57 protein-coding genes, 2 tRNA genes and 1 riboswitch (1 of these 60 running past the window's edge) are annotated in these 56363 nt (G+C 56.4%); of the genes, 11 read left to right on the top strand and 48 right to left on the bottom strand.

Annotation, left to right across the window (positions count from 1 at the left end; genetic code table 11):
- The 29 genes from DV520_RS02905 to DV520_RS02765 all read right to left on the bottom strand — a co-directional run.
- Positions 1 to 409: the 5' portion of a V-type ATP synthase subunit E gene (locus DV520_RS02905; protein ID WP_165850023.1), read on the bottom strand. 194 nt of this gene lie to the left of the window's left edge; the window shows 409 of its 603 coding nt (coding positions 1-409); its start codon is at positions 407 to 409; its stop codon lies off the left edge, out of view.
- Positions 410 to 441: 32 nt separating this feature from the next.
- On the bottom strand, positions 442 to 912 hold the full coding sequence (locus DV520_RS02900) for a V-type ATP synthase subunit K (protein WP_021920143.1): 471 nt from the start codon (positions 910 to 912) through the stop codon (positions 442 to 444).
- 45 nt (positions 913 to 957) lie between these two features.
- Positions 958 to 1461 carry a V-type ATP synthase subunit K gene (locus tag DV520_RS02895; protein ID WP_021920144.1) on the bottom strand — a complete coding sequence of 168 codons (504 nt, stop codon included), beginning with the start codon at positions 1459 to 1461 and terminating at the stop codon, positions 958 to 960.
- A complete protein-coding gene (locus tag DV520_RS02890) occupies positions 1458 to 3428 on the bottom strand; it encodes a V-type ATP synthase subunit I (protein ID WP_133308825.1) in 1971 nt (656 codons plus the stop codon). Before DV520_RS02890 ends, DV520_RS02895 begins: the two co-directional genes overlap by 4 nt.
- Positions 3429 to 3743 (bottom strand): hypothetical protein, encoded by a 315-nt coding sequence (locus tag DV520_RS02885; RefSeq protein ID WP_117141724.1) that lies wholly within the window; start codon positions 3741 to 3743, stop codon positions 3429 to 3431.
- Between the two features lie 4 nt (positions 3744 to 3747).
- On the bottom strand, positions 3748 to 4077 hold the full coding sequence (locus DV520_RS02880; protein WP_117141723.1) for a hypothetical protein: 330 nt from the start codon (positions 4075 to 4077) through the stop codon (positions 3748 to 3750).
- A 222-nt stretch (positions 4078 to 4299) separates the two neighbouring features.
- Positions 4300 to 4965 carry a precorrin-8X methylmutase gene (locus DV520_RS02875; protein WP_117141722.1) on the bottom strand — a complete coding sequence of 222 codons (666 nt, stop codon included), beginning with the start codon at positions 4963 to 4965 and terminating at the stop codon, positions 4300 to 4302.
- On the bottom strand, positions 4962 to 6446 hold the full coding sequence (locus DV520_RS02870) for a cobyric acid synthase (RefSeq protein WP_117141721.1): 1485 nt from the start codon (positions 6444 to 6446) through the stop codon (positions 4962 to 4964). The genes DV520_RS02875 and DV520_RS02870 overlap by 4 nt, the downstream gene beginning before the upstream one ends.
- Complete coding sequence (locus tag DV520_RS02865; RefSeq protein ID WP_117141720.1) at positions 6443 to 7495, bottom strand: pyridoxal phosphate-dependent aminotransferase; 1053 nt, start codon at positions 7493 to 7495, stop codon at positions 6443 to 6445. Before DV520_RS02865 ends, DV520_RS02870 begins: the two co-directional genes overlap by 4 nt.
- The gene (gene cbiB, locus DV520_RS02860; protein ID WP_117141719.1) at positions 7492 to 8466 is read right to left on the bottom strand and encodes an adenosylcobinamide-phosphate synthase CbiB; all 975 of its coding nucleotides are present in this window, start codon (positions 8464 to 8466) and stop codon (positions 7492 to 7494) included. Before cbiB ends, DV520_RS02865 begins: the two co-directional genes overlap by 4 nt.
- A gap of 1 nt (position 8467) precedes the next feature.
- On the bottom strand, positions 8468 to 9061 hold the full coding sequence (locus tag DV520_RS02855; RefSeq protein WP_117141718.1) for a histidine phosphatase family protein: 594 nt from the start codon (positions 9059 to 9061) through the stop codon (positions 8468 to 8470).
- On the bottom strand, positions 9058 to 9393 hold the full coding sequence (locus tag DV520_RS02850) for a bifunctional adenosylcobinamide kinase/adenosylcobinamide-phosphate guanylyltransferase (RefSeq protein WP_117141717.1): 336 nt from the start codon (positions 9391 to 9393) through the stop codon (positions 9058 to 9060). The genes DV520_RS02855 and DV520_RS02850 overlap by 4 nt, the downstream gene beginning before the upstream one ends.
- On the bottom strand, positions 9390 to 10160 hold the full coding sequence (locus DV520_RS02845) for an adenosylcobinamide-GDP ribazoletransferase (protein ID WP_021920153.1): 771 nt from the start codon (positions 10158 to 10160) through the stop codon (positions 9390 to 9392). Before DV520_RS02845 ends, DV520_RS02850 begins: the two co-directional genes overlap by 4 nt.
- Entirely contained in the window at positions 10157 to 10669 is a 513-nt protein-coding gene (locus DV520_RS02840; protein WP_021920154.1) for a bifunctional adenosylcobinamide kinase/adenosylcobinamide-phosphate guanylyltransferase, read from the bottom strand. The genes DV520_RS02845 and DV520_RS02840 overlap by 4 nt, the downstream gene beginning before the upstream one ends.
- Positions 10670 to 10685: 16 nt before the next feature.
- Positions 10686 to 11741, bottom strand: a complete 1056-nt coding sequence (gene cobT, locus DV520_RS02835; protein ID WP_117141716.1) for a nicotinate-nucleotide--dimethylbenzimidazole phosphoribosyltransferase — start codon at positions 11739 to 11741, stop codon at positions 10686 to 10688.
- Complete coding sequence (locus DV520_RS02830) at positions 11738 to 13090, bottom strand: cobyrinic acid a,c-diamide synthase CobB (RefSeq protein ID WP_117141715.1); 1353 nt, start codon at positions 13088 to 13090, stop codon at positions 11738 to 11740. Before DV520_RS02830 ends, cobT begins: the two co-directional genes overlap by 4 nt.
- Complete coding sequence (gene cbiE / locus DV520_RS02825) at positions 13087 to 14277, bottom strand: precorrin-6y C5,15-methyltransferase (decarboxylating) subunit CbiE (RefSeq protein WP_117141714.1); 1191 nt, start codon at positions 14275 to 14277, stop codon at positions 13087 to 13089. Before cbiE ends, DV520_RS02830 begins: the two co-directional genes overlap by 4 nt.
- Positions 14262 to 15011: a precorrin-6A reductase gene (gene cobK, locus DV520_RS02820; protein WP_021920158.1), complete on the bottom strand. Its 750-nt coding sequence runs from the start codon at positions 15009 to 15011 to the stop codon at positions 14262 to 14264. Before cobK ends, cbiE begins: the two co-directional genes overlap by 16 nt.
- Positions 15011 to 15748, bottom strand: coding sequence for a precorrin-3B C(17)-methyltransferase (cobJ, locus tag DV520_RS02815; RefSeq protein ID WP_021920159.1), 738 nt, complete (start codon positions 15746 to 15748; stop codon positions 15011 to 15013). The genes cobK and cobJ overlap by 1 nt, the downstream gene beginning before the upstream one ends.
- A gap of 1 nt (position 15749) precedes the next feature.
- Positions 15750 to 16739 carry a cobalt-precorrin 5A hydrolase gene (locus DV520_RS02810; RefSeq protein ID WP_021920160.1) on the bottom strand — a complete coding sequence of 330 codons (990 nt, stop codon included), beginning with the start codon at positions 16737 to 16739 and terminating at the stop codon, positions 15750 to 15752.
- On the bottom strand, positions 16736 to 17491 hold the full coding sequence (gene cobM / locus DV520_RS02805; RefSeq protein WP_021920161.1) for a precorrin-4 C(11)-methyltransferase: 756 nt from the start codon (positions 17489 to 17491) through the stop codon (positions 16736 to 16738). The genes DV520_RS02810 and cobM overlap by 4 nt, the downstream gene beginning before the upstream one ends.
- Before the next feature lie 4 nt (positions 17492 to 17495).
- On the bottom strand, positions 17496 to 18191 hold the full coding sequence (cobI, locus tag DV520_RS02800; protein ID WP_021920162.1) for a precorrin-2 C(20)-methyltransferase: 696 nt from the start codon (positions 18189 to 18191) through the stop codon (positions 17496 to 17498).
- Positions 18158 to 19315, bottom strand: a complete 1158-nt coding sequence (gene cbiD, locus DV520_RS02795; RefSeq protein WP_117141713.1) for a cobalt-precorrin-5B (C(1))-methyltransferase CbiD — start codon at positions 19313 to 19315, stop codon at positions 18158 to 18160. Before cbiD ends, cobI begins: the two co-directional genes overlap by 34 nt.
- On the bottom strand, positions 19305 to 20426 hold the full coding sequence (locus DV520_RS02790; protein WP_117141712.1) for an ABC transporter ATP-binding protein: 1122 nt from the start codon (positions 20424 to 20426) through the stop codon (positions 19305 to 19307). The genes cbiD and DV520_RS02790 overlap by 11 nt, the downstream gene beginning before the upstream one ends.
- Positions 20427 to 20440: 14 nt before the next feature.
- The gene (locus tag DV520_RS02785) at positions 20441 to 21457 is read right to left on the bottom strand and encodes a FecCD family ABC transporter permease (RefSeq protein WP_117141711.1); all 1017 of its coding nucleotides are present in this window, start codon (positions 21455 to 21457) and stop codon (positions 20441 to 20443) included.
- 18 nt (positions 21458 to 21475) lie between these two features.
- Complete coding sequence (locus DV520_RS02780; protein ID WP_021920166.1) at positions 21476 to 22633, bottom strand: ABC transporter substrate-binding protein; 1158 nt, start codon at positions 22631 to 22633, stop codon at positions 21476 to 21478.
- A complete protein-coding gene (locus tag DV520_RS02775; protein ID WP_117141710.1) occupies positions 22630 to 23493 on the bottom strand; it encodes a hypothetical protein in 864 nt (287 codons plus the stop codon). The genes DV520_RS02780 and DV520_RS02775 overlap by 4 nt, the downstream gene beginning before the upstream one ends.
- 72 nt (positions 23494 to 23565) lie before the next feature.
- Positions 23566 to 24540 carry a sirohydrochlorin cobaltochelatase gene (locus DV520_RS02770; protein WP_333818499.1) on the bottom strand — a complete coding sequence of 325 codons (975 nt, stop codon included), beginning with the start codon at positions 24538 to 24540 and terminating at the stop codon, positions 23566 to 23568.
- A 149-nt stretch (positions 24541 to 24689) separates the two neighbouring features.
- Positions 24690 to 24867, bottom strand: a riboswitch (cobalamin riboswitch).
- Positions 24868 to 25146: 279 nt separating this feature from the next.
- A complete protein-coding gene (locus tag DV520_RS02765; protein ID WP_117141708.1) occupies positions 25147 to 26112 on the bottom strand; it encodes an alpha/beta hydrolase in 966 nt (321 codons plus the stop codon).
- Between the two features lie 210 nt (positions 26113 to 26322).
- Here DV520_RS02765 and DV520_RS02760 point away from each other — a divergent pair, with 210 nt between their 5' ends.
- Together DV520_RS02760 and DV520_RS02755 are read left to right on the top strand one after the other, a co-directional pair.
- Positions 26323 to 27609: a hypothetical protein gene (locus DV520_RS02760; RefSeq protein ID WP_021920170.1), complete on the top strand. Its 1287-nt coding sequence runs from the start codon at positions 26323 to 26325 to the stop codon at positions 27607 to 27609.
- 19 nt (positions 27610 to 27628) lie between these two features.
- Positions 27629 to 28336, top strand: a complete 708-nt coding sequence (locus DV520_RS02755; RefSeq protein WP_021920171.1) for a DUF6320 domain-containing protein — start codon at positions 27629 to 27631, stop codon at positions 28334 to 28336.
- A 51-nt stretch (positions 28337 to 28387) separates the two neighbouring features.
- Here the strand turns inward: DV520_RS02755 and DV520_RS02750 are convergent, their stop codons facing one another.
- The 6 genes from DV520_RS02750 to DV520_RS02725 all read right to left on the bottom strand — a co-directional run bounded on the left by DV520_RS02750 (position 28388) and on the right by DV520_RS02725 (position 31856).
- The gene (locus tag DV520_RS02750) at positions 28388 to 29365 is read right to left on the bottom strand and encodes a hypothetical protein (protein WP_117141706.1); all 978 of its coding nucleotides are present in this window, start codon (positions 29363 to 29365) and stop codon (positions 28388 to 28390) included.
- Positions 29362 to 30135, bottom strand: a complete 774-nt coding sequence (locus tag DV520_RS02745) for an EcsC family protein (RefSeq protein WP_242984633.1) — start codon at positions 30133 to 30135, stop codon at positions 29362 to 29364. The genes DV520_RS02750 and DV520_RS02745 overlap by 4 nt, the downstream gene beginning before the upstream one ends.
- 276 nt (positions 30136 to 30411) lie before the next feature.
- Positions 30412 to 30487: transfer RNA gene (locus DV520_RS02740), tRNA-Met, on the bottom strand.
- A gap of 3 nt (positions 30488 to 30490) precedes the next feature.
- A tRNA-Leu gene (locus tag DV520_RS02735) sits at positions 30491 to 30577 on the bottom strand.
- Positions 30578 to 30837: 260 nt separating this feature from the next.
- Positions 30838 to 31131, bottom strand: coding sequence for a hypothetical protein (locus tag DV520_RS02730; RefSeq protein ID WP_133308824.1), 294 nt, complete (start codon positions 31129 to 31131; stop codon positions 30838 to 30840).
- 326 nt (positions 31132 to 31457) lie between these two features.
- Positions 31458 to 31856, bottom strand: coding sequence for an SRPBCC family protein (locus DV520_RS02725; RefSeq protein WP_117141704.1), 399 nt, complete (start codon positions 31854 to 31856; stop codon positions 31458 to 31460).
- 198 nt (positions 31857 to 32054) lie between these two features.
- Between DV520_RS02725 and DV520_RS02720 the strand changes: the two genes are divergently transcribed.
- The gene (locus tag DV520_RS02720; protein WP_117141703.1) at positions 32055 to 32921 is read left to right on the top strand and encodes a glycosyltransferase family 8 protein; all 867 of its coding nucleotides are present in this window, start codon (positions 32055 to 32057) and stop codon (positions 32919 to 32921) included.
- Positions 32922 to 33006: 85 nt separating this feature from the next.
- Here DV520_RS02720 and DV520_RS02715 read toward each other — a convergent pair whose 3' ends face one another.
- The 5 genes from DV520_RS02715 to DV520_RS02695 form a co-directional block, all read right to left on the bottom strand.
- Positions 33007 to 34326: a uracil-xanthine permease family protein gene (locus tag DV520_RS02715; protein ID WP_117141702.1), complete on the bottom strand. Its 1320-nt coding sequence runs from the start codon at positions 34324 to 34326 to the stop codon at positions 33007 to 33009.
- A gap of 136 nt (positions 34327 to 34462) precedes the next feature.
- Positions 34463 to 35113: an SDR family NAD(P)-dependent oxidoreductase gene (locus DV520_RS02710; RefSeq protein ID WP_021920179.1), complete on the bottom strand. Its 651-nt coding sequence runs from the start codon at positions 35111 to 35113 to the stop codon at positions 34463 to 34465.
- A 2-nt stretch (positions 35114 to 35115) separates the two neighbouring features.
- Positions 35116 to 35817, bottom strand: a complete 702-nt coding sequence (locus DV520_RS02705) for a queuosine precursor transporter (protein ID WP_117141701.1) — start codon at positions 35815 to 35817, stop codon at positions 35116 to 35118.
- A gap of 60 nt (positions 35818 to 35877) precedes the next feature.
- Entirely contained in the window at positions 35878 to 36642 is a 765-nt protein-coding gene (locus DV520_RS02700; RefSeq protein WP_117141700.1) for a hypothetical protein, read from the bottom strand.
- Positions 36643 to 36709: 67 nt separating this feature from the next.
- The gene (locus DV520_RS02695; RefSeq protein ID WP_021920182.1) at positions 36710 to 38524 is read right to left on the bottom strand and encodes a thiamine pyrophosphate-binding protein; all 1815 of its coding nucleotides are present in this window, start codon (positions 38522 to 38524) and stop codon (positions 36710 to 36712) included.
- Positions 38525 to 38863: 339 nt separating this feature from the next.
- Between DV520_RS02695 and DV520_RS02690 the strand changes: the two genes are divergently transcribed.
- The 5 genes from DV520_RS02690 (at position 38864) to DV520_RS02670 (ending at position 44714) form a co-directional block, all read left to right on the top strand.
- Positions 38864 to 40906 carry a sigma-54-dependent Fis family transcriptional regulator gene (locus tag DV520_RS02690; RefSeq protein WP_117141698.1) on the top strand — a complete coding sequence of 681 codons (2043 nt, stop codon included), beginning with the start codon at positions 38864 to 38866 and terminating at the stop codon, positions 40904 to 40906.
- Between the two features lie 136 nt (positions 40907 to 41042).
- Complete coding sequence (prfB, locus tag DV520_RS02685) at positions 41043 to 42164, top strand: peptide chain release factor 2 (RefSeq protein WP_117141697.1); 1122 nt, start codon at positions 41043 to 41045, stop codon at positions 42162 to 42164.
- A gap of 194 nt (positions 42165 to 42358) precedes the next feature.
- Complete coding sequence (locus tag DV520_RS02680) at positions 42359 to 43873, top strand: sodium:solute symporter family protein (protein WP_117141797.1); 1515 nt, start codon at positions 42359 to 42361, stop codon at positions 43871 to 43873.
- Positions 43874 to 44082: 209 nt separating this feature from the next.
- Entirely contained in the window at positions 44083 to 44286 is a 204-nt protein-coding gene (locus tag DV520_RS02675) for a helix-turn-helix transcriptional regulator (RefSeq protein WP_021920186.1), read from the top strand.
- Positions 44283 to 44714: a hypothetical protein gene (locus DV520_RS02670; RefSeq protein WP_117141696.1), complete on the top strand. Its 432-nt coding sequence runs from the start codon at positions 44283 to 44285 to the stop codon at positions 44712 to 44714. The genes DV520_RS02675 and DV520_RS02670 overlap by 4 nt, the downstream gene beginning before the upstream one ends.
- A gap of 50 nt (positions 44715 to 44764) precedes the next feature.
- Here the strand turns inward: DV520_RS02670 and DV520_RS02665 are convergent, their stop codons facing one another.
- From DV520_RS02665 to DV520_RS02645, 5 genes are all read right to left on the bottom strand, one after another.
- Positions 44765 to 45340: an indolepyruvate oxidoreductase subunit beta gene (locus tag DV520_RS02665; protein ID WP_021920188.1), complete on the bottom strand. Its 576-nt coding sequence runs from the start codon at positions 45338 to 45340 to the stop codon at positions 44765 to 44767.
- A gap of 14 nt (positions 45341 to 45354) precedes the next feature.
- Positions 45355 to 47082 (bottom strand): indolepyruvate ferredoxin oxidoreductase subunit alpha, encoded by a 1728-nt coding sequence (gene iorA / locus DV520_RS02660; RefSeq protein WP_117141695.1) that lies wholly within the window; start codon positions 47080 to 47082, stop codon positions 45355 to 45357.
- Complete coding sequence (locus tag DV520_RS02655; protein ID WP_021920190.1) at positions 47079 to 47411, bottom strand: YerC/YecD family TrpR-related protein; 333 nt, start codon at positions 47409 to 47411, stop codon at positions 47079 to 47081. The genes iorA and DV520_RS02655 overlap by 4 nt, the downstream gene beginning before the upstream one ends.
- 35 nt (positions 47412 to 47446) lie before the next feature.
- Positions 47447 to 49081 (bottom strand): class I adenylate-forming enzyme family protein, encoded by a 1635-nt coding sequence (locus tag DV520_RS02650; protein ID WP_021920191.1) that lies wholly within the window; start codon positions 49079 to 49081, stop codon positions 47447 to 47449.
- A gap of 184 nt (positions 49082 to 49265) precedes the next feature.
- Positions 49266 to 49850 carry an urea carboxylase-associated family protein gene (locus DV520_RS02645; protein WP_021920192.1) on the bottom strand — a complete coding sequence of 195 codons (585 nt, stop codon included), beginning with the start codon at positions 49848 to 49850 and terminating at the stop codon, positions 49266 to 49268.
- 150 nt (positions 49851 to 50000) lie between these two features.
- Between DV520_RS02645 and DV520_RS02640 the strand changes: the two genes are divergently transcribed.
- On the top strand, positions 50001 to 50657 hold the full coding sequence (locus DV520_RS02640) for a class I SAM-dependent methyltransferase (protein WP_276876220.1): 657 nt from the start codon (positions 50001 to 50003) through the stop codon (positions 50655 to 50657).
- A gap of 144 nt (positions 50658 to 50801) precedes the next feature.
- Here the strand turns inward: DV520_RS02640 and DV520_RS02635 are convergent, their stop codons facing one another.
- The 3 genes from DV520_RS02635 to murC all read right to left on the bottom strand — a co-directional run bounded on the left by DV520_RS02635 (position 50802) and on the right by murC (position 55006).
- Complete coding sequence (locus tag DV520_RS02635; RefSeq protein WP_117141694.1) at positions 50802 to 52520, bottom strand: M3 family oligoendopeptidase; 1719 nt, start codon at positions 52518 to 52520, stop codon at positions 50802 to 50804.
- Between the two features lie 36 nt (positions 52521 to 52556).
- Complete coding sequence (locus tag DV520_RS02630; RefSeq protein WP_117141693.1) at positions 52557 to 53528, bottom strand: P1 family peptidase; 972 nt, start codon at positions 53526 to 53528, stop codon at positions 52557 to 52559.
- 92 nt (positions 53529 to 53620) lie between these two features.
- Positions 53621 to 55006: a UDP-N-acetylmuramate--L-alanine ligase gene (gene murC / locus DV520_RS02625; RefSeq protein ID WP_117141692.1), complete on the bottom strand. Its 1386-nt coding sequence runs from the start codon at positions 55004 to 55006 to the stop codon at positions 53621 to 53623.
- Between the two features lie 189 nt (positions 55007 to 55195).
- On the opposite strand from murC, the gene DV520_RS02620 reads away from it, so the two are divergent.
- Both DV520_RS02620 and DV520_RS02615 read left to right on the top strand, forming a co-directional pair.
- Positions 55196 to 55699, top strand: a complete 504-nt coding sequence (locus DV520_RS02620) for a 4'-phosphopantetheinyl transferase family protein (RefSeq protein WP_021920197.1) — start codon at positions 55196 to 55198, stop codon at positions 55697 to 55699.
- A complete protein-coding gene (locus DV520_RS02615; protein ID WP_117141691.1) occupies positions 55696 to 56316 on the top strand; it encodes a DNA-3-methyladenine glycosylase in 621 nt (206 codons plus the stop codon). Before DV520_RS02620 ends, DV520_RS02615 begins: the two co-directional genes overlap by 4 nt.
- Positions 56317 to 56363: the final 47 nt, after the last annotated feature.

Genomic DNA, 56363 nt, shown 5'->3' with positions numbered 1-56363 from the left:
CCACCACGTCCTGTCCGTAAGCCCGCCGGGATGCTGGGGGCAGAATCACTTCCTCCTCCCCTGTTTCCGCATAGACTGCCGCCAACCGGGCCAGCAGAGGTACCATTTTCTCCCGTGGCAGGGCACACAGACGGGCCAAAGCTTTCTCAAACGCCGCTTCTATTACATCCTGCTTGGCTGCCAGAACTCGTTTCCGCGCCTCCAGCCGTGCCATGCTGTGCAGTTGGGCACGGTGCGCGTCCACCTCTCTCTGCCCATGCGCCAAAATACGTTCCACCGCCTCCCGCGCCTGGGTCTCATACTCCGCCAGAATTTGGTCCGCCCGTTCCTGCGCCTGAGACAGCTGGGCCTCAATCTCTGCCTGGGCATCCTGGGCAATGCGGTCTGTAACTTTTTCAATCCCGTGCATCCCCATGCTCTCCTTTCTGCCAGAATGGATAATTATAAGCTATTGAGCATCAGGAAGGATGCCAGCAGGCACAAAATGGCATAGAACTCCACCATGATGGCCATGATAATCGCCTTGGACAGCTCCTCTGACCGCTTGGACACCAGGGCCACGCCGGCCGCTGCACACTTTCCCTGTGCAATGGCGGACAGCAAGCCACCGATGGCCATGGGCAGACAGGCCGCCAAAAACATCAGTCCTTCACTTCCAGTCAATACCCGCAGCTCCCCGGAAAAAAAGCCCAGCTTCATTAAGGCAAAAAACCAGGCCACCAGTCCATACAGACCCTGGGTTCCAGGGATGATCTGCAAAATCAGAATCTGAGAGAACTTTCCCGGGTCGTTGGCCAGCACACCGGCCCCCACTTCTCCTACACTGCCCACCCCGCGGGCAGACCCCGAGCAGGCCAAGCCCACTGCCAGGGCCGCGCCGACAAACGCCAATGCAATTCCAATTGTCTCCATGAATGATTCCTCCTGTTCCTGTCAGAAGAGGCACAGACTCTCTCCTCAAAATTGAAAGTGGTTGAGCATTAAAAACGATGCCAGCAGGGCCAGAATCGCGTAAAACTCCATCATAATGGCCAGAATAACCGACCGGCTCAGATCATTGGGCTTCTTGGCAATGAGAGAGAGTCCCCCAGCACAAATCCTGCCCTGAACAATGCCGAAAATTAGGCCGCCAAGGGCCACCGGCAAGCAGGCACCGAAAAACTCCAGTCCCTGAAACGGCGTCAGATGCGCCAGTTCTCCCGAAAAAAATCCCAGCTTGGTCAATGCGAAAAACCAGATGACCAGGCCATAAAGTCCCTGGGTGCCCGGCAGAATCTGCATGACCAGCACCCGAGAAAACTTCCCTGGGTCCACAGACAATAGACCAGCCCCTGCCCGGCCCACAGTTCCCACTCCAGTGGCAGAACCAGCGCAGGGCAGCCCCACTGCCAAGGCCGCGCCCAGCAGAGCAAGCGCAGTCCCTTCCAAGGGCACAGTCTGGAAGAACCCGTGGATACTCATTCCACCACCTCCCCGCTGTCTGTGGTCACGTCCACATATTTGGTCTGATATTTCAGGGGATTAAAGGGAACACCGCCCTCCTTATAAAACTTACTGAAAAACTCCAGATACTGCAGGCGGGCCGCATGAACATAGGTCCCAATGATGTTGATGCCCATGTTAAAGAGATTTCCCACCAAAAAAATCACCAGAAACACCAGGATACCCACGGGCTTGGGTAGGCCCTCTCCAGGCAGGGTGGCTAAAATATTAAACACCTGGGAAATCACTGAGGTGGCCAGCATCAGGGCCATCAAACGGCAGTAGGAGAGGATATCCCCCAGCCAGCTTGTGATATCATACCAACTGGCCAGACCGCCAAGCAGTTTCCGTACAATACCCTTCTTATGTCGTCCCTGAGTAAACAACAGTGCCAGAAATCCCACCAGAACCACCACAGCGCTCCCCTGTAAAGCAGCCAGAGCAATCCCCGCAAACACAATCCACCAAGGGACCACATCCAAAATGCCATCCAGAAGGCGTCCATCCCGGGCCTCCATGTAAATATGGACACACTGTCCAAACAGCATGTGAAGCACCCCCAACCCCAGGGCGATCACCATAATGGTCATCGGATCCTGCAGAGGGTTGATCAGCGCCGGCAAGGTAATGACGTGTTCCGGAAAGAACGCCGTGGTAAACTGATATACTGCGTCTCCAAAGAAACCACCTGTCAGCACCCCGAACACGGCAGTGGAGATTCCCAAGTACTGTCCCAACTGAAACATGTTTCCCACCGTCCCCTTGGGACGATACTTTTTGGTGATCCCCAGGGAGACTGCCCAGAGAACCAGGCCATAGGCCAGGTCTGCAAACATCATGCCGAAAAACACCACAAAGAATCCAAAGATCAGCGGATTCGGATCAATTCCTCCCCGGTAAGCCGGCAGGGAGTACATCTCTGTCACCATGTTGATACAGGAAAGCCACTTTTGATTTTTCAGCAGCGTAGGGGGAATCTCCTCGGGATCAGGTTCCCTCCATTCATAGGCACAGAGAATGTCGCTCAATTCTTCTTCCAGCCGGGACAGCCCCGTCTGGGCAACCCACCCCTCCAAAAAAATCATTGTGCCATCGGTGAGAATTTTTTCCCGCGCCTGCTCCTTCTGGAGTTCCTGCTGGAGGCGGTCCTGACAAAGTTCCAGTTTTTTCCTCTGGCTTTGGCAAGCGGAAATGGACTGGATCACGTCCTCCCGTTCCCGTTGATTTTGAAGCAGTTCCTCTTCCACCCGACGGATGTTCTCCGCCGGTGTCCCTGTACGGGCCTTCCAGTGAGAAATCCCATATCCATGGGCCCGCAGGCACTGCGTTGCCCGCTCCAGCGCCTCCTTATGGCAGATCAGCAGGAGATACCGCTGATGCTTATCCTGGGAAATCTCCTGGAGATGGGCTCGCTCCGCAGTTTTCTCCAGTTGTGCGGTCAGTTCGGACAGATTCACCGCCAGAGGGCAAGTTCCCAGCTGAAATACCGATGTGGCCGTTTCCTGAAGTTCAAGAGGAAGGTCCAGCGGGGCCCACGGCATCAAACTGGTTTTCAAGTTCTTCAGATTGGTCTCCTGGGTCTGGAGCTTTGCCAGCTGCCGGTTCCAGGCATTGATCTTTTCCGCCAGCGCCAAGGCCTCTTCCATCGTTTCCTGCCGGAAAAAATCCTGTTCCCGGATGGCCTCCCGTTGAATGAACAGTCCTGACCGAACTGCTGCGTATCGGTTTACATTCTCCAAGGCGGTCCGAACCGTAGTGGCTTGACTTTTCACCGTCAGAAGCGCTGTGGAATCCCGACGCAGCAAGCTGCCCCATTCCGGCATGCTTTGCGGTTCTTCCGGTTCTGTCACCTCCACACAGCCAGCACGCTGCAGCCGGGCCAAGAGATGGTCCCGCTCTGAAGTCAATGAGAGCAGCCGCAGCCGCTTCATTTTTACAATTGACACTTAGAACTCCACCACCCTTCTCACGATCCACTCTGCGGCTTGGTCCAAATGACGCTCTCCTTCTGCCTTGATTTCCTCATACAGGCGCGCAGCCTCCTCCTGCCGCTCTGCTGTTTCTTTTGCATTCTTTTCTTCCTCTTCCGTCATCATTTTCTTTACTTTTATCTCCGCCGCTCGACAAGCACTCTCTAAGCGCTCCGCCCCTGCCTTTTCCGCCGCCGTGATTCGGCGCCTGGCCTCTCGTTCCCCTTCTTCCCGTTGCTGTGAAGCCTGTTTCTCCACTTCCATGACTCGTTTCACCGCATCCAGAGACATCCGATCACCCCCTTTCTCTCTCCCTTTCGTATGTTAAGAAAACTTTCTGTGAAATTATGAACAATCTACCATAGGTCTTTCTCAATTGCAAGAAAGAAATCCAAAACTTGCTTTTTACCTTTGTGCAAGTTTTTTCCTGTCCATTTTCGAGCCATCCCCCCTTTCCTTTCTCTTTATACGCTTCTCTTCTCCTTTCACTTTTTCTTATGAATCCAATTTTCTTCTCCCTGATTCTTTCCTCCACATGATCATCTTCCTCCCTTCTGTTCTTTCCCCCCTCCTCTTCCCATAAGATATTCTTATCATATTTTTTCCCTGCTCCCCCTTCGGCCAATCTCCTCTCTATCCTTGATTCCTACCCGTTTGCTTTCCAATTCTCCAAAAGCACAGTGCTTTCTTCGCATCTTCCACGATAAAATCGTCAAAACGCCGGGTAAATTTTGGACTTCTCCTCTCGCTTTACTGTATAAAATGTTCCAAAATCATCCCAAAAAGCCCCCAGAATTCCTTGAACAAGAGAAATTCTGAGGGCTTTCTTTTTCTGTTTTTTTCCTTTTCACTGCCAGCCACGTTCGGCAGGGTCCAGCATATCCCCGGCCAGATAGAGCAAGGCATTGCAAATAGCCGCTGCCACATTGCTGCCACCTTTCCGTCCCATGGCCAAAATTGCCGGCACTTCAAACCGCCGGCACAGCGCAAGCACCTGCTCCTTGGCCTCCTCCACATTCACAAATCCCACAGGCACCCCGATCAGCATCGCCGGAAACTGTCCTCGCTCCATCTGTCGGGCAATGGCAAACAGCGCCGTGGGCGCATTCCCGATCGCCAGGACTGCCCCGGGACACACCTGTGCCGCTTGTTCCATGGCGGCTGCCGCTCGCGTGGTTCCCTGCGCCTCGGCCCGTTGGGCTACCGCAGGGTCGGCCATGAAACACATCACATGAGACCCCAATTTCTCCAACCCAGGCCGACTGATGCCCGCCTTTGCCATATTGGTGTCTGTCACAATGGGCGTTCCCTTTCGAAGGGCCGCAACCCCCAGCGAAACTGCATTTTTTGTAAAAACAAGATTTTCTGCATATTCAAAATCTGCCGTGGTGTGGATCACCCGCTTTACCACGGCCTCCTGATCCGGCGGGACCTGCATCCCCCTCTGCCGCAGTTCCTCTGCGATGATCGCCATGCTGGTCCGCTCAATGTCAGCTGGTCTACTGTGCTTCATCGTTCTCCCCTCCCGTTCTGTCCCATTGCCTCATAAATAGCCGGCAGGTCTATGTGCTGCCGGACGATACAGGCCAACTGATTTAACTGCTCTTCCTGATGCGCCCGATGACTTTGCAGACCTCCGGTCTCTCCCGCAAGTCCTTTCCGAGACAGGAGCCACTGGGCCAGACGTTCCGTCAGCTCTCCCGTGTCAAACAGCCCATGAAGATAGGTCCCAAATACATTTCCCTGGACGGCTCCTTCTGGTTTTCCTCCGTCCAGGCGGCAAAATGGCGCACCGTGGACCGTGGTTTCTCCCATGTGAATCTCATACCCTGCCAAATTTCCCCCTGCCAGCATCGGCGCTACCACCTTCGCCCGGGTTCTTCGCCTGATCTTCCGCCGGAGAAACACCGTGTCACAGGGCAGCAGGCCCATTCCTGCCAGCATACCGCCTTCTTCCACCCCATCCGGATCGGACAGACTGCGTCCCAGCATCTGGTACCCGCCGCAGATGCCCAGCAGCGGGGTTCCCTGGGCTGCCAGTTTTTTGATCTCGGCTTCCAGTCCGTTCTGGCGCAGCCACAGAAGGTCCCCCATGGTGTTCTTGGTGCCAGGCAGCAGGACCCCGTCCGGACGTCCCAGTTCCTCCACTCGGCTGACATACCGAACGCCCAATGCCTCATGTCGCTCCAGCGGCGCAAAATCTGTAAAATTAGACAGCCGCGGCAGGCGAATCACTGCAAGGTCCACTGGTTTATGGTGGGAAGTCCGTGTCAAACAGGGCGCCAGGGAGTCCTCTTCATCCAGATCCAGCGGCACATAGGGGATCACCCCCAGTACCGGGACCTTGGTTTTCTCCTCCAGCATTTTCAGCCCTGGTTGGAGCAGCGCCACATCCCCCCGAAACTTATTGATGACGCAGCCCACCACTCGGTCCTGCTCATCTGGCTCCAGCAGCGCCAGGGTTCCATAGAGCTGGGCAAACACCCCGCCCCGATCAATGTCCCCCACCAGCAGGACAGGTGCGTCCACCAGCCGGGCCAGCCCCATGTTAACAATGTCATCCGCTTTCAAATTGATCTCCGCCGGACTCCCCGCCCCCTCAATGACAAGAATGTCATTCTCCTGGCACAGGCTGTGGTAAGACGCCAGAATCTCCGGAATCAGTTCTCGTTTCTTGCGGAAATATTCCGACGCCTGGTAGTCCCCCCGGACCTCCCCTTTGACAATCAGCTGACTGCCCACGTCGCTGGACGGTTTTAGGAGAATCGGGTTCATCCGTACATCAGGTTCCCGGCCCGCCGCCCAGGCCTGAAGCACCTGTGCCCGTCCCATCTCCAGCCCGTTCTCGGTGATATAGCTGTTAAGGGCCATATTCTGACTCTTAAACGGCGCCACCCGATATCCATCCTGCCAAAAGATCCGGCAAAGGGCCGCTGTGAGCAGGCTCTTTCCCACGCCTGACATGGTCCCTTGAATCATCAATCGTTTGGTCATCCCACACACTCCTCCATGGCCTGGATCAGCCGTCGGCACGCCTCTTCCTCTCGAACCGCCACCCGGAACCAGCCAGGCCCCAGGCCGGAGTAGGTCTCACAGTTTCGGATCAAAATCCCCCGCTGGGCCAAGTCCTGATCCAACGACGAATTCCGATGGAAAAACAGCAGATAATTGGCCTGCCCCGGCACCACATCACAGCCCAGCTGGGTCAGCGCCAACCGAAGTGCCTCCCGTCGCCGCCGGGTCCACGCCCGCAGCTGGTCTCCATACACCGTCTCCTCCAGGGCCGCCATCCCCGCCGCCTGGGCCAGGTGGGACACCGGCCAGGGCTGCCCCGCCAAACGCATCTGCTCCAATAACGTCTCCTCCTGGCACAGACAGTACCCCAGCCGAACCCCAGCCAGCCCATAAAATTTGGTAAAGGCCCGGAGAATCAAAAGGTGATGTCCCGTCAGGTTGGAAACCATGGAATGGGACCGGTCCAGGAGAAATTCCTCAAAGCATTCATCCACCACAAGAAGGACGCCACAGGCATCACACCGCTCCAGGATCTTCTCCAGCAAAGCCCGGTCTGTTGTCTGTCCAGCGGGGTTGCTGGGCTCACAGAGAAATAAAATATCCAATGCAGGCGTAATGCGCTCCAAAATCCGCGCTGTCATCCGAAAATCCTCTGCCCGTTGCAGGGGAAACTCCTCCACTTGACAGCCCACCCGCCTCAGCGCTTGGCCATACTCGGAAAACGCCGGCGCAGTTACCATCCCCCGCTTAGGGCGAAGCGCCAGCACCAGGCGGTCGATCAAGTCGGAGGCCCCATTCCCACAGAGAATCTGGGCGGAAGAGACGTCATGGTGCCTGCCCAGACACGCCCGAAGCTGCCGGCACAAGGGGTCTGGATACCGATTTACCTCCTCCACCGCCTGGTACAGAGCGCGCTTCACGCCCGCAGGAATCCCCATAGGGCTTACATTGGCGGAAAAGTCCAGGGGCATCCCATGGTATTGTATCTGGTAGGCGGCCCAGTCCCCGCCATGCTCTCCCCTTCTCATCCAATCCCTCCTCCCAAGACAAGGGCGCAGCGCAGCCCGATCAGAACGCCAAGGCAAAGGACGCTGCCCCCATAGAGCAGCCGGTTACTGCGCAGAATATCCTCTGGTACAATCGGGCGCTGATGCTCTCCAATGGTCGGTTTTTCCACCCGTATCCCAAAATACCAAGCTGGTCCGGCCAGCTGAACCCCCAGCGCTCCGGCCATCGCCGCCTCTGTTTGCGCTGCGTTGGGGCTGGCGTGGTTGCGCCGGTCCCGGCGCCAGATCCGCCAGGCACCTCTCCCATCCTCCCCCAAGAGCCAAGCCGCCGCCACCAGCAGCAACGCCGACAGACGGGCGGGAAGCCAGTTGGCTCCATCGTCCAGCCGGGCCGCCCAGCGGCCAAAGTAGAGATACCGTTCATTCCGGTACCCCACCATACTGTCCATGGTATTGATGGCCTTATAGCAGAGGGCCAAGGGAGCGCCGCCCAAGAAAAAGTAAAACAAAGGCGCCGCCACTCCATCGGAAAAGTTTTCCGCCACGGTCTCCACCGCCGCCCGGGTGACCCCCGCCCGGTCCAGCCGCTGGGTGTCCCGTCCCACGATGCGGGCCACCGCCTGCTGGGCCTGCTCCAGAGTTCCCTCCCGCAGCGCCCGATAAACCCGGCTACTTTCCTTCCCCAGTCCCCGTACAGCCAGCGCCTGCCACCCCCAGAAAACCTCCAAAAAGAAGCGAAGCCCAGGATGAATCTGCCCAGCAAGCCACAATACAGAAAAGGTAAGTGCCAAAGTCCCTGCCGGCAGCAAGATCGCAAGCAGAGCACCTGCGGCCCATTCTCCCCGCGTCGTCTTGGGAAAAATCCGCCGCAGCCGCTCTTCCAGGCCGGAAATTGCCCGGCCCATCCATACCACAGGATGGGGAATCCAGCCTGGGTCCCCCAGCAGGAGGTCCAGGCAGAAGCTGAGTGCCCCAGCCACCACAAGTTCCATGTCATCCCCCTTTTGTATAGTCCCGCTTTCCCAGCAAGCGCAGTTGGCGGTGTTCTAACCATCCTTCGGCCTCCAGTACATAGCCTTGCCCGCAGGGCAGACCCCAGGAAAAATAGGGCCGGGATGGGATGGCAAACGCCTCCATCACCGCCATCTGGGTTCCCCCGTGGACCACAAGAACAAGCTGCTCTTCCTCAGAGGCCACCGCCCAATCCAGCAGTCGGGCGAAGGCCCGGCAGACACGGCGGGAAAACGCAGGCAGACTCTCTCCGCCTGGACATTGTCCCCGGCACATGCCCTCCACCCAGGCACGGTAGGACGGGTCCTCCTCCATCTCCGCCGCACTTCGTCCCTCGAACCGTCCAAAGTTCATTTCCCCTAAGTCCTCCACCACCACCAGCCGCGCTTGGGGAAACAGACGTTCCGCCGTCTGCCTCGTTCGCTGCAAAGCGGTGATGTAGACTTTCTCCGGCGAGAACGACGCGGGAGACAGCGCCTGTCTTCCCTGTTCAGACAGTGGTACATCGGTCTGTCCTTGATACCGTCCCGTCCCCTGCCACAGGGTTTCCCCATGGCGGATCAGCTCCACTCTCATGGAAGTTCCCCCTTCAGCGCCTGAGGCAAACCACAGAAAACACGGATCACCCGGTCCGCCCGCTGGGCCAAGAGGCAGGCCAAGCGCCCCGCGGCCTCTCTGTTCTGTCGCTGCACCGGGTCCACGGGAACCACGCCGCCCCCGACCTCCGTGGCGATGACCACCTCATATTGGGCCAGGTTTTTCGCCAGTTTCTCCAGGTCTTCCTCCTGGCCCGCCAGGTTCTGCACCTCCCAGATTCCCCGCCGGGCCAAGTCCTCCTCTGACCAGCCCAAAGCCTTGCAAATGTATTCTCTCTTTCCCGCAAACAACGGGCCCGTTACAAAAATCACAGAAGATGCGCCCCCCATTCCACAATCCATACGGCCGCCAGCATCCAAAGCTCCACCCGCTGCAAAAACCAGCCGGCCAAATCCCCGGACAACCCGCCAAAGTATTTCCTGGACCTTCGCCAGTAATCCCAAAATACCAGCAGTGCCGCCAGCACCATGGCTCCGCCGGCCAAACTTTTCCAGCATACGATTCCCCCCAGGCCCACGCCGGCCAGCAGCAAAATCCAAGCCACCCGCTTCCGGTCTGCGGCGGTGGCAAAGGTATAAGCCAGGCCCGAATGCTTTGCCAGCGGGAACCTCGCCACCGCCCAGCCGGACAGGCACCGGCTGAGACAAAAGCTCAGGCAGAGCTCCTTTCCCACCGGGGCGGCCAGCGTGGTCCACAGAGCAAACGAGAGCAAAAAATACCCGCACAGACGAATGACCCCAAAGGCGCCGATATGGGGGTCTTTCAGAATTTCCTGCCGCCGCGCCGGTGTGCCATGGCTGGCCAGGGCATCCACCGTGTCACAATAGCCGTCCAAATGGATACCCCCTGTCACCGCCGCAGGGAGCAGACAGAGCACGGCCCCTCGCAGAAGGTCCGGCACGCCCCCCCACTGACAGAGCTCCCCCCACAGCCAGCACAATCCACCGATCACCCCTCCCACCAGAGGGAAGGCACACAGCGCATACCGCATATTCCGTTTTTCCCAGGAAATCTGGGGCATGGGAAGCGCGGAGAACATGGAAAATGCCACCGCCACGGTTTCCAGAATTCCCCTCATCCTTCCGTCCCCTTCCAAACACAGGGCAAACCACAGACCAATTCCACCACCCGGTCCGCACGGCGGGCCAGGGTCCGATTGGCCCACGCCAGGTCCCTTAAATAGGATAAGGTATCCCCCTGGTACGCCTCCCCGCTGGAAAACACTTCATTGGTCACCACTGTGACGTGCCTGCACTGCCGCAGCAAATGCGCTACCCCTGCCACAGCCTGGGCCACGCCGCCGCCCTGTCTCCCATATCGCTCATTGGCCACCAGATTTCCCAGACACTCCAGCAGCACATTGCTATCCGGGGGAACAGTAAGCTGGGAGAGATTCCGATAGCATTCCACTGTGGTAAACCGTTTGTGCGCCCGGGCTGCCTGGTGGCGGGCAATCCGCGCCCGGCACTCCTCATCCCAGGGCTCCATGGTGGCAATGTACAGCCGACGGCCTGGGAGGGTCTCCACATGGGCCTCCGCATATTCACTTTTTCCGCTGGCAGCACCGCCAATGACAAGGGTAAACATGCTCGTCCTCTCCTTCTTACTGCGGCGTATAGGCTTCAATGCCCAGCTGCGCAAAGGTATGACCGCTTTGATAGACCGCCAGGGCAAGGTCCAACAGCGGCAAGGCCGCCACCGCACCGGTTCCCTCTCCCAGCCGCATCTCCGCTTGGATCATCCCCCGCAGGCCCAGTGCCTGCAAAACCCACTGTGCCCCGGGTTCCGCCGATACATGTCCCGCCAGCAGGGCATCCGCCGCCTGGGGACGGAGTCGGACGGCACAGAGGGCCGCCACATCGGCAATCAGCCCATCCAGCAGCACGGGCAGGCGCACATAAGCCCCGCCCAGGCACAGACCGCATAGGCCAGCCAAATCCAGCCCGCCTACGGTTTGCAACACTGAAATCGGGTCCCCCGGGTCAGGGGCATTGCGGCAGATGGCCTGCCGGATCGCCCGCACTTTGCGCCGGAAGCCCTCCTCAGACAGTCCCGAGCCCCGTCCGGCCAGCTGGCCCGGGTCCCTTCCCAGCAAAACACTGGCCACGGCACAGGAGGTGGTGGTGTTTCCAATCCCCATCTCCCCGGTTAGGAGGATGGACGCCCCTGTCTCTTTGGCCTCCTGGGCCAATGAAATCCCAGTCTCTATTGCCTGGATGCATTGCGCCCGGGTCATTGCAGGGCCCTGAGAAATGTCTCCCGTCCCATTGCGGACTCGACAGTTTTTCACCCCTGGCGCACCCAAAAAGTCCAGTACCCCCAAATCCACCGGCACCACCTGACAGTTTACCTTCTGGGCCATATAGTTGACGGTACTGCTCTGGTTTCCCAGCGCGGCGGTCACCGCCCGCGTCACGGACGCATCAGACTGGCTGACCCCCTGGCTGACCACTCCATTGTCCGCGCACAGCACCACCAGTGCCCGATTCTTCAAACAGACCTCCGCTGTCCCGGTCAGCGCCGCAATCCGGACAATGGCCTCTTCCAAAATGCCCAAGCTCCCCAAGGGCTTGGCCAGACTGTCCCAGCGCCGGAGCGCCTGCGCTCTTGCCGTTTCCTCTCCTGCCTGGATTTTCTCCAAGGTCTCCTTCCAAGTCATCTCTGTTTCCTTTCCCGATAGGCCGCTGCCGCTGACACAAAGCGTTCCGCCAAAGGAAGCCCTCCCCCAAAATGGAGATGGGGAAAGGCCGCATAAAGGGTGTCTGTGGCATATCCGCACCGCCAGTGCTTTCCCGATGGTTTTTGGGCCAAAAGCGCCGTTCCAGTTTGGGTGCTGTCCCAATGGTGAAATTCATGGGCTGGAATCTCCTCCCCCGCGCGAAACAGCAAGCTGTCCCGCTCCGCTTGGAGGGTGAGATACCCAAACCGCCGCAGCTGACGGGTAGGATAGCCCATACCGGGCAGCACCTCCACCATGGGCCAAGGAACCTCCTGCTCCGTCTGCAGCTGCTCCTGCAAATACAAAAATCCTCCGCATTCCGCCACCGTGGGCATGCCATCCCGAAGGGCAACCCGGATGGCACTGCGGATTCCCGCCTGTCGGAACAACGCTTGGGCATATACTTCAGGATAGCCGCCGCCCAGATAGAGGCCATCCACCTCTGGGAGCGCGTCCGCCTGCAAGGGGCTGAAAAAAACCAACTCCGCCCCGGCGTCCCGAAGGGCATCCAGGTTATCCGCATAGTAAAAACAAAAGGCCACATCCCACGCCACGCCGATGGCACAGCAACTCCTTGGTCGGAACCGTCTTGGGCGGTCTTGAACGGCTGTTTTCTCTGTTTCCTCCGCCAACGCCCATAAGGCGTCCAGATTCACTGTCTTTTCCAACTGCTCCGCCACTTTGCGGAACCGCTGATTCAGGTCTGCGATCTCCCCTGGCGTCAGCAGGCCAAGATGACGGCTGCCAATGTTTGCCTCCTCCATGGGAGGGAGGTAACCTAAAACTGGCAGTCCGGTCTCTTCTTCCAAAATAGGCGCCAAGTGGGCGTAAAGAGAGGGCCGACAGGCGGTAAGAACCAACCCACGAATCTGAGAATCCGCCCGGAAGGTCAAAAGTCCCTTGACCTGAGCGGCCAAAGTCAGGCTGCTTCCCCCCGGCCGGATGGCCAAAACCACCGGCAGACTGGCTGTCCGCGCCACCTGCCAGGCACTGGCCCGGTCTGTGCCGTTCACACCGTCATAGAATCCCATGGCGCCCTCCACCACAACATAGTCCCCTTTTTGTTTCAACAGGGTCCGCCGCACCCCATCTTCCCCCTGAAGAAAGAGATCTAAATTACGGCTGGGTACGCCAAGAACCTTTTCATGAAACATGGGATCAATGTAGTCCGGCCCACATTTCAGCGCCTGGGCAGCGTGTCCCCGGGCCGTTAGAGCCGCCAGTAAGCCGCAGGTCAGTACGGTTTTCCCGCTTCCGCTGGCCATAGCGGAAATCATCAGCCGTTTCATACAGGCTCTCCCGTAATTAAAAAAACCGGATTCTGTGCCAGAAGCAGATGCAGCTGCCCCACTGACTTGCCCCGGCTGACGGAGATCTGTGTGACGTCTGCTCGGTACCCAAGTCCTTCCAAGCATCTCACTGCCTCCTGTAATGTCTCTAAGGCGATAGCGGATACGCAGATTCTGGCCTTTGGATTCCGGCGGACAACCAGCGTCAAAATTTCTTGCAGCCGCCGGCCGCTGCCCCCCACAAAAACGGCGTCCGGCGCGGGCAGTGTCTCACAGGCCTCCGGCGCGGTTCCCTCCTGCAAATGGAGATTCCACGCAGAAAACTTGGCTCGGTTTTTCCGAATCAGCTCACAGGCCTCCGCCTGCCGCTCCACTGCCCAGACAGACCGGCCCTGGAGGGCCAGCTCCACGCTGACACTGCCGGTGCCCGCCCCCACATCCCAGCAGATATCTTGGGGCGTCACCGCCAGTTTCGTCAGGATAGCGGACCGGATCTCCTGCTTGGTCATAGGCACCTTTCCCCGCAGAAACGCCTCATCGGGAAGCCCCGGCGTCCGGCGTGGCGGGCGGGGGGCCGCCTCGGCCAATAGGACGCTCAGGGACGAAAAGGTTCTCTCCGCCATGTTCTCCGCCGTGCCATGAGAAATGCGTTCCCCTTCCCCGGAGAGGTCCTCCCCCACTGTCACCTGCAAGCCCCCCAGTCCAGCTTCCGTTAACTGCCGGCATAGTTCCGCCGGGGTCAAGCTACCGCCAGTGAGGAAAAATGCGGGCTTCCCATGGCATACCTCCGCCACCGGGTCCACCGCTACTCCATGGGCAGAACAGAGGCGCCAGTCCTGCCAACTGCGTTTCAGCCTGGCCGAAAAAACTTGCAGGCTGGAGATCCCCGGCAGCACCGTCGTCGTAAACCCCGCCGCCGCCAGCACAGGCAGCAGGCGCTTCGCCCCGGAGTAAAAGCCTGTGTCACCACTCAGTATCACACAGCTCTCTGCCCAGCCGGCATGGATCAGATGGTCCCGAATTTCTTCCGGTTGCACCGCCGCAACCCGTTGCGCACCGCTGGGCGGAAGTGCCTCCAGCAGCCGGCGTGACCCGAAAATCCCTTCCGCCCGGGACAGGGCTCGCTGTGCCGCCGCCGTTATGGTCTCCATGTCGCCGCATCCCAGTCCAATTAACGTAACGTGCATGGCATCTCTCCCCCTTCCAACGACTTCAGCAGTTCCTCCATAGAACTGCCACTGTCCCCTGGACGACGGATCAAAATCACCGGAACCCCGCGCTCTTGGGCCGCCGCGTACTTTTCCTCATATCCCCCCACCGCTCCGCCATCCTTGGTGACCAGCCAGCGAATCTGATACTGCGCCAGCATGGCCGCGTTCATTTCCTGGGAAAACGGCCCTTGCAAGGCCAGGATATTTCGGTGAGGAATGCCCAACGCTTCACAGGCCGACAGGCTGGCATGGGTGGGGAGCACCCGTGGGAACAGCCGGTCAGGCTCCAGCGCAGCAAAAGCTCCCAGTTCTTTGGCCCCAGTGGTCAGGAGCACATTGCCCCGCTGTTTTTGCAAGAACGATGCTGCCTGGGCACAGCTGTCCACCACCATACAGCCCTCCTGCCCACTCTCTTTCCGAAGCAGACGCCGCAGCGGAACGCCCGCCGCAGCGCAGGCGGCCTGGAGCTGCTTTGTCACCTTCACCGCATAGGGATGGGTGGCGTCTACGCACAAATCATACGATGGAAGTAGTTTTGCCATGGCCTCCAGGTCCATTCGCCCGGTCAAAACTGGTCCGCAAAACTGCCCTTGCAGTATCTCAGCGCCCAATTCCGTGGCCACGCTGACGGTCACCTGGTGTCCCATTCCCACCAGCCGTTCCGCTAACAGGCGGCCTTCCGTGGTGCCACCAAAGAGAAGAATTTTCATCACTTATTCTCATACCCCCGCGGCGTGACCATCCAGCGCCCTATCCTTTGGGTGGTACTGGAGCCAATAAATACGGTAGTAAACATATCCACCTCGGTCTCTTTTAACGCCTGCAAGGAGAGAATTCGGACTTCACTCCCCTCTCTTCCCACATTGCGGACCCATCCGCACACCGTCTCTGGGTGCTTCCGCTCCAACAGGATTTCACAGGCCCGCCGCAGATGCCCTCTCCGCCTCTTGGAGCCGGGGTTGTACAAAACGATAACGCTGTCCCCCTCTGCCGCGCACACCAGCCGCTTGGCAATCTGGTCCCAAGGTGTAAGCAGATCTGACAGTGAGATCACACAAAAGTCGTGCATCAGCGGAGCCCCCAGCATAGCGGCGCCGGACAGCGCCGCAGTGACACCGGGCACCACTGTGATCTCCACCTCTTCCCCGCCCTCGGTCAGCTGGAGCAGAGGGCCAGCCATGCCATATACACCAGCATCCCCGCTGCACAGCATAGCCACAGATTTGCCCTCTCGCGCGGTTTCCAGCGCCCAGCGGCAGCGCGCCAGTTCCTGGGTCATCGGTGTGGTATAGGTCTCCTTTTCCGGAAACCACCCTCTCACCAGGTCCACGTATCCTGTGTAGCCGCATAAAACATCCGCATCCGCCAGGGCCGCATAGGCCTGCTGGGTCATCTGCTCCCTTCCACCAGGCCCCAAGCCCACCAAGTAAATCCGTTTTCTTTCCATGTTACCACCGCCATTCTGGTTGAAAGGGGATCTGTGCCACCGCCAAGGTCACTCCATCCCCCTTGCATTTTCTCTGGAGCAGTGGGCCGCCCCCACTGCCCAAAACCGCACTGCGCTCACAGACGTTGTCGATCCCTGTCACCTGACGGACAAATTCTGATGGAGTAAAGTCCCCTGTGACCTGTGCCAGCTCCTCGGGGGAGTAGGTAAGGAAAGGCAGCTTTCTTTCTGCACAAAAAGCCAGCAGGCCCGGCTCCTCCTTCTTCAAATCGATGGAGCAGACCCGGGCAATAGCCTGCGGCACGAAGTGTAACCGCTCCATTGTCTGGGCCACCGCCGCCGCCAGGGTCTCTTTGCCGACACCGCTTCGGCAGCCCACACCCAGCACCAAGATTTTCGGCACCAGATGAAGGGCTGGGTCCTTCCCAGGAGAAAGGGTCACCTCCACATCACAATCCCCCGCTTCCCCAAGAAGCACCCCTTCCGGCTGCAGCCCGGACACCGCCCACGGGCAGCGCATCCAGATGGTCTCCCCCTCCAGCAGTTTTCCGGATACTCCTTTGATTCGTTCCGGCTCCATCACATGGCAGTTCTGCTCTTTCGCCCAACTGTCCACGGCGAACAGCCCCCGCCCATCTGTGGCCGTGGTAATCACAGGGCTTCCCCCTCCCGCTGCCGCGATTCGGTGAGCCAGCCCATTGGCCCCGCCCAAGTGGCCGCTGAGCAGGGGGATCACAAACCGTCCTCCCTCATCCACCACCACCACAGCGGGGTCTGTGGTTTTGCTTTGCACATAGGGGGCAATGGCCCGAACGGCAATTCCCACAGCGCCTACAAATACCAGGCCCTCGTATCGGGAAAACGCCTCTCTGATCCAGTCACGCAAAGGGCAGTCTACCCCGCAGCGGGTTGCCGTGCCCCCCAAAACCTGGGCCAGCCGCTGGGCCAGGGCATAGCCCTGGGCGGAAAACGCCGCAAATCCCAGCCTCATTCGGATGCCCTCCGAAACTCCGTGGAGAAATCCGGCGCATACAACCGGCTTCGGGTATAGTCTCCCGACAAAAAATCCCCCACCAGCACCAACGCTGTTTTGGAGATGCCATGGTCACGTCCCGCCTGAGCCAGTTCCCCCAAGGGGCAGCGTACCACCTTTTCCTCTGGCCAGGTCGCTTTATACACCAGCGCCGCAGGGGTCTGCTGGGTATAGGCCCCCTGGAGCAGTGCTTCCTGTAACCCATCCAGCAAAGAGGCCGACAGGAAAATCACCATGGTCGCCCCATGCTCGGCCAAAGAGGCAATATTCTCCCGCTCCGGGACTGGGGTTCGGCCCGCCATCCGGGTGATGATCACAGTCTGACTGATGCCCGGCAGGGTATACTCCCCCTCTACCGCGGCAGCTGCCCCACAGAAACTGGACACACCAGGTGTCAGCGTGTAAGGAATCCCCCGTTTTTTCAGCGCATCCATCTGTTCTTGGATCGCCCCATAGAGGCAGGGGTCCCCCGTATGCAGACGCACCGTTTGTTTCTGTTCCCTCTCCGCCTGTTCCATGGTGGAAAGCACTTGCTCCAAGGTCATCTCCGCGCTGTTAAAGATACGGCACTGCGCAGAACACAGACCCAGCAGCACCGGATTGACCAAGCTGCCGGCATAAATGACCACATCCGCCTTCTTCAGCCGCTCCGCCCCCCGCAGGGTAATCAAATCGGGTGCTCCTGGCCCCGCGCCTACAAAATGAACCATGCTTTCACTCCTTCACAAGAATGGTAGTATAATACCCCGCCCCCTCTGGAAGGGCCCGCAAATCGGTGCAGACCATCTCCTGGTCCAGACCGCAGTTTGCCACCAGGACAGCCTGCTCCAACTGCCCGGTTTCTGCCAGCTTTTCCACCAAGTCCTTCAGGTTTCGCCCGGATTTCATCAGCACCTTGGTGCCGGGTAGTGTCAATCCCTCCCACTGTGCCTGCTGAGAGGCCGGAAGAATATGCAGAGGCTCCTCCATGGTGGTCAAACTGACACCCAGCCGAGCCGCCACAGCGGAAAAGCTGGCCACCCCTGGGATCATCTCCGTCTCATAGCCCTCCTCCCGGAGCAGTTCCATCAAATAGCAATATGTGGAGTAGATCGACACATCCCCCAGCACCACCATGGCCACATCCTGACCTCTGTCAAGAACCTGCCGGACCATCGCCGCTGCCCGACGCCAAGCCGCCTGACGCACAGACAGATCCCGCGCCATGGAAAACGGCAGAGACAGGATTTCTTTGCCCGTCAGATCCACCGCCCTCCGGGCAATAGACAGAGCCAGCTGCTCCCCCCGGGCTGTTTGAGCCGCTCCAATCACTGGGCAGGCCTCCAGCACCCGGCATGCCTTCCTGGTCAGCAGTTCAGGGTCACCCGGGCCCACGCTTACTCCGAAAAAAATTCCTCTTCCTGCTCCCATTGCTTCAACACCTCCTGGGTTCCCGGGGTCCTGCCCAACTCCCCAAACACATGGGAGAACAGGATTACCCCGACACGATAAGCACCGCCTACCCGGCGGGAGACATGGGCCTCTATGGCGTCCATCAGGCGGGCCATCACCGCTTCCCGCAGGCCTGCCTGTTCCAAAATCTCCAGACAGGCATCGGTGGTGGCCCCCTCCAGCAGCGCCTGACAGGTGCTTTGACCCGCCCCGCACACAGCCGCATGGGCGCAAAACAACTCTGTCCGGCAGTCACCCCAGCGGCTGTGGGTGTTCATAATCCCGCCGGCCAGCTTCACCAATTTTCCCACATGGCCTACCAGCAGTACACGCTTAAATCCCTCTGCCGCTGCCCCATCCAGAGCCTCTCCCACAAAATTAGAGCATCGAATCACAGGAATCCTTCCGCCTCCCCATCCGCACTGGCGAAGAAAATCCTGCCCATAGTTTCCCGGGGTCAGAATCACCCCCCGATGCCCCTGGGCCGCAGTCTGGCGGAGCTCAATTTGAAGGGTATCTATCATCGCTTGGATACTCATGGGCTCCACAATTCCGGAGGTTCCTAAAATGGAGATGCCTCCTTCAATTCCCAAGCGGGGATTGAAGGTTCTCTGGGCAATCTGTTCTCCCGCAGGTACCGAGATGGTCACTTGGAGCCCTCCCTCATATCCCGTCTGACGGCAGAGGGACGCCACCTGCTCCCGGATCATCTGCCGGGGAACCCGGTTGATGGCCGCGGACCCCACCGGCTGGTCCAACCCCGGCCTGGTCACACGCCCCACACCAGGCCCCCCCTCAATGGAAATGCCCGGCTGAACAGAGGGTGACACCGCAGCCTGGACCAAGGCGCCTGTGGTCTGATCCACATCGTCTCCGCCGTCCTTCCGCACCCCACAGACCGCGCTTGGTCCCTCCATACGGCAGTCTTCCAGGGGAACTTCCACCAAAAGTCCCTTGGGGGTACGCAGAGAAACCGACGCCGGCCACCGGCCGGTGAGCAGTCTCTGGGCTGCCCCCGAGGCCGCCAAGGCCGCACAGGTCCCGGTGGTGAATCCGCAGCGGAGCTTCTTTCCATTGGAATAGATATAGTGTTCAAAGGCCATGGGGTACCTCCGTCCAATCCACCAGTTTTCCCCTTTCCCGCGCCGCCTGTTTCAGCCAACGGTTTGGTTCATTCATGGTGCCAAAGGTCTCACAGCAGCAAAAGACCCGCTCGCAGCGTTCCAACCACGCCATGGCCTGTTGATACTGTGCCGCCCCAATGGGCTCAAAGGCCTTCTGGGCAATCACCTCCACCGCCAAAGCCCGGGCTGCGGGAAACTCTACATCATTCTCATGGAGAACACCGGCGACGAAAGGGACCCCCTCCCGCTGCAGCCGGCGATATGTCCCAATCCCCTCCCCATTGCCTCCAATGACAAAGGCTTTGACCGCGCCTTGAACCCGGGGCAGTTCCAGGCTTCCATAGCCAGGTTCATAGCTCCCCTGGGTCAGCTCATACAGTGTGGTAATGTAATCAGAAGTAAACACCGCTTCCGGCGGCCCACACCGCTCAATGGCATTGTTGTGGACACACACCACAAGGTCGGAAACACGCTGGGCCAGATCCAGTTCGTGAAGGGATAAGACCACCGCCAGCTGACGCTGACGAACCAGTTCCTTCAAAGTACTCAAAATCTCCAGCTTGTATCGGATATCCAAAAAAGAGGTCGGTTCATCCAGCACCAGAATCTCAGGCTCCTGGCACAGTGCCCGGGCAAGCAGGACCCGCTGCCGCTGCCCATCGCTGATGGCAGTAAAGGCCTGATCCGCCAGCGCAGACCCGTGGACCAGGGCCAATGCCTCATCGACTTTCTCCCAATCCCGCTGGGTCAGCAGCCCCAGTTTTCCGGTGTAGGGATACCGTCCCGCCGCCGCGACCTCCCGGCAGGTCATGAGCTCTGGCTGAAGGCGGTCTGTCATTAGGACGGACATCTTCTGCGCCACCGCCTGGGGGGACAGTTCTTCCAGAGAGACCTGCTCCAGCCGCACCACACCGCCTAAAGGCCGCAGCTGCCGGACGATGCTCTTGAGAATGGTGGATTTGCCAGACCCATTGGGGCCGATCAGCGTCATGATCTCCCCCCGCCGAAGGCAGAGATTGATCTTCTCAATGAGGGGTTTGCCATGGTAGCCCACCGTCATCTGTTCTGTCTGAAGATAATACGCGTTCATCTGTCTCTCCCCACTTACATGGCTTTGCTCTGCCGGCGGACCATCATATAGATGACAATGGGCGCGCCAAACAGGGCGGTCACAGAACTGATGCTCATCTCCACCGGCGCAAAAACCGTTCTGGCGACCAAGTCGCAGAACAGGCAGAACACCGCACCGCCCAGAAAGCACCCGGGAATCACCAAAATGGGTTTCGAGGTCCCCATCAGTGTTCGAACCAAGTGGGGCACCGCGATGCCCACAAAGGAGATGGGGCCGGCAAAAGCCGTGACACAGGCGGACAGAACACTGGACAAAAGGATCAGCTCCACGCGAAACCGGCGGATGGAAACCCCCACACTCTGGGCATAGCTCTCCCCCAGCTGATACGCGCCCATTGGCTTGGACAGACAAAAGGCCCAGAGGACCGCCAGGCCCACCGTCCCCGCAATGACCCCCAAATTGCTCCACGTGATTCCAGAAAAACTGCCCACCGACCAGTTGTGAAGGTTCACGATGTTGGCGTCTTCGGCAAAGGTCACCGCGAAATCGGTCACGGCGGAGCAAATGTAACCCACCATAATTCCGCAAATCACCAGCACAGACATCCGCCGGATCTTTTGGGAAACCAACAGCACAAACCCCATGGACAGCATGGCCCCCACAAAGGCTGACCCAATCAGCACAAAGGAATTGGATAGAATCCCCCGCTGGAGGAGAAAAATCATAGTCAGTGCCACGGTCAGTTTGGCCCCGGAGGAAATCCCCAGCACAAAGGGGCTGGCAATGGGATTGGCGAAAAATGTCTGCAGTAAAAAGCCGGAAATCGACAGTGCGCCGCCCAGAAGCGCCGCCCCCAAAATCCGCGGCAGACGGATATCCCAAACGATCCGGCTGGCCGTCTCATCTCCCCCTTGTCCGAAGAGGATCGCCAGCACCTGCGAGGCCGTCATGGGAAAACTGCCTGCGTTCAGGTTCCAGATCAGAAGCCCTCCCAACAGCACCAGCAGCACTGCAAATGCAATCCCATATCGTCTCGTCTCCCGCTTCATGTGTGCCGTCCTCCCCCATTACCGCAAGGGATGCAAGTAGGTCAGCTCATCCTGGGCCACTTGGTCCTCGGTCAGAATTTTATGAATATCCACCATCAAGTCTCCCAGCCCCAGACTCTCCTGAAACAGATTTTTCCCCGTACACCAGACCGCCCCCTCTTTGACCGCTTTGCAATCCGACAAAACCGGGCTCTTTTCCAAGAGCTCCTCCATGGTCTGAAGTTCTCCGTCAATGGTACTGCTGTAAATCAGCACATCGGCTTGCTTTGCCTTGGCATAGAAGGCCTCCATCTGCAGGTTTGTAGTGGCCTGGGCATTGTCTTCCCCCGGCAAATCCTGGAACAAATAGGTTCCGCCGGCCAGTTCAATGGCTTTGGCCAGGTAATCTCCTGATTTTCGCACATTGGCCGCGCCATTGGAGGTGATGTAAAAAAACGCCACTGTCTTCCCTGTGTTCTCTGTTTGCAGTATGTCTCTCAGTTTCTCAACCTGCGTATCAAAATACTCCGCCGCCGCATCCTCCCGGCCCAGCAGCAGCCCATAGAGCTTAATCCACTCCATACGGCCCAGAGGGTGATTTTCATAGCTGGACCGCTCCACCAGCACCGGCACGCCAAAGTCCTCCAGCTGCTCTTTTACCTCTGGAGTATGGTAGATCATGGTGGACTCAATGGCTAAATCACAGGACCGTGACAGAAGCAGTTCATAGTCTGGAGCCCGGTATTTTCCGGCATACTCCATCCTCCCCTGCTCCATTGCCTCTTTGGCCTCCGGAATATACCATCCGTCCGCCTCCACGCCGGACAGGGTAACCTTGTCTATGGCTTCCAGCGCCCGGAACAAGTCCATAGCAGAGGTAGCCGCCAAATAAATATGATCCAAGGGCTGCTGAATCACCGTGATCTCTGCCGGCACGCCGCTGGGGACCGCCGCGCCCTCCGGCACCACCAGATAGGACAAGCCGTCCTCAATGGAAATTTTGGTATATCCCTCAGGAGAAGACGCTGCAGAAAACTGGGTGGCATACAGAATCTCCAATTCCTGCGGAAATGACAGGCTTTCCCAGGACACGCCTGGTGCTTCTGCCTCTGTCTCTCCCTCCTGCGCTCCACATCCACCCAGGACAAGACAGAAGAGGCTCAGCAAAAAAATCCAGAGTTTTTTTCTTGTCTTCATTCCACACGCTCCAGGGTTACAGAATCAAATGTCAAGGTATACTCGATCTCATGGGGGGTACTCATTGCTGTGGTATTGGCCAGCACAGGCAATTTCCAGTCAAATCCCGCCACGGGAATGGTAAAGGCTGCGTTTCCCTCTGTGTTGACCGGATCATACTGCACGCCGTCCACCTTCATATAATCATAGTTGGCACTGCTCCACACGATGGTAGCAGTCGCCTGCCCCTCCTTGACGGTGAGTTGCGCTGGAGAATCCACGCTGGCCCGACCGGAACCGCCCTCCAACGTAACAGCGACTTCATAACGACCATCTGACAGTCCCAGATCAGCCACTGTGGTCATTGTCCCTTCCACAAAGGCCTCCTGGGGCAGGGAGCTGGCACGGAACACCAAAGTCCGGTCATACCACATTTCCTTTCGCTTGCTGTATGCCGCACAGTCAATGCCTTTGTCCAAGGCCTCCACCGGCACAGTGAAAGTATGCTCCCCCGTGGCGGTCTCTTCATAAGCAATGCAGTCAGCCTCGTCCGCAGCGGCCGCTTCCTCTCCTGTCCCCAGAAACACCTTGAGGTAGCCGGTTCCCCCCATTGTCATCTTCGCAGTCATAGCGCCATCCTTCACCGTCAGAGTGCAGGAGACAATCTGGAACATCGATGAACTGGAGTCCACGGTCACAGAATACTCGCCCTCCTTCAGTTGGGAGGCATAGACCGGTTCCATTCCCTCGGTTACGACTTCTTGGGGCTGTGCCATATCACTTTGATCGGCCACCGCCTGCTTAGATTCCTTCGGCTGTGCTCCGCAGCCAGCCATGGTCAAGAGCAGGGCTGCGGCCAAACACATGATACATTTCTTCATGATTTCCTCCATCCACTCAGAAACAGCAGCCTGAAAGGTTCCCTTTCGGGCTGCTGTTTCCCTATTTTTCTATCAAGAATGCAAGGAGTCTATGGCATCCTGGGCATGCTCCACCAGAATTTTCTGAATGGACTCCAGCTCACCCAAACCGTTCAGCAGGCACTCCACCTGATATCCGGCTGCCTCGAAGGTGCTTTTCCAGGAGTCCGCCTCCTCTCCGGCCATGTCATTGTTGGCATGGTCTCCCGCCACGATCATCAGCGGTACCAAGATCACCCGCTCATAGGTTCCTTTCTGCACCGCAGACAGCACCGTGTCCAGAGAAGGCTCTGCTTCCACCGTGCCGATGTAGTAATTTTCATGCCCAGACTGGGTCAACTGATCCTGCAGGGTTTCATAGACCGCATTGGACGCTGCCTCTGTGCCATGTCCCATAAAGCAGATGGCGGTTTTGCCATCGTCGTATTCCGCTGTGGCCTCGGTAATGGCCTGTTCCACCGCCTGGAAGTCCGCCTCTGACGTCAGCAGCGGTTTTCCAATGGCCAGGTGCTCAAAGGCATCGGAATACTGGGCAACCTCGTCCACCAGTTCATGGTACTCCAGTCCGTCCATCAGGTGGGTGGGCTGGATCACCAGGGTTTTTACGCCGTTCTCCACAGCCCGGTCCAGGGCCTGCTTCACATTGTCAATGGCGACATTGTCCCGGCTTTTCACATGATCAATGATAATCTGGCTGGTAAAGCCCCGCCGGACCGCATACTCTGGGAATGCTTCTTCCATGGCATTTTCAATGGCGCCAATGGTCAGCCGTCGGCTGTCATTGTAGCTGGTGCCAAAGCTGACCACCAGCAGTTCCTTCTCCCCGATACCATCCTGATTCCGGGGGTTGTCCAGAGAGGCGTCCCCAGTGTCTGGTTCCTTCTCTGTCTCCACCGGTTGGCTGTCCTGTTCCGCAGATACCTCCTTCTCCTCTGGCGCGCCGCAAGCGGCCAGCACCGTCACCAGGAGCGCCCCGCAAAGCAGCAGTGCAAGCAGTTTCTTTCCCATCATTTCATACCTCTTTCTATGGCTTGTTTCTGGTATAAAACATTGCAAAAAACGGCCGCGTTTCCGCGACCGTCTCTCCACCAATGAAGCTGCAATACTCCCGTATTTTAGACGTCATTTGTGAGAACAAAAATCCGTGGACCGCAGATTTGAGATTCTACATACAGGCAGGTCTCCTGACTTTGTTCTTCGCGGCTTTTCTCTTCCCAGTTTCCCAGTGATTGCACGAAAAGCAGCTCCCATACACAGTGACGGCATCGTTACGGATTCTCACCGTATTCCCTTTTCACTCGCCCGCAGGCAAGCACCTGTATGCTACAAATACTCTACAATATTTTGTTTCCAGATGCCCCCATTGTAGCAACGATTGCCGTGCCTGTCAACCAGGAGAATCTGCCCTGGAGGTACTGCCATATCATTGCCTTTCTGATCACAGAACAGGTTGCGGAACAGCACGCTGTACGCCATCTAAAAGGGAATCCATTCAGAATGATAGGAAGGTTGTATCGCCTTTGGTTGCCGCGCGTCTCCTCCTCTTGTGTTCTCCCTATCATATGAACAGCGACAGGCCCATCCGAAGAGCCTGCCGCTTTATTTGACTCCATATTACTGTTCCAGCAGGAAATTGCCAATACGCTCCATGGCCAGCGCCGCTTTCCGAACCGGAAACATTTGAAAAACATGCCACATGTCATTCCACACTTCCAGCTGGCAGTGAACCTTGGCCGTCTGCATCCGCTCCCGCAGCCGCAGGGAATCTGAGAACAAGATTTCATTGCTCCCCACCTGAATCAAGGTAGGAGGAAACCCCTCAAAATTTCCAAACAGAGGCGAGAGCATGGGCGAGGTCAGATCCCTTCCCCCCGCGTAGACTTCCCGCACTGCCTGAATATAGTCCATAGTGATGGTGGGGTCCATCTCTGCCCGCTGGGTATAGGAACGGCCGCTGGCGGTCATATCGGTCCAAGGCGACATCAACACCAACCGTCCCGGGAGCTGCCTTCCCGCCTCTTTGAGCTGATGGCAGAGAACCAGTGCCAGATTTCCCCCTGCGGAGTCTCCCGCCACCACCACATCCCGAGCGCCATAGCCCAGATACATCAGATAGTCCCACGCCTTTCGGGCATCGTCCACCGCAGCGGGAAACGGATGCTCCGGAGCCAGACGATACTCAAAGCACAGGGTCTCCCATCCAGTGGCATTGGTCAGCTTGGAAGCGAGAGGCCGGGAATATCCCAAATTTCCGCTGGTATAGCCTCCGCCATGGCAGTAAAGGATCACCCGGCGTCTGTCGTGGGGCCAATCCGGCTTCACCCAGGCAGCGGCCATCCCTTTGAGGGAAAAGGGCTCCCACTTTTTCATGACAATCATTGGTGCCGCCAGCCTTCCCAGAAGCTCCTGCCCAGCCCGCTGCTTGGCCAAATCCTCCGGATTCATGGAATCCGGTGCTCCAACAGAGTGAATGGCCTTTAGCGCCCGCATCATCGGGGCCAAACGGCGGTCCTCTTTTCCTGCCTTCTCCTCTTTTTTCCCCTTGGCGCTCAATCGAATGGAGAGTTTTTTCGGGTCCATAGCATTGCTCCTCTCTGGCCAGTTCTCCAGCGCGTGTTGATTTTTTAGTATATCATGTTCTGCCGGGAAAGGGAAGTCCTCCTTTGCTTCCAGCAGGTTGTTTGGATTCTTCTGATGTTTGGATGCGGTGCCAGAAAACTATTGCGTTCTCCTTTTCTCTTGCTATAATGTATTTGTGAACACACAATTTTTCTGGAGGAGGCCCTGCCTGTGCCCAGGAAACAGGAAAAAAATACTTGGTACCCCTTGGACAACGCAGGGGTACTCTATTCTGCCATTCAGAAGGAACGCTACTCCGCAGTCTATCGCTTCTCGGCACTTATGACTAAGGCGGTAGACCCGCAGGCGCTCCAGCGGGCTGTGCAGAAGACCATGCCGCGTTTTCCCGGCTTTGGGGTACGGATTCGCCGGGGCGCATTCTGGTGTTATTTTGAGCCCAACCCCAATCCCGGCCCCTTTGTGAAACCGGACATGGCAAACCCCTGTCAGCCCCTCCGGTTTCACGAGGACAATGACTGGCTGATCCGCATCCTCTATTATGAAAAGCGGATTTCCGTGGAGGTTTTCCACGCCATCTCCGACGGTGCCGGAACGCTGGTCTTCCTCCGCACGCTGCTGGCGGTCTATCTCCGGGAGCTGGGCTTTTCCATCCCCAATGGGCCGGGCATTTTGGATGTTACCGCCCCACCCCGAAAGGAAGAGCTGGAGGACGCCTATGCCCGGTATGCCGGCAGCCGGACGCTGCGGGGCAAGCTGGAAAAGACCGCCTTCCCCAACACCAGCGCCCCCGAGCCTTTCTATACCCTCAACGTCACCCTGGGGCTGGTTCCGGTGGACCGGCTGCGGGAGGTTGCAAAATCATACCAAGCAACCATCACAGAGTATCTTACCGCAGTTCTTCTCCAATGCCTTTTGGAAAACCAGGCGGCCCGCCGGTTTCGCCATCCCCAGCCTGTGGCACTGGCCATTCCCATCAATCTGCGCCCCTGGTTCCCCTCGGAAACCCTGCGAAACTTTATCCTTACCATGCGCCCCTGCATTGACCCCACATTAGGGGAATATACTTTGCCTGAAATTGTGCGGCAGGTTCACAGCTATATGCACCTTCACGCCAACCGGCAGGAAATGCAGGCCAAACTCACAGGGAATGTGCAGTTTACCAAGAATCACTTTCTGCAAATCATTCCTTTGGCCCTAAAAAACCCCGTCATGGCTTTTTCCTACAAACTGGTGGGCGTGCGCCCCTATTCCGGAACCTATACCAACCCCGGCGCCTTCCCGGTTCCCCCGGAAATGGAACCCCACATTCAGCGGATGGAGGTCATGCTGGGACAGGCCACCCGCCCCTCCCCCCACTGCGCCTCCATCAGCTATGGCAACACCATGGCCATCACCTTTGCCGGCACCGGAGTCTCCAGTGAAACAGAACGAAGATTTTTTTGCCATTTAGTCCGCGAAGGGATTCCCGTGAAAGTAGAGTCCAATCGCACCCATTGATCCTTTGGGAGGGATTCACATGTCTTACTGCGTCAACTGCGGTGTGGAGTTGGACGACACCGCCGCATTCTGCCCACTCTGCCACACCCCAGTCCATAACCCCAACCAGCCAGTCAATCAGACGGCGCCCAAGCCCTTTCCCACAGAGCGGAAAGAGGTTCCCCCTGCCTCCAAACTCCAGGTCGCCATTCTTCTCTCCACAATCCTGGCCTCGGTGGCTGTCTGCTGCGGTGTGCTAAACGTTTTTCTGCGCACCCAGCGCACTTGGTCTTTGTACGTGATCGGGGCGGCGCTGATGATCTGGATTTGGACCGTTCCCCCTCTGCTCCATCATCGGAAGGATACCTTTCGGCTCCAGCTGCTGGCAGATGTGCTGGCCATCGCGGTCTATGTCTCTTTGATTGCCGTGGATTTAGACGGATGGGACTGGTATTGGCACCTGGCGCTCCCCATTATTCTCCTGCTGGGCGCTCTTTTCCTTTTTTGGGGGCTGACCATGGGCCGCAGGAAACGGAGCACACTGACCTCCATGACACTGGTGATCGGTTCCATCGGCGTTTTCATTCTGGGGGTAGAGCGGTTTGTTGACCTCTTCTTTCTGGGCCACTGGTCTCCCGGCTGGTCCCTCATCGTCCTGGCCGTCTGCGTGATTCTGATCATTCCCTTGATCGTTGTCCGCCGGGTCCCTTCCCTCCGGGAAGAAGTCCGGCGCCGGTTCCATCTATGAATGGAAACACGCCCGTGAAACAAAGTGCATTTGTTTCACGGGCGTGTCTTTTTACCGTGTTCCACGCTCCCTGCGCCGGCGCTCCTTGTCTTTCAAATGCCCTCGGATGGCATAGGAAAAAATGGGGAACATCGCAGGGAAGGCCACCTGGTTTTCCAACGTATAGCGGAGAAAATCAAAGAAAAAAACGTAAGGGATGTCCAGCCGTCCCTGCAGCTTGAACAGGGTAAATCCCATCTGACGCAGTCTCACAGCCTCCTGCGTGGTCAAGGATATGTTTCTGGCTTTGGTCCCGTGTTGCTTATGATCCGGCACAAAGGGACAGCGGTCCAGGAAATTGGTCAGCTCTCCCTCCCCCTCTATAAGCACCCTCTGATCCTGTACGATGGATTCATAATGGGCTCTGCGCTGGGCGCACTGATGCACACACCGTTCATTGAGAATCACTTCCGCAGTGTCTTTGGGGAGGCTCTCCAATAAATCCCACTGAAAATTGTCGTCCGGGTGGACCACATACCGATCATACGACCGCGCCAGGCCAGCATAATACGCCCGGTCTCGCTTCTCAGGAAAGGCAGTCATAATGACAGAGGCGTGAATCTCCACCCGGGGATAATGCGCCCGGATATAATCCCGCAGCAGCGGACTGGAGACAATCACTCCACCGCCCACCTCCTCCGCCATGGCCAGAACCTCATTGCAGGCAGAATCCCCCAAATCCGCCGGGGCAATCTCTGGGGAGGAGAAGGTCAGCAATGGGACAATTCCCCGTGCCACCGCCCCTGCCAGTTCCTGAAATATCTCCTCCCGGGTATAATGGGGGTCCGTAATAATCAGACGGCCACAGTTCCATCGGACCTTAGGCGCACCGTAGAGATACCGCACAGGAATGGCGTAGCCAAACTTCTCCTTGACCTGATCCAGGCATTGGTAAATCAAATCCGAGTACAGAAACAGCCCAGGCACACTGTATGCGGCCCCTGGCATCAGTGCCGCGCGGTCTCCCTGGGGCAAAATAAATTCGTTCATTCCGCCAGCTCCTCTCTCTTTTGGAATAGATATCGTTTACGATATTTTAACGCGACATAGCGCAGTACGCGGCGGTAGTACACCGGATTCCCCACGCCTCCCAGCACCCCCACTAAGGGAAGCCCTTGGACAAACTTCAACAACAGCATATCCATGGCAAAGGTTTGGGCGGTTCGGTCCCTCTGCCGCTTTAATGCCTCTTGATCTGGAACCACGCTGCCTGCCATAATTTGGTCCACTGCCTGGTTCCTTTCCAACCAGCCCGATCCCTTCGTCAGGGATGCCTCCATCGCCTTTAGAATCCACAGCCGTTCCTCCGGTGTGTCATAGGAAAACCCATACCGCAGAGCGGTCTCATAGATTCCTTTCAGGAGCATTCCCACAAAAAGCACAATGTCCGGCAGGCCAATGCCCAGGGCCCCAAGGCCGATCCCCTCCACCGTGGTCAGGAGAAGGTTCCGGCTCTCCCCCGTTCGGGCCTCCCCTTGAACCCGGCGAAGAGACCGGCGGTCCATCGTCTGCCGCACGCCCTCCTCCCGGCGGATATAGGCCTGCCGCAGGTCCGCGCTGTCATAGCTTTTCTCAATGATCCCCGTTCCTTTTTCAAACACCAGCGCAAAGGCTTTGCAAAACGCCGCCTCTAACGCCCGGGAAACCTTAGGCGGGACCTTCTCTTCCAGCTTCCCCTTCCAGGCAGAATCTTTTCCCTGCAGGGCCAGCTTGGCCAGGCGTTGTTCCCGTTTTTCAATGGCCTTCCACTCTTTTTCCAAGGCACTCATCCCAGATTGTCGCGGCATCGGTTTCCACGCCCCTTTTTCCCTCCCTGGTTCTTCACAGAGCCACCGAAGGTTTTTTTATTATAGCATTCTGCCGACTCTTTTTCTACTATTTTCAGGTCGATGCAGGCAGGTGCCCCCTATGCTTCTTTTGGACCATGCCCCCGCCGGCATCCCAAACTATGGTATATCGTATTCTTCTTTAAGTATGACAAATATGGTTCATTTTGAATACAAAAAAACGTGACCGATACAATCGGTCACGTTTCATGGTTGCGGAGACAGGACTTGAACCTGCGGCCTCCGGGTTATGAGCCCGACGAGCTACCAACTGCTCTACTCCGCGATATGGTGCCGGAGACCGGGATCGAACCGGCACGGGATTTCTCCCATGGGATTTTAAGTCCCAGGCGTCTGCCAATTCCGCCACTCCGGCATTTCCCGGTCGTCACACTCTTAAGTGCTTAATTAATATAGCACGGTTAGATGGAATTGTCAATCCCCTTTTTTGATTTTAAGGGAATTTCTTTTCGCAAAATGCAACAGAATCCCCGGCTGGGAAAGCGGAAACGCTGCCGCACACAGGGAATGTTTCCCGATATATCATCATTGCCAAAGCCGCTGTTTTCTCTTGGCGTGAAATGAGCCCCCGAACACCAGTACATTGGTGCTCGGGGGAGTCCAAAAGAAAACAGATTAGTTCCTGCCCCGGGGGCCCTCTTCCGGCTCCCCAAAGCTCTTTCGAAAATGTTCTCCGATAAGCATAAGCTCACCGGGTGTGCTGATATCGGCACGGGAATTATTGATAAACGCCCGCACTTTGGAAGGAAGCGAGTTAAAATAAGCTTCCATCCGGGGATCTTCATATTTCATTCTCATCACCCAGGCATAGTCTGCCCGAAACCATAGTCCCCATTCCCATCTGTCTCTTGCAATGTTTGCCCAAAGTGGCAAAGGGTTGCGTCCGGCGATATTTTCCGGCTTTGCCACGCACATAGTTTCTCCCCCGCTGCATATACTGGGTTGGATATCTTCAAAAGGAGGCTTTCTTTATGTCTGAGCACAATACCCGCACCCTTCCCCCTGTCCTGCCAGCGCCGCAAGACCTGGATGACTTTATCTTTCACTGGGAGTCCAACATTCCTCCCGTCAGCGACCGTTAAGGGAAGCACTGATTCACGCTTCCCTTCCAGGAACCCCCATGGCTCTGATTGTTTACCAGATAGGATCGAAGAAAATGGAGAACGGTGCTGCATCCGCTCTCTATTTTTTTGTCCATATCGCCCCCTTGCCGCTTATGAAACATGCTAACACAGCTATGCCTTTTCCAATGCTTTCTTTAGATCGGAGACAAATCGCGTCTGATGACGTTTCAGGTATCCTTTTACAAACAGCTTGAGAAAACGTTTTTTCACCTCCACGGTCTCTGTAAATTCCATCTCTGTCCCCTCCTCTGTCTGCGTGAACAGCCCCGTCCAATGCCCACGCATGTTGGTGTTTTCCATATCAAACTCCCACCGGTTGCAAGGCTCCACTGTTGTAATGGTGAAGGCAGTCACAGGGCCTCGTTTGGGGTATTCAAGGAACTGATTTTCACACAAAATTTCCGTCCCCCGCAGATCACTGCGCCATGTATAGTGTTCCACCGAAGTGACAACCTTCCATACCTTGGAACGCTCACTGGGCAGCATAGCTTTTTTACCAGAAGTTATCATGGTGATCCTCTCCCATCGTCTCCCTTTTTCCTGAGCTTACCATGACTGCAAAAGAATTTGCAACCAATTTACTTGATAAATCCTTGGTTTCGGTCTAAGATATAAAAAATCAGTTCAAATTTATCCTCTGCCAGAGGTGGACTTTTCTACGCTTGGACAAGCCCCCAACGGCATGCGATCCATGGAGAATCTCAGCCTATGAAATCGACAAGCATTCATCTTTTGGTCACCTTTGACCAAAATTATATCGCCCCTTTCGAAACCATGCTGACCTCTATCCTTCTCAACAACCCCGGGGAACAGTTCCATGTCTGGCTTCTGCACAGCGCCATTCCTCAGACCGCGCTGGACGCACTGGAACACGATTGCCGTGCCCACGGCGTTCCACTGACGCCGATTGCTGTGGAACGGCAGCTCTTTCAGGGCGCTCCCATCACAAAGCAGTATCCACAGGAAATGTACTATCGGCTGTTGGCTTCCCACATCCTCCCAGCCTCACTGAAACGGGTTCTTTACCTTGACCCGGATATTCTCGTGATTAATCCTTTGCGTCCCCTATGGGACCTCGATCTGCAGGGAAATGTTTTTGCCGCCGCCTCCCACATCGGTGTGGTTGACGTGATGAACGGGATCAATCGCATCCGCCTGAAGACGGAACAGGACTATTACAACTCCGGTGTGATGCTCATGGATTTAGAGGCTGCCCGTGTCTTGGTGCAGCCAGAAGCCATTTTCCAATATGTCCGTGACCATGAGAATGAGCTTCTTCTACCAGACCAAGATGTATTCAACTCACTGTATGGTGCTCAAACCCTGCAAATTGATGACGCGCTGTGGAACTATGACGCCCGATACTACTCCGGCTACCTGCTGCGAAGCGGCGGTGCATACCATATGGACTGGGTGATGCAGCACACGGCAATCCTACATTTCTGCGGCAAGCGAAAGCCTTGGAAACGTTCCTATGCCACGCGCTTTGCCCCTTTGTACAAACATTATCGGCAGTTGGCGGCTCGTTCCGGCGCCAGCTTTGTCTCCCTCTCTGCGCCGCCTTCTCACGGCTAATCCCAGGATACAACAACCCAAAAAGCCCTTTCCCCCAGTGGAATCCACTGGGGGAAAGGGCTTTTATCAAGACAGGGAGGAAATATCAGTGATTTGATGGCAACACCAGGTTGAGAAATACCCCTGTCAACGCAGTTCCAGGAATCCCGCTGAACAGGGTACGTACCAGCACTGGCACCTGTTCCAAAACACCGCTGAACCCGAACCCAATCCCAACCGCCAGAGATGTCCCGATGATAACAGAATTGCGGAGGGTCAGCGGCTGCGTCAGAACCACTTCAATGCCTGCCATGAGCATAATCCCCGTCAGGAAAAGGCATGCACCTCCCAAGACAGGAGCGGGCATTGTATACAGCAGCGCCGAGAATTTGGGAACCAGCCCTGCCAGGGTAATGAGAACTCCACTGGTCATCATAACCGTCCGGCTGGCCACCCGGGTACTTCCAATGATCCCCACACCGTCACTGTAAGAAATATTGGGGGCAAAATTGAATACCCCAGACAAAACACTGGAGAGTGCATCGCAGAGGATTCCGCCCCGCAGCTCCCGCTGGGTGGGCAGCCGGTCCTCACAGACCATAGCGGTGGCCGTGGTGTCCCCAATAAACTCCACCGCAGTCACCAAATAAATCACCACCATAATCAGGATCGGTTGGAGGTGGAAAGACACCCCATAGGTAAAAGGCCTGGGAAGAGAAATCCATGCCGCTTCCTCCACCTTGTCAAAGGGAATCACCCCCATGACCAGCGCCAGTATATATCCAGTGGCCAACCCGAAAAATAGGCTGGTGGTTTTAAGAAATCCCTTTCCAAAACAGTGGCCCACCAGGCAGATTCCCATAGTAATTACCGCCAGAACCCAGTTCTGCCATCCGTTGTAACCGCCGCCCACTGGGTTACTGCCCCCTGCCATCATATCCGCGCAGGAGGGGGCCAGCGTCAGCGCGATGGAGATCACCAGGGTACCGGAAACCGTGCTGCTGAACAACTTACGCAGGAATCGGAAGCCAAACCATGCCAGAAGGACATAAACCACGCCCCCGGCAATGACCGCGCCCAGGAACGCGTCATACCCATACTCCGTGGTGATTGCCACCAGCGGCGTGATCACCACAAACGTCGTCCCCAGAAGGATCGGAAGCCGGGCCCCCACCGGTCCCAGGCCCTTGGCCTGGACAAAAGTGGCGATGCCCCCTGTAAAGATGGCACACTGGAGCAGGAATGTGACCTGCTCTGGTCCCCAACCCAGATCGTCCGCGGCAAGCATCGGCACCAGCACAATGGAACCAATGAAGATAATCACAAACTGCATGGCGTAGAGAAGGCGTCTGCCCATAGGCGGGGTTTCCTCCAGCTGATAAACCAGCCTGCCCCGCTGGTGTACTGTCTCCCGTTCACGCTTCATGGCCGTCCCTCCTATTTTTATCGCGGTCCAAAACCCGGGGGATTCCGGCGCTTCGTCCGGGGGCAGGAATGCAATTCCTTTGATACCAGGGGCAGAGGGCTGTAAGTCCCTCTGCCCCCGTTCGGGAAGCAATCGGTTACCAGACGAAATTGGCCTTGGCAATCTCTCCGTTGTCAATTAGAACATCCTGCGCAGTCATGCTCTTGTTCACCACCGCCAGGAAATAGGTCCACTCCGCCATCTCCTCTACCGTAGCCCATTTGGGGATCAGCGTTTCCGCCATGACCTGGTCCCACAGCGACTTGTTTTCCAGGATGTGTGCATTGAGCTCCGTGATCACGCCACCGGCGGAGATGCTGTTACAGGTCGCCCCGTACTTGGCCACTCGCAGCGCCACATTCTTGGTATAGGCCAGTACACCGCCCTTGCTGGCACAGTATTCCGGGAACTCCGCGCCGTTGTGGGCACTGACAGAGGCCGTCATGATGATCGCCTTAATGTTGGGCTGAATCCCATACTTTTCCGTGCAGTAAATGGTACCCCGCAGGTTGACATCAATGTCACGTCCGCTATCCTGGACGCCTGCGTTATTAATAAGTATATCCACTTCGCCAATCTCAGGAAGCTGCTCCTGGCAGGCAACATCTACGATGTAATGGGTGTATCTATCATGGTCAATGGTGCTCTCCGCCACATCAAATCCGATGACATCATAGCCCTCAGCCAAAAATTTCTCTGCGATCCCACGGCCGATTCCCGTGCTGGTTCCGGTTACCAAAACTTTCATCGTCAGTCAATCTCCTTAAATAGAATGTTGCTCTTTTTACAAGTTTTCTTTGCCACGATCTGGACAAGCGTATCCCAAAACGATGTGACAATAAAGATAATATAGCTTGCCAGCATAATGTCAACCATCACGCTAAATTCATAGACACCGAGGAAGGCGAACAGCGTAAAGAGGATGGTATTAACCAGCTGGGTAAACAGGGTGGATACACCTGCCCGGACCCATTGTCCGCTTTCCCGATGCTTTTGCAGCGTCCAAATGAACTTGTAAGCCGCAATCTGCACCAGCATACAGATGGCATACACCACCAGGCTGGAAAGCATGATCCGGGGCGAGTTCGAGAACACCTGCTGGAGCAGTCCTCCATCCGCCGGCGCGTACCAGGCCCACGTCTGGGTGATGAGCATAAACACCCCGGTGGTCCCCACACTAAGCCAAGTGGCTTTCTTTGCGTAGTCCGGTCCCTTTTCACCCTCCATTTCACTTAAAATTTTGGCCGCAGAATAGGTCGTGGCGAAGATGACGTTGCCTAAGGTTTGGTCCATGCCAAAGGCATTGACCAACAACAACACCTCGATATTTCCCACCACGGTGGCAAATATGGTGAATCCATACAATCCCGCCCGGCCAAACAGCTTGTACGCCAGGAGCATAAATCCAAAGTAGGCTACCAGCGTTCCAACCAACAGGAGTTCATTTGTCATTGCCTGCACCTCTTTTCCTTTCTTTTTTCTAATCGCATTGATTGTTGCATTCCCACCCCTTTATCGCTCATCGTTGTATCGCATCAGTCCCAGCTGATGCAGGACGTCACAGAACTTGACAGGGATGGAGAATCTGCCCTGATATTGATCCCGGTGGAACCAATCAATGTACACCGGCACGCGCCCTCTACACAAGCTCATCTTTTCTTGGCGCCAGGGATCATACAGCGCGATTGTGTCCCGAAAGGCCTCCCAATCATAGTAGGGGTAAAGCCGTCCCCAGTCTTGGGCCGCAAAGGGACCAAAGACAAGGATCCTGTCCCCATCCTCCTCTTTCACCGCCAAGGGCAACCAAAAGGGAGAGAGGGTTCTCCAAATTTGGTAACGCTCCCCTTCCACAGTGAGGAAAAGTTCCCCATCCTGTCCCGTTGCCACTGTACAGGATGGTTCCAACTGCTGTAAGTATTGCACCAGTTGGAAAAGATATGTCTCCCCTGTCACCATCCCCTGTGCCGTTCTCCACAGAACTTTTTCCCGCGTCCGACGAAGGTAGGCGGATACCGTAGTTCTCGCTTCCTCCCGCAGGCGGAGTCCAGAGGATTCCTGTCCCGGCACCTCCTCTAAAATGTGGCAGGCCAGCAGATTCGACACCGCTGCCTGGACCTCTTCCTCTCCCAAGGCCTGCTGAAGGTCTTCCCTCAGCCCTTCTGGAAGCACGCCTGCTGGACAATAACGCCAGCTTGCCAGGGCCGCTTCCAACAGATGCAGTCCCGGGGCAGAAAGGTCTCCCTGCTGGGAGGACAGCCATCGTTCCATTGCCTCCATAGCAGAACTCCTTTCTTGGACGGGAGAGGGTTTATCCTCTCCCGCCATTTGCCAAACCTTCCGCTTTTCAGCGCACCTTGATCTTTCCGAAGGTGGGCAGAGCGGGCGGGATGGGGGGCATCTGCCAAGTCGTTGTCAGAGGGACGGTGATATCCCGGTCAATCTTCACGTCAATGACCGTGGGCAGGCCGGACTGGATGGCGTGCTCTACCGCGCCGGCAATCTCACCGGGTTTGGTGACCGTAACGCCCTGTCCGCCCATGGACCGGGCCATAGCAGCAAAATCAGGATTCCACAGTTCGCCATCGTGGTAGGTTCTGCCCTCATACTTCTCAAAGCTGGTCCCAATGATCCGGCCGCCATAATAGAATTTCTGCAGGTCCCGGATGGCGCCAATGGCATAGTTGTTCATGACAATCCAAACACAGGGCAGATTATACTGCACCGCAGTGGCCACCGCATGGGGCATCATCATGAAGCCGCCGTCGCCGCAGACGTTAATGCAGGTGGTCTCCGGCCGGGCCAGCTTGGCACCCAGGACGCCGACCACACCAAAGCCCATGGCCGCGAATCCGCCTGCTGTGAAATGGGTGTTGGGAACCTCGGTGGTCCAATACTGCTCCACCCAAGGCTGGTTGTTGCCCACGTCGGAGAACATAATGGCGTCTTTGGGGGCTACCTTGCGGATGTCGGTGATCAGACGGCGGGGGTCAATGGGATCGGCATCACTCTGACCATAGGGTGTAATGAAGTCCCCCCATTCCTTTCGATACCCGGCGATCTCCTGGTGCCACACGGTGTAGTCTCCGGTCACCTGTTTCTCCTGTGCCATGTCGATCAGTTGGGTCAGAACTGTGCGGATATCTCCCACAACGCCCACATCCACCGGATAGTTTCGGGCGATTTCAGAGGCGTCAATGTCCACCTGAATGAGCTTGGTCACAGGGAAGTTGTAGGCAAAGCCCGGCTGCCAGGTGGCAGTGTGCAGATCATTGAAGCGGCAACCCAGGGCCAGGATGATGTCGGCGTTCCGGGCAGCCTCCACCGCTGGATAGTGTCCCCAGGTTCCGTTGACACCCAAGCACAGCGGATGGCTCTCCGGCAGAGAGGACTTCCCCATGAGAGAGGTAATCACCGGGATATTCATCGTCTCCGCAAATACCCGCAGCTGTTCCTGGGCAGAGGAGTGGTTGACCCCGCCGCCGGCCAGAATCAGGGGCCGCTTGGCCTCTTTCAGCTTTTGCAGGATCGAGCCGATAACCCGGTCCTCCGCGCCAGTCCGCCAGGCAATGGAATCCGACCAGTCAATGGGGTCTGCCACAACAGTCTCTGCCTCCAGTTGGTAGACATCATAGGGCACCTCAATATGTACTGGTCCCGGTCGTCCCGTCTTCATCAGCTTGAAAGCTTTTGGCAGGAAGGAGGACAGCTGTCCGGCGGTCACAGCCTGATAGCTCTGTTTAACATAGGGCTGGATAGCCGTGGAGAAATCCGCTTGGTGATACCGGTACTGCTCCTGGAGGGCTCCTGTGTCAAACTGGGACAAGGGGGCCTGCCCGGTAAATTGCAGAAACGCAGATGAGTCATAAAACGCATTGGCCACCGCACAGGTGGAAAGAGCCGGTCCCGGACCGGTGGAGACATAGACCGGCAGAGGCTGTTTGGTCACCCGGAAATAGGCGTCGGCCATAAAGCCACAGGCGGTCTCAATCCGGGGCCATACAATTTTGATGTCGTCCTGCTTGTTGAAGAAGGAATCCAGCATCCCAATGGCACCGTGACCGGCGTACCCGATCATATAGGGGATTTTTTCCTTCATCATGTACTCTGCGATGATGTCCGCACCTTTCATTTTTGACACTTTGTCTGGTTTGTAAATCATGATGCATCCTCCCAAATCGTAATGGTTTAAGATCGCGTTTTGGAGAACGTCGTGAGACAGAGATACGCCAAACCCTTGGTCTGCCAAAAGCAGGCATAGCGTTTTCTCTCTCATTTTTCTCATTTCCTCCAAAAATTCTCGCGCCTTCTGGTGATAATATTATCAGTTTTCCCCCAGCTTTTCAAGAATTCAAAGTGATAATTTCTCATTTCTTCTTTTTCACCAAATAGAGTGCGTTGTTTTTTCTTGATTCTTCAAGAAATCTCTTGTGTTTTTCTTATTTTTGTGTTAGATTTTTTCTATCGTAGAAAATTCTCGTTTTGGGGAAGGAAGGATACCATGAAAGAAAACCTGGATTTCCAGCGGATTCAGACGGCCTGGACACGTTACGTTGCCGGACCAGAATCTGTCCCCGAGCAAATCCCTGGTGTTCGACCAGAAATCGTCGATTCTTGGCGGCGCTCCAAGGGGCAGGCAGATCCCTTTGCCCTTGAGAAAACCATTCCCTCAGACCACCTCCAGGCACTGGTCCAAGACAATGCTCAGCTTATCCGCATTGCCCGTCCATATTTAATGAACCTCTTTCAATACCTGCGGGAGACCAAGCATCAAATCACCATCGTGGACGCCCACGGCTGTATTTTAGATACCATCTTTGACGATGGAACCTCCCAAGCCCCTCCTATCCAGTACCCGATCAGCAATGGAACCATATTCTCAGAGGAAGAGTCCGGTACCAACGGAATTTCCCTCTGTCTTTCTCTGGAAAAACCAGTGATGGTCTTCGGTCCAGAGCACTTTCAGCAGCGTTTCCACAACAGCATCTGCTATGCAGCTCCCATCCACGATCAGTTCCATCATCTGATAGGGTGCGTGGATATCTCCGGTCCTCTGGCCAACTATCATCCCTCCGCTCTAACTATGCTGGAGTCAGCCATCAACAGCATTGAGCGGGAGCTCTCTTTCCGGCAGACCAATGCGGTTCTCACCTCTGCCCTGGACGCTTTTACAGAGGGAATTCTGGTCCTCGATGACCACAAAGTCATCATTCATCACAACGCCAAAGCCCGCTCTGTCCTTCGTATCAGCGAGGACCTCTTGATTGGTCAGTCTATCTATTCCGTACTCCGGCAGGATTCCCTGCCGGCCCCTGCCCAGGGTCTGTCACAAAGGATCTCTTCCATGGAGTGCACCATTCTGAACCGTTATCAAACACCGCTGGATGTCAGCCTAACGGTCCTTCCCACCAGCGACCAAACGGGACTGCATACAACGCTGATCAAACTGGAAGACCAATCCGCGCTGACTCGTCTGGTTTATCGCAGCAATGAATTTTCCGCCCATTACACCTTTGACTCCATCATTGGGACCTCCCCTTCCATTCAATCGGTACAGACCATGGGTAGAATTGCCGCAACGACTGCCACACCCACACTGATCTTTGGAGAGCCCGGCACGGGAAAGGAGATTCTGGCCCAGGCCATCCACAACGAAAGCCCCTGGGTAAAGGGCCCCTTCGTCTGCCTTAACTGCGGCAAAATTCCAAGAGGGCTGCTGGAGAGTGAGCTCTTCGGCTACGAAGGCGGCGTATTCTGCGGCGGGAAAGAAAATGGCTACACCGGAAAGTTCGAGCAGGCCAACGGCGGAACCCTTTTCCTGGACGAAATCGACTGTCTCTCTCTGGAGGCCCAGGCCTCCCTTTTACAGGTCCTGCAAACCGGCCAAGTGACCCGTTTGGGTGGCAAATATCCCAAGAGCGTCTCCTTTAAGCTCATTGTAGCCACCACGGTGAACCTTCTCTCGGCGGTGCAGAAAAAGAACTTTCGTGCCGACCTGTATTACCGTCTCAACGCACTTGCCATTACAATTCCTCCCCTCCGGGAGCGGAAAGAGGATATCTTCCCCATCGTCAACCATTTCATCGCGCAAGAGTCCTTTACCGCTGGTACTGCCGCAGTTTCCCTGGACGAGGAGGCCGCCGCCGCATTCCTCCAATACCACTGGCCTGGCAATACCCGGGAGGTGGAGTCGGTCATCGAAGAGCTCCTCCACACGGCGGAGGGTCCTGTGCTTCATCTCAGTGATCTGCCCACCAATCTGCTGAGCAGTTACTATGCCGGCAAGGCAAAGCAGTCCCAGGACGCCAAATCAGAACTCCAGGATACCCTTCCATCCGCTCCTCCAGCAGATCCCGCTTCCCCTTACTCCCGGGCCAACCTGGAGGAATCCCAGCGGATCGTCGATACCTTGAAGGCCTGCGGCGGCAACGCAAAGGAGACCACCGCTGCCCTCTCCATGCCCTTGAGCACCCTTTACCGGAAAATGAACAAATACGGTATCAACCCCAAAGATTACAAAAAGCAGCGGCATCCCGCTGATTAGTTGGCTCCCTCGACCAAAGGGCTGGTCCTGCCCCGGTATGCTGTTTTTTCAAATCCCGCCTCTTCTTATTGCAATTTTATGGGAGATCGGATATAATAAATAAGTTCAATATTTCAGAATGTGAGTGATTGTAACGATGCTGCAATTTGACGAATATAAGGTCAAACTAAACAACCTCCTCCCCCAGCTGGACGAGCTGGAAAAGGCACTGAACTTGGAAAGCGCCGCCCGTGAGGTGGATTTTTTAGAGGCACAAAGCGCCTCTGACGGATTTTGGGATAACCCCGAGAACTCCCAGCGGGTTCTCCAGAAACTGAAACAGCTGAAAAACAAGCTGGAATCCCAGGAAAAGCGCCGTGCCTCCTGGGAGGACATGATGGTTTTGTGTGAAATGGGCAATGAAGAGGAAGATGAATCTCTCCTGCCTGAACTGGAAGAGGAGTACAACGCCCTGATCCAGAGCGTGGAATCCGCCAAACTGCAGACCCTGCTCACCGGGGAGTACGACGCCTCCAACGCTATTTTGGCCTTCCATGCCGGTGCCGGCGGAACGGAAGCCCAGGACTGGGCCCAAATGCTTTACCGCATGTACACCCGCTGGGCCGAACGTCATGGCTTCTCCTATAAGGTCATGGACTATCAGGAGGGAGACGAAGCTGGACTGAAATCCGCCACCATTATGATTGAAGGGGAAAACGCCTACGGCTATCTCCGGGGCGAACACGGCGTGCATCGCCTGGTCCGCGTGTCCCCCTTTGACGCCAATGCCCGCCGGCAGACTTCTTTCGCCTCCGTGGAGGTGATGCCCGATCTGCCGGAGGATGTGGAGGTGGAGATTCGTCCGGAGGACATTGAAATGCAGGTCTACCGCGCCAGCGGCGCCGGCGGCCAGCATGTCAATAAGACCTCCTCTGCTGTCCGCCTCATCCATATCCCCACCGGCGTGGTGGTCTCCTGCCAGACGGAACGCAGCCAGTTCCAGAATAAAGACAACTGTATGAAGATGCTCCGCGCCAAGCTGGTGGAACTGCAGATGCAGGAAAAGGCGGAAAAAATTTCCGACCTGAAAGGGGTCCAGCTGAAGATTGAATGGGGCAGCCAGATCCGCTCCTACGTCTTCATGCCGTATACCTTGGTTAAGGACACCCGAACCGGGTTTGAAACCAGCAACGTCAACGGAGTCATGGACGGAGACCTGGACGGATTTATTAACGCCTATCTCACCGCCGTAGCCACAGGTAACTGGGCTACCAAATAAGTACAACCTCTCATACACTCCGCGCCGCCTCCTCCCTGGTATGCTGCCAGGAGGAGGCGGTGTTTTTTCGTCTCTTTTTTCATTTCTTCTTGACTTTTTAGCTTTTTGGTGTTAAAGTCAAAAAGCATTAAAGATATCCATGATCGGAGGGATTCCCTGTGAAGCTTGCGCTTTTAATCCTTTACTTTGGCGTGATGGTAGGCATCGGCCTCTACTGCCGAAAGCACACCTCAGGCATCAACGGTTTTGTGCTGGGCGGGCGCTCCGTGGGCCCTTGGCTCACTGCCTTTGCCTATGGCACATCCTACTTTTCCGCTGTGGTCTTTGTGGGCTATGCCGGGCAGTTTGGCTGGAAGTACGGCATCGCCGCCACCTGGGCTGGGATTGGCAACGCCATCCTGGGCTCTCTGCTGGCCTGGGCTGTTCTGGGCCGGCGAACCCGCATCCTAACCCAACACTATAATTCCGCCACCATGCCCCAGTTCTTTGGTCAGCGATTTCAGAGCAAGTCTTTGAAGATCGGCGCCTCCGTCATCGTCTTTGTCTTTCTGATTCCCTACACGGCCTCCCTGTTCAACGGTCTCTCCCGGCTTTTCGGCATGGCGTTCCACATGGATTACACCGTCTGCATCATTCTGATGGGGGTCCTTACAGGTATCTATGTGATCGCCGGCGGCTATATGGCCACTGCCATCAATGACTTTATCCAAGGCTGTGTCATGCTGGTGGGCATCTGCGTCGTCATTGCCGCCGTGCTCAATACCCAGGGCGGTTTTCTTGAAGCGCTCCACGGGCTGGCCGCGGTTTCCGATCCAGAAACCGTAAACGGAGAGGTACCCGGTATTTTTGCCTCCTTTTTTGGCCCCGACCCTGTGAACCTCTTGGGGGTGGTAATCCTGACCAGCTTGGGGACCTGGGGACTGCCTCAAATGGTTCAGAAATTTTACGCCATCAAGTCAGAGGACTCCATTCACAAGGGCACCATCATCTCCACTCTGTTCGCCGTGGTGGTGGCGGGGGGCTGCTATTTCCTGGGCGGATTCGGCCGTCTGTTCGCTGATCAGGTTGACGTGGCCTCCGAGGGATATGACGCCATCATCCCCGCCATGCTCTCGGGCCTGCCCGATCTGCTGATTGCGGTGGTGGTGATTCTGGTTCTCTCTGCCTCTATGTCCACCTTGTCCTCTCTGGTAATTGCCTCTTCCTCCACCTTGACCATCGACCTGCTCAAAGGCAACATTGTCAAAAAGATGAACGACTTTCAGGCCGTGTTCATCATGCGCTGTTTCATCGTGGTTTTTGTCCTGATTTCCATGGTCCTGGCCATTGTTCAGTACAAAAATTCCTTCAGCTTCATCGCCCAGTTGATGGGAGTCTCCTGGGGGGCGCTGGCTGGCTCTTTCCTGGCCCCCTTCCTCTATGGTCTGTACTGGAAAAAAACCACCAAAGCGGCTTGCTGGGCCTCTTTCCTCTTTGGTTCGGGGATTATGACTCTAAATCTGATCTCCACCTCCACCGGATGGTTTGCTTTTCCCACCCTGCTGCAATCCTCGATCAACTGCGGCGCCTTCGCCATGCTGGCAGGCCTTGTGATTGTCCCTGTGGTGAGCTTGTTCACCAAAAAGCCTGATCAAGCCATGGTGGATGAAGCCTTCTCCTGCTACGAAAAAAAGGCACCTGTTTCTCAGAAGAATGCACTGAGTGAGTGACCCCTCTCTTCCCCCGCCTGTCAATCGACCGGCGGGGGATTTTTCAAAAATTTTTCTCCGAACGGAAAGTATACTTGACATTTCTTTGACGCCATGGTATTCTCTTTATGGAAAGTAAGCTTTCCAACAGAAAGGGCTTTTTTCTCTTTCTCAAAATTTTTTCGTCAAAATTGGAAAGTTTACTTTACATTCAAAAAAGGAGGTCTCTCTTGAAAAATCGATTGGAAGCACTGCGAAAAAGCCATGGCGTCAGCCAAGAAGAGCTGGCCGCTGCCCTGGAGGTTTCCCGGCAAACCATCGGGTCGTTGGAACACGGAAGATACAACCCTTCCATTATTTTGGCTTTCAAACTCGCACGCTATTTTAACACCACCATTGAGGATATTTTTATCTACGAGGAGGATGCAACATGAAAGAGCGCAATTATGATGTGGTGAAAACTGTGGTAGGAATTCTCTTGGCTGCCATCGGCTTTGTTCTGCTTCGACGGTATGCAGACTCTCAAGGGGTAATGGCGGTTCTCCCCTTCGTCTGCATTGGCGTGGGCTGCGGCGCCTTTGGCCACGGCATGGGAGGGATGCTGAGCCGGAAGGCATTGAAAGGCTCCCCCGACCTGCAGAAGCAGTTGGAAATTGAACAGAAAGACGAGCGAAACATTGCCATTTCCAATTCCGCCAAGGGAAAAGCCTTTGATATTATGCTGTTTGTCTATGGCGCCCTGATGCTCTCCTTTGCCCTCATGCAGGTGGATCTGGCGGCGATTCTTCTGTTTGTCTTTTGCTACCTTTTGGTGTTGGGATGCAGCATTTATTATCGGGTCAAATACGAAAAAGAAATGTAAAAAGCAAGAGAGGCTCCTTCGCCTCTCTTGCTTTTATCCTTTTCCCGTTCTCAGCCCTTCTGGCCCAACGCAAACGCTTTGCGGTTCAGCTCCAGCACCTTAGCCGGGACATTGGCCTCCAGAGAGGCCTGCCAGGCCTCAGGCGCAATGTCTGGAAAGTAATGGGACAACCGGCCCATCAGAACCATGTTCACCGCCTTGGCAGACCCAGCTTCCTCCGCCAGCGCCAGACAGTCCATAGCATCCACCTGAATCCCCTTGGCCCGCATCTTCTCCACCAGGTTTTCCGGATATTGCGCCAGCCCAGCGATCACGGGCATCGGCTCCATCTGCTGGGTATTGGTCACCACCCGGCCGGTAGGCTTCAGGTAGGCAATCCAGCGGGCCGCCTCCAACAGTTCAAAGGAGACAATAAAATCGGCCTCTCCCTTGTCAATGATGGGCGAGTAGACCTTGTCCCCAAAGCGAACATAGGTCACCACGCTGCCACCCCGCTGGCTCATCCCATGCACCTCGGAGACCTTGACATCGTAACCGGCATTTACCAACAGGTGCCCCAGCATTTTGGATGCCAGCAGGGAACCCTGTCCCCCCACACCGACGATCATAATATTGACAGTTTCCACGTCTTGTTTCCTCCTTATACAATCAATGCGTTCCGGTGGCACATCTGCATACACACCTGGCATCCAATGCACTGGGTCCGGTCAATCTCCGCCTTTCCATCCCGGAGACTGAGGGCGGGACAGCCAATCCGCATACACAGACTGCACCCATTGCACTTGTCCGCGTCTACCTTCAAGGGCGGCGCCTTAGGTACGTCCTTCAGCATGACGCAGGGACTGCGGGTGATGATCACAGAGGGCTCCTCCGCAGCCAGTTCTTCCTTCAAAACCCGGTCCATCTCCTTGAGCTGGTTGGGGTCCACCACCCGCACCCGCGCAAATCCAACGGCACGGCACAGGGCCTCCAGGTCAATCTTTCCCGCCGGTTCTCCCCGCAGGGTCTTTCCCGTGGTGGGGTTCTGCTGGTGTCCGGTCATCCCCGTGATGGAATTATCCAGAATGATGACCGTAGAGTTGCTTCGGTTATAGGCGATATCCGCAATGCCCGTGATCCCCGAATGGGCAAAGGTGGAGTCTCCGATCACCGCCACGCTGTGCTTCTCATGCTTTTCTCCACCGGCCAGATTAAACCCATGAAGTCCGGAACAGGAGGCCCCCATACAGACATTCAGGTCCATCGCGTTCAGCGGCGGCATGACGCCCAGGGTATAGCAGCCGATATCCCCATAGACCATACATTTATTTTTCGACAGCGTGTAAAAAACCCCCCGGTGAGGACATCCCGCGCACATAACCGGCGGGCGACCGGGAATGGGATCGTCCAAGGTCAGGGTCGGTTTCGCCTCCCGCCCCAGGCTTCTGGCCACCACGCCTTGGGTAAGCTCATCCACCAGGGGAATTTTCTCCTTCCCAGTGACCGCCACACCAATTTGACGACAGTGGTTTTCAATGATAGGTTCCAGTTCCTCCACCACCAGCACCTGGCCCACCTGCGCGGCAAAGTCCCGGATCTTCTGTACCGGCATGGGCCAGGACAGCCCCAGCTTCAGTACACAGGCCTTCTCACCAAAGACCTCCCGAACATACTGATAGCTGGTAGAAGAAGTAATGATGCCCAAAGAGGTATCCTCCCCCATTTCCAGACGGTTTAGCGGGCTGGTTTCCGCCAGCTCCGTCATGGCCTTGGTGCGCGCCTCCACCCGATAATGGGCTTTGAGGGAATTGGTGGTCATCATCACCCGCAGAGGATCTTTCACGTATTCTCTGGCAGGGACTTCCTGGCGAACGCCCCGTTCCACAATGCTTTGTGAGTGGGAGATTCTGGTGCACATCCGCAGCAAAACCGGGGTGTGATATTCCTCAGACAGGCGGAAAGCTTCTTTTGCAAAGGTTAACGCCTCCTGGGAGTCAGAGGGCTCCAACATAGGCACCTTGGCCGCTATGGCATAGTGCCGGGAGTCCTGCTCATTCTGAGAGGAAAACATACCAGGGTCATCCGCCACGCAGATAACCAGACCAGCCTCCACCCCTTGATAGGAAATAGTAAACAACGGGTCCGCAGCTACGTTCAAGCCCACGTGCTTCATGCAGCAGGCCGCTCGTTTTCCACCTACCGCAGCTCCATGGGCTACCTCCAGAGCCACCTTTTCATTGGGGGCCCACTCGCAGTAAATTTCCGGATATTTGGCCGCTTCCTCAGTGATCTCCGTACTGGGGGTTCCCGGGTAGCTGGAGATCACACAGCATCCGGCCTCATAGAGCCCACGGGCAACGGCTTTGTTGCCCAACATCAGTTCCTTCATTCTGTCCTCCGTGTTTCTGTCTCTTCTTTGGCGACACCCTTTTGCTGATCTACCCGTTCCATGACCTCTTCCAAGGCTCCAGTGCCATAGTTCAGCATCCGGTTCACCCGGCTCACTGTGGCAGAGCTGGCACCTGTTTCTTGGAGGATGGTGGTATAGACCTTACCGGCATGGAGCATTTTTGCCACGTCAAACCGTTGCTCCATCGCCCGTAGTTCCGTCACGGCACATAGATCATCGAAAAATCGGCAGCACTCCTCCACAGAGTTCAGCGCTGCAATGTGCTCATACATAGCTAAGCTGCGCTCTTTCTTTTTTGCCCTCGGCATACTTGCTCCCTCCTTTGTTCCGGTTCCCAGGGATATTAGCTTCGATTCTGTTGAGCCACTAAGTGATCGGCCCCATACCGCTTCCGCAAGGCTGGCTTTTCAATTTTTCCTGTGGCATTGCGGGGAATTTCCGCAAAAATGATCTTTCGGGGCCGCTTATACCGGGGCAAATCCATGCAGAACGCCTGAATTTCCTCCTCCGTACAATGCATCCCCTCTTTCACCTCAATCACAGCGCCGCAGATCTCTCCCAACCGTTTATCCGGCAGACCAATGACCGCCACATCCTTGATCTTATCGTTGGCCCGGAGGAAATCCTCAATCTGTACCGGGTAGATGTTCTCCCCACCGCTGACCACCACGTCCTTCTTCCGGTCTACCAGGAAATAAAATCCGTCGGCATCCTGCATGGCCATGTCTCCAGTATAGAGCCACCCATCCTTCAGCACCTCGGCAGTGGCCTCCGGATTATTGTAGTAACAGGTCATAACGCCCGGGCCTTTCACACAGAGTTCCCCCACCTCACCCTGGGGGACTTCCGTCCCGTGCTCATCCACCACCTTGACCTCCCAGCGGTAGCCAGGCACCCCGATGGCGCCCACCTTCTGAATATTGTCTATTCCCAGGTGGACACAGCCCGGGCCGGTGGACTCGGACAGGCCATAGTTGGTATCATACTGATGGTGGGGGAAATACTCCCGCCACCGCCGGATCAGGGAGGGCGGGACTGGCTGGGCGCCAATGTGCATCAGACGCCACTGGTCCAACTTGTAGTCCGACAGCTGAATCTCTCCCCGGTCCAACGCGTCCAAAATGTCCTGCGCCCACGGAACCAGAAGCCATACCACTGTGCATTGCTCATCTGAGGCCGCTTTCAAAATAATCTCCGGGGCCGTCCCTTTCAGCAGCACCGCCTTGCTGCCTGCAATCAGGCTGCCCATCCAATGGAACTTGGCGCCGGTGTGGTAGAGCGGCGGAATACACAAGAACACATCATCATGCTCAATCCGATGGTGCTTCTGCTCCATTTCAGCTGCTTGGGTTAAGCTCCGGTGCTTATGTAGAATTGCTTTGGGAAATCCCGTGGTCCCGGAGGAAAAATAGATTGCGCCATCGTCATCATCCGTGATGAGAACCTGGGGCGGCGCAGAAGAGCAGTCCGCTGCCAGCTCTCGATAGCTCTCGGCAAACGTGGGGCAGTTGTCACCCACGTAGATCAGCAGCCGGCCCTTGCTGAGCTTGTCCGCCACAGTCTCAATCCGTCCGATGAACTCTGGGCCAAAGACCAGCACCTGAACCTCCGCCAGGTCCGCGCAGTACTGAATCTCCTCCGCAGAATACCGGAAGTTAAACGGGACGGCCAGTGCCCCGGTCTTCAACACCCCAAAATAAATGGGGAGCCACTCCAGACAGTTGTACATCAGGATCGCCACTTTGTCCCCCTTCTTCACCCCTCGGGAGAGAAGCATATTGGCAAAGCGGTTGGCCTTCTCATTGAACACATTCCAGGTGATCTCCCGTCGGTAGGGTTCATCGGTGGTGGGCTGGATCAGATCGTATTCCTTCCAGGTCATCCGGCGGGTCTCTTTCATCTCCGGGTTGAGCTCCACCAGCGCGGTTTCATCCCCGTAGAGTTTGACATTGCGTTCCAAAAAATCAGTCACAGGCATAGTGGGACGGTCCTTTCTTTTTGTTGGGACAAAAGGTCTTTCAAGATCATTTAACCTTTACAGCTTTAAACTCGTGGTGTAATATGTTTAACTTTAGCACGAGAGCCCAGGAAAGTCAAGGGGAAGCCCAGAAGGAGCCCGCCATACGGCCCTTCCATCCCCGCTTTCTCTATGGCCTTACACATTATTCTCTGTCCACAATAACCTGGATGGATGTGCATACACCGCTGTTGCATGGGCTTTCCGCCACGCTGCATGCCGCAATCCCTACCCGCACATCGATTTCAGCTCTGAAAACAATTTTATCTCCCGCCTTTGACAAAGGGGGCTTTACTTTTATCGTTCCCTCTTCGTCAATTTGCGAATTCATAAATAAGTTTACCGGACAGATCATCGCTCTGCTTTCCCCCAGGACCCTGTTTATCGTATCGTGGCAGTTGGGGTGTCCCTTTCCATTTTGATAGAAAAAATCATACATCTCAGGCCGACAGCATGGGTGGAGCAAATCATGCATTCCCACCTCGTCCTCCACAATCTGGAACATTGGCCGATATAAATTAGAGTAAATAAAATCTCCTACCTTCAAACGAAGGGACTCATTGCAGTCCATTGTAACCCCAGTGGATAAGAACTCCTCCGCGTTGTCCAGGGACTCCGCAAAGAAATCAGCCACTTGCCCCCCAGAAACATCAATCACCGTAATGGTCTGCCCCTTAAACACGTCTACTCTTTTTCCCGTACAAGCCTGAATCAAGTATTCCTCTTTCATTTTCCCTCCAAATCAATATTTACTTTTCTTTGCAACCATACTACCACAAAGGAGATACCCTGTCCAGAAAGGAGGCAAGAATCTCCCTTTACAATCCCAGGAAAACAGTGTATACTTTAAATAGTTAGCAGAAGCAAACCTCAACATTCTATATACCTGGAGGTGTTTATGGCCTTTTTCCAAAATACGCGAAAGCCGGAGGGATTGGGCGGAAAGCTGATGGTAACCATGATGAACCACGGTCATGCCTCTCTGTCCGCGTTTGGCTTGCAGCATATCGCCATACAGGAGAACGCCTCCTGTTTGGACCTTGGCTGCGGAGGGGGCGCCAACGTCAAAAAGCTATTGGCTCGAAGCCCCCAAGGGCACGTGACTGGGCTTGATTACTCTGAGGTCAGCGTGGCAAAATCCAGAAAATGCAACGCTGCCGCCATAGAAGCGGGCCGGTGTGAAATCGTCCTGGGAAACGTCATGGACCTCCCCTTCCCTGACGACGCGTTCCATGTGGCAACCGCTTTTGAGACCATTTATTTCTGGCCCGACTTGGCGCAAGCTTTTGCTCAAGTGTTCCGCGTCTTAAAGCCCAACGGCCTTTTTCTGCTCTGCAATGAAGCCAGCGGAGCGGATGCCAAGGGGGCCAAATGGGCAAGTCTCATTGAAGGCATGCGCGTCTATTCCTCAGAAGACCTCCGCCGCTTACTCCGGCAGGCAGGGTTCTCCAATCTGAAAATGAGTGAAAATCCAAAAGGCTGGCTCTGTATTGTGGCGGAGAAGAAAGCAACGCCACAACCCAAGCAGCCCCTTTGAGAAAACAGCAAGCTTTGTTCCAGAGGATATTTCTCGGAACTGTCCTTTGTGTGCAATATCCTGTCCTCTCACAACGAGAAAGACGGACCGCCGGCTATCCGCCGGCGGTCCGTCTTTCTCATTTATCACCGAGGCGCGCCCCACTCACTTCGTTTCTTGGGAGAGCGCACGCTCCAATTCGTTCAGCAGTGCCTCGCTCTCCTGGGCCACGGTCTGAAGCGCCCCCTCCTGAAAGGGAGAGCGCAGTCCAGCCTCCTGGAGAAGCTCTGTAAAGACCTTCTCCCCGCCTTGGGAAAGGAAGCGCACATAGCGGTGAAATGCGTCATCATAATCCTTACGAGAGGCCAGCAGGAACTGCAAGGCCGCCGTCTGCGCCAGGCAGTAATCAATATAGTAAAACGGCGTCTCGTAAATGTGCATCTGATACTGCCAACGGGTCCCCTCCTCCAGGTAGGGAATTCCGTCAAAGGTAATGTGGGGACGGAACTCTGCCTCCAGCTGCCGCCAAGCCGCCTTGCGCTCGGCGGGGGTCCAATCAGGATTTTCATAGACCTGCCGCTGAAAATCGTCCACGATAGTGCCGTAAGGCAGGAAGGAAAGGGCGTCCAGCAGGTGCATAAATTCATACCGGCCCGCATCCTCTCCAAAAAACTGCGCCATATAAGGCCAGGCAAAGAATTCCATGCTCATCGAGTGGGTCTCCGCCGTCTCCATACCGCCTACGCCCAGCTCTACAACGTACCGGTTATTGGCCGTGGTGTAGTCTGCAAAGGCATGGCCGGCCTCGTGGGTCACCACATCCACATCCCCGGCGGTCCCATTAAAGTTGGCCAAGATGAAGGGCTGGTGATAGGCCATAAAGCTGGTGCAGTAGCCGCCACCCCACTTGTTTTTCCGGGCGTCCACATCAAAGGCCTCTGTGGCCAGCATAAAATCAATGAACTCTCCCGTCTCCCGGCTCATATCATGGTACATTCTTTTGGCTGCGGCAAAAATCGCTTCCTTCCCCCCCTTGGGTGCTGGGTCCCCCTGGGGGAAAATCAGATCATAGTCATAGAGCATGAGGGTGTCCACCCCCAGCTTTTTGCCAATCTCCTTCCGCAGCCGAGCAACCACGGGAACCACATCCCGGCGAACATTTTCCCGGAACTGCTTCACCTCTTCCGGGCCATAGCACAGGCGTCCCATGCGGTAGTAGCCCAGCTCCACAAAGTTTTGATAGCCCATTTTCTTGGCCATCCGGTCCCGGACATGCACCAGCTGGTCAAAGATACCGTCCAGCTGGTCACTGTGAGCCTTCAGGGTCTTTCCCAAAACCTCATAGGCCTCCTTCCGGGTTGCCCGGTCGGGGGACTTGGCATACTTCATCAGCATGGGACGGGGTAAGTTCTCTCCCCGGAAGGGGAACTCCATGCCTGCCATCAACTGAGAATACTGACTGACCAGCCGGTTCTCCTCAATCATATCCTGGACAATCTCCGGGGACATGGCCTTCAGCTCCACCTCAAACGAGCGGAACACCAGGGGAATGATCTGTCCACTCTCCTCCAGCTCCTGTCGGAACGGCGTCTCCAGCATGGCCCGGGTATATTCCAAAAGGTAGTTCTGGGCCTGGGGGCCGACCTCATCATAGTATTCCTTCTCTGCCAGGTAGAACGCATCTGCCGTGTTGATGCTATACCGCATATAGGACAGCGCCTGGGCGGTCTCCCACCGGATCATCAGCTGATTGCAGCGGTCACGGGCAGCCAGAACCGCTCGGGCCGAATCCGCAGTCTTTACCTGGTGGATCACTTCCTTTATCTCCTGGGCAAATTCCTCCATGGACAGGCGTTCATACTTCAGTTCAGATACTTTCTGCATAGTTCCTTCCTTTCCAATTCAGGATTCCTGTTCTCTTCACAGATCCCGAAGGGCAATCCGGCCATGGAGGCTCTCCGCCGCCTTTACGCCACGGACAATGGCCTCTTCCACCGCTCGGGCTGCCAGAATCCCCACTGCGTCCGGGTCCGCCTGGACCGTGCCATGGCACATGGCAAACAGGCAGTCCCCGTCAAAGGTGGCGTTGGCGGGACGGACGCCGCGGGCAATTCCATTTTGGGCCACAGCCGCCAGCTTGGTGGCCTGGGCCTTATTCATCGCCGCGTTGGTGACCACACAGCCAATGACCGTGTTTTCTCCCACCAGCTTGCCGCTGAACACATCCCGCTGGCGCTGTCCGTGGGCCACCAGCCACGCCTCACTGTCGGCAAATCCCCTGCCGCTGTCGTCCCGGGCACCGGCCAGGATGGTGCCGTTCTCCAACACGTCCCCCATGGCGTTGCAGGCCACCACGGCCCCCACCATCAGGTCTCCCTGCCGAAAGGCGCAGGCCCCGATGCCCCCCTTCATGGAAAACTGCGCGCCGCGGATTTTCCCAATGGTGCACCCGGTCCCCGCTCCAAAGTTCCCCTCCTGAAAGGGAAGCTCCCGCAAAGCCGCCTCACAGGCCACATAGCCCATGGCTCCATCCGGGCGAATCTCCATAGACCCAAATTTCAGATCAAAGAGAACCGCGGCACAGACATTGGGAACCACCGTCACCATGACATCCCGGCCAACGCCCACCTCTTCCAGCTTCTTCATCACACCTCCGGCAGCATCCAGCCCAAAGGCGCTGCCGCCAGTGAGGACCACAGCATGGACCACCTCCCGGTTACAGACCGGGTTCAGAGCATCGGTGTCCCGGGTTCCCGGAGAACCGCCCCGGACATCCACGCCGGTGACCCCGCCCTCGGGACATAGAATCACCGTACAGCCCGTTCCGGCAGCAAGGTCCTGGACCTGCCCAAAGGAGAAGCCCGGGATCTCATGTATCATCATTCTTTCCATTTTGTATCGTCTCCAAACCTCTTGCGTCCCATGACATCCCAAAATGGGAAACAACATCGCGGAGGGAAGGCTCCCTCCGCAACGATTGCATCTTAGGTGGATTCCATTTGCCCCCGGCGGACCAATTCCTCCCCCACCGTGTAGATATCGCCTGCCCCCACCGTGAGGATCAGATCCCCCGGCCGGGCCAAGTCGTACAGCCACTGGGTCAGCTGGTCAAAGTTCTTCGCCGCCCGGGCGCCTGGGACAGCGGCCGCCAGGTCCTGGGAGGAAATACCCACCTCATTTTTCTCCCGGGCGGCAAAAATTTCCGCCAGGAAAGTCACGTCCGCCTGCTGCAAAACCGCCGCAAACTCGGAAAACAGCGCCTTGGTGCGGGTATAGGTATGGGGTTGGAAGGCACAGATCACCCGCTGATAGCCCAAGCTGGCCGCCGTCTCCAGCAGAGCCTTAAGCTCTCCTGGATGGTGGGCATAGTCGTCATAGACCGCAGCACCCTTGACCATTCCCTTATACTCAAACCGGCGGCCGGCCCCCCGGAAATCCCGGAGCCCCTGGGCAACGGCCTGGCTGGGCATCCCTAAAAGGAGCGCCGCCGCCGCCGCCGCGATGGCGTTTTTCACATTGTGCTCCCCCGGCACCTGGAGCGCGACATGCACAGCCGGTTTCCCATTCCAAACCACATCAAAGGAAGGAAAGCCATGGTCCCAGGTTAGATTCTCCGCATGGAAGGTTCCCTTCTCTAAGCCGAAGGTGAGCACCCCCTCCTTGCCCTCCAGAGCTTTCATGGTATTGGCATCCTCCCCGTTGGCCAGCACCGTTCCCCCCGGCGGGACCAAATCGGCAAAGGCCCGGAAAGCGTGCTCCACATCCTCCAAATCCTTGAAAAAGTCCAAGTGGTCTGCCTCAATATTGAGAATCACTGCCAGGGTGGGATAGAAGGACAGGAAGGAGTTACAATACTCGCAGGACTCCAAAATAATGGTCTTTCCCTTTCCCACCCGGTGGCCAGTCCCTAAAATGGGAAGGGTCCCGCCAATCATCACCGTGGGGTCCACCCGGGCCGCCATGGCAATGTGGGTGCACATGGAAGTGGTGGTGGTTTTGCCGTGGGTGCCGGAAATGCACAGGGCATTCTCATACCGCCGCATAATCGAGCCCCAGGCCTGGGCCCGCTCGAAGACGGGAATCCCCAATGCATGGGCAGCGGCAATCTCTGGATTGCTGTCGTGGACTGCGGCGGTGCGAATGACCAGGTCCTTTCCCTCCACACTTTCCGGCAAGTGGCCGATGACCACGGGGATGCCCAGAGACCGCAGATGCTCCACCGCCAGGCTCTCCTTCACATCAGAGCCCGTAATCACCAGGCCCTCGCCCTGAAGAACCTCCGCCAAGGGGGACATGGACACGCCGCCAATCCCCACCAAATGTGCCCGTTTGCCGGGCACGATATAATCATGGATTCGATCAATCGCCATTGGGTTTACACACCTTTTCCCTTCCGCTATAATATAGGCTGGACGCGGTAAAAAATACCTCGTTTCTCTCCAGAATACTGATATCAGTCAGTTATTATAATCCAATTCCCCTGAAATTGGCAAGTCTTTCCGACTGCTTTTCTCGGGTTTTCCCTGGAAAAATTTGTCCCCCAAGGGAGGGTCCTTTCCATGAAACTCTACGGCGCTCAGGGTGTTTCTCCCCAGGTCTTATTGGCCTACGCCCTTTCCCACGGATATCAGCTCTCTCCCCCGCCGGCTCTGGCCAGGACCCCGTTGGGAAAGCCCTATTTCCCGCAGTATCCCCACCTCCACATCAACTGGAGCCACAGCGGTTCCCTGGTGCTGTGCGCGCTGTCTGACTCCCCTGTGGGAGTTGATGTGGAGTGGGTCCGTCCCCGGGCTGCCACGCTTCCCCGGTATGCTCTGACCCCAGAGGAATACGACGCCTTCCAGCATCAGGGGGGAGATTGGTCCGCTTTCTACGGTCTATGGACCAAAAAGGAAGCCTGGTGCAAATACACAGGGCAGGGCCTCCGCCGCCACTGGGGCGCCTCCCCTCCGAAGACAGGTCTGTTTTTTCAGACCTATGCCGGCAGCGGCTGGCGGGCCTGCGTGTGCGGGGAGGAATCCCCTCCCGACAAAATTGTTTGGATGGAGGACAAGCCACCATGAAACTGACACAAGCCTTTTATCACCGAGACACCCGCCTGGTTGCCCAGGCACTGCTGGGAAAGTATTTGGTCCGGTTCCAGGACGGCCTTCCCCTGGTGGTGCGAATCCAGGAAACCGAGGCCTACATTGGACGGATGGACAAAGCCTGTCACGCCTACAACTACCGGCGAACCCCCCGGACGGAGACCTTATTCGCCCCACCGGGCACCGCCTATATCTATCTCATTTATGGTATGTATCACTGCCTGAATTTTGTGACCGAGCCAGAGGGAGAGCCCTGTGCCGTCCTGATCCGGGGCGGTCAGCCCCGGGGAAGTCTTTCCTTTCTGGCCCGGAACCGATATGGCGTCGGCTGGGAGCAGCTGTCTGCCTATCAGAGAAAGAATTTTCTCAACGGGCCGGGCAAACTTTGCCAGGCTCTGGCGCTCACCCGGGCGGAGAATGGCTGCTCCCTGCTGGGAGACAGTCTCTTTGTCTGCGACCGGCTGGAGGATCTCGGACTCACCACGCCGCCTGAGGATCTGCGCCCCTTCTCCATTGTGGCGGGGCCCCGCGTCGGCATTGACTACGCAGAGGAGGCGGTAGACTTCCCCTGGCGGTATCTTATCGGACCGTAGCGTCACCAGCGCTGCGGTCCGTTTCTTTCTCCAGCGCCCAGAACACA

Source organism: Evtepia gabavorous (assembly GCF_003425665.1).
In the GTDB taxonomy this organism is placed as follows: domain Bacteria; phylum Bacillota; class Clostridia; order Oscillospirales; family Oscillospiraceae; genus Evtepia; species Evtepia gabavorous.
The sequence above is the reverse complement of the archived record's forward strand: the minus strand, read 5'-3'. Positions and strand labels throughout refer to the sequence as shown.

Coding starts and splice junctions, on each gene's coding strand:
- DV520_RS02750 (WP_117141706.1), bottom strand. CDS start 29,365: ATGAACGAATTTATTTTGCCCCAGGGAGACCGCGCGGCACTGATGCCA.
- DV520_RS02710 (WP_021920179.1), bottom strand. CDS start 35,113: ATGAAAGTTTTGGTAACCGGAACCAGCACGGGAATCGGCCGTGGGATC.
- DV520_RS02865 (WP_117141720.1), bottom strand. CDS start 7,495: ATGAGAAGGGGAGAGCATGGCGGGGACTGGGCCGCCTACCAGATACAA.
- DV520_RS02705 (WP_117141701.1), bottom strand. CDS start 35,817: ATGACAAATGAACTCCTGTTGGTTGGAACGCTGGTAGCCTACTTTGGA.
- DV520_RS02755 (WP_021920171.1), top strand. CDS start 27,629: ATGTCTTACTGCGTCAACTGCGGTGTGGAGTTGGACGACACCGCCGCA.
- DV520_RS02635 (WP_117141694.1), bottom strand. CDS start 52,520: ATGCAGAAAGTATCTGAACTGAAGTATGAACGCCTGTCCATGGAGGAA.
- DV520_RS02690 (WP_117141698.1), top strand. CDS start 38,864: ATGAAAGAAAACCTGGATTTCCAGCGGATTCAGACGGCCTGGACACGT.
- DV520_RS02715 (WP_117141702.1), bottom strand. CDS start 34,326: ATGAAGCGTGAACGGGAGACAGTACACCAGCGGGGCAGGCTGGTTTAT.
- murC (WP_117141692.1), bottom strand. CDS start 55,006: ATGGCGATTGATCGAATCCATGATTATATCGTGCCCGGCAAACGGGCA.
- DV520_RS02670 (WP_117141696.1), top strand. CDS start 44,283: ATGAAAGAGCGCAATTATGATGTGGTGAAAACTGTGGTAGGAATTCTC.
- DV520_RS02615 (WP_117141691.1), top strand. CDS start 55,696: ATGAAACTGACACAAGCCTTTTATCACCGAGACACCCGCCTGGTTGCC.
- cbiE (WP_117141714.1), bottom strand. CDS start 14,277: ATGCACGTTACGTTAATTGGACTGGGATGCGGCGACATGGAGACCATA.
- DV520_RS02845 (WP_021920153.1), bottom strand. CDS start 10,160: ATGAGGGGAATTCTGGAAACCGTGGCGGTGGCATTTTCCATGTTCTCC.
- DV520_RS02810 (WP_021920160.1), bottom strand. CDS start 16,739: ATGAGGCTGGGATTTGCGGCGTTTTCCGCCCAGGGCTATGCCCTGGCC.
- DV520_RS02875 (WP_117141722.1), bottom strand. CDS start 4,965: ATGAAGCACAGTAGACCAGCTGACATTGAGCGGACCAGCATGGCGATC.
- DV520_RS02650 (WP_021920191.1), bottom strand. CDS start 49,081: ATGCCTGTGACTGATTTTTTGGAACGCAATGTCAAACTCTACGGGGAT.
- prfB (WP_117141697.1), top strand. CDS start 41,043: ATGCTGCAATTTGACGAATATAAGGTCAAACTAAACAACCTCCTCCCC.
- DV520_RS02695 (WP_021920182.1), bottom strand. CDS start 38,524: ATGATTTACAAACCAGACAAAGTGTCAAAAATGAAAGGTGCGGACATC.
- cobI (WP_021920162.1), bottom strand. CDS start 18,191: ATGGGAGCAGGAAGAGGAATTTTTTTCGGAGTAAGCGTGGGCCCGGGT.
- DV520_RS02895 (WP_021920144.1), bottom strand. CDS start 1,461: ATGAGTATCCACGGGTTCTTCCAGACTGTGCCCTTGGAAGGGACTGCG.
- cbiD (WP_117141713.1), bottom strand. CDS start 19,315: ATGGCCTTTGAACACTATATCTATTCCAATGGAAAGAAGCTCCGCTGC.
- DV520_RS02790 (WP_117141712.1), bottom strand. CDS start 20,426: ATGAACGCGTATTATCTTCAGACAGAACAGATGACGGTGGGCTACCAT.
- DV520_RS02840 (WP_021920154.1), bottom strand. CDS start 10,669: ATGTTTACCCTTGTCATTGGCGGTGCTGCCAGCGGAAAAAGTGAATAT.
- DV520_RS02780 (WP_021920166.1), bottom strand. CDS start 22,633: ATGAAGACAAGAAAAAAACTCTGGATTTTTTTGCTGAGCCTCTTCTGT.
- DV520_RS02770 (WP_333818499.1), bottom strand. CDS start 24,540: ATGGGAAAGAAACTGCTTGCACTGCTGCTTTGCGGGGCGCTCCTGGTG.
- DV520_RS02680 (WP_117141797.1), top strand. CDS start 42,359: ATGGTAGGCATCGGCCTCTACTGCCGAAAGCACACCTCAGGCATCAAC.
- DV520_RS02855 (WP_117141718.1), bottom strand. CDS start 9,061: ATGAGAGTGGAGCTGATCCGCCATGGGGAAACCCTGTGGCAGGGGACG.
- DV520_RS02645 (WP_021920192.1), bottom strand. CDS start 49,850: ATGAAAGAGGAATACTTGATTCAGGCTTGTACGGGAAAAAGAGTAGAC.
- cobK (WP_021920158.1), bottom strand. CDS start 15,011: ATGAAAATTCTTCTCTTTGGTGGCACCACGGAAGGCCGCCTGTTAGCG.
- DV520_RS02785 (WP_117141711.1), bottom strand. CDS start 21,457: ATGAAGCGGGAGACGAGACGATATGGGATTGCATTTGCAGTGCTGCTG.
- DV520_RS02900 (WP_021920143.1), bottom strand. CDS start 912: ATGGAGACAATTGGAATTGCATTGGCGTTTGTCGGCGCGGCCCTGGCA.
- DV520_RS02630 (WP_117141693.1), bottom strand. CDS start 53,528: ATGGAAAGAATGATGATACATGAGATCCCGGGCTTCTCCTTTGGGCAG.
- cobM (WP_021920161.1), bottom strand. CDS start 17,491: ATGGTTCATTTTGTAGGCGCGGGGCCAGGAGCACCCGATTTGATTACC.
- DV520_RS02830 (WP_117141715.1), bottom strand. CDS start 13,090: ATGAAACGGCTGATGATTTCCGCTATGGCCAGCGGAAGCGGGAAAACC.
- DV520_RS02765 (WP_117141708.1), bottom strand. CDS start 26,112: ATGGACCCGAAAAAACTCTCCATTCGATTGAGCGCCAAGGGGAAAAAA.
- iorA (WP_117141695.1), bottom strand. CDS start 47,082: ATGAAGGAACTGATGTTGGGCAACAAAGCCGTTGCCCGTGGGCTCTAT.
- DV520_RS02700 (WP_117141700.1), bottom strand. CDS start 36,642: ATGGAGGCAATGGAACGATGGCTGTCCTCCCAGCAGGGAGACCTTTCT.
- DV520_RS02885 (WP_117141724.1), bottom strand. CDS start 3,743: ATGTCTCTGGATGCGGTGAAACGAGTCATGGAAGTGGAGAAACAGGCT.
- DV520_RS02720 (WP_117141703.1), top strand. CDS start 32,055: ATGAAATCGACAAGCATTCATCTTTTGGTCACCTTTGACCAAAATTAT.
- DV520_RS02620 (WP_021920197.1), top strand. CDS start 55,196: ATGAAACTCTACGGCGCTCAGGGTGTTTCTCCCCAGGTCTTATTGGCC.
- DV520_RS02870 (WP_117141721.1), bottom strand. CDS start 6,446: ATGACCAAACGATTGATGATTCAAGGGACCATGTCAGGCGTGGGAAAG.
- cobT (WP_117141716.1), bottom strand. CDS start 11,741: ATGACTTGGAAGGAGACCTTGGAGAAAATCCAGGCAGGAGAGGAAACG.
- cobJ (WP_021920159.1), bottom strand. CDS start 15,748: ATGGAAAGAAAACGGATTTACTTGGTGGGCTTGGGGCCTGGTGGAAGG.
- DV520_RS02655 (WP_021920190.1), bottom strand. CDS start 47,411: ATGCCGAGGGCAAAAAAGAAAGAGCGCAGCTTAGCTATGTATGAGCAC.
- DV520_RS02775 (WP_117141710.1), bottom strand. CDS start 23,493: ATGAAGAAATGTATCATGTGTTTGGCCGCAGCCCTGCTCTTGACCATG.
- cbiB (WP_117141719.1), bottom strand. CDS start 8,466: ATGGAACTTGTGGTGGCTGGGGCACTCAGCTTCTGCCTGGACCTCCTG.
- DV520_RS02725 (WP_117141704.1), bottom strand. CDS start 31,856: ATGATAACTTCTGGTAAAAAAGCTATGCTGCCCAGTGAGCGTTCCAAG.